Source organism: Paenibacillus sp. Marseille-Q9583 (assembly GCF_976954365.1).
The window spans coordinates 1-54,616 of record NZ_CDRJTB010000043.1 but is presented as its reverse complement, the minus strand read 5'-3'; the positions used below and the strand labels follow the sequence as shown (position 1 = coordinate 54,616).

Here is a 54,616-nt window from a genome sequence, read left to right as displayed (position 1 = left end):
CGAACGAGCTCTAGAATAAGAAGAGTCAGAGGGGCCAAGAAGCTCCGGACAACAACAATAACATATGCGTCAACGCACTTTTACAGTTAACAAGCATATGGGGGCCAAAGCTCCACAACACCATGTTAAAGCTTGCGAAGCCAGTTCCGTATGAACTGTATGAGGAAGCCGTGCTAACAAAACATTTAGGAGGAGACAAAACAATGCAATTCAAAAAATCTTGGGTTATGACTTTGGCTTTAACAAGCGTACTAGCACTTTCAGCTTGCGGTAATGGTGGGGCAAACAATACGGGAGGAAACGCTGCAGCTACAAATGAAGGTAGCGGCGCTAAAATAAGTGGTTCGATTCTAGCTTCAGGTTCAACAGCACTACAACCATTGGTTGAGCTGGTAGCCGAGAATTTCATGGATAAAAATGCTGGTGTGGACATTCAAGTTCAAGGCGGCGGCAGTGGTACTGGTCTTACTCAAGTAGCTGAGAAACAAGTAGATATCGGTAACTCTGACGTATTCGCAGAAGAAAAACTAAAAGATGCAGATGCAGAAAAAGCAGCAGCTCTTGTAGATCATCAAGTAGCAGTAGTAGCGATCGCAGCAGTAACCCATCCGGATGCTGGTGTAGACAGCTTGACTAAGCAACAGCTTATCGATATTTTTACAGGAAAAGTTACAAACTTTAAAGAAGTTGGCGGAGCGGATCAAAAAATCCAAATCATCAACCGTCCAGGCAGCTCCGGTACTCGTGCAACCTTTGAAAGCTTTGCACTTGGAACTAAAACTGAAGATATCCCAGGATCCATTCAAGAAGATTCCTCCGGTACTGTTAAGAAAATGATCGGAGAAACTCCAGGGGCTATCGGTTATCTGGCTCTTTCATACCTTGATGATTCAATCAAAACACTTAGCCTTGATGGTGTAGAAGCATCTGTAGACAATGTTATTTCTGGTAAATATCCAGTATGGGCTTACGAGCACATGTACACAAACGGCGAACCAAATGAAACAGTAAAGGCATTCCTTGACTTTTTCTTGACAGACGAAGTACAAACAGGTGAAGTCGTTGAGCTTGGATACATTCCAGCAGTAAAAATGCAAGTTACTCGTGACGTTGCAGGAAATGTTACAGCTAAGTAATTCACTTCTAAGTAATTTGTAAGGATTAGAATCTCAAGTGATTAGAGGCGGATACATCTGCCTCTCTTTTCACTTTAGAAAGAGGGAGCAATTGAGGGTGAAACTAAAGAACTCACGCATCGAGAAACATCATATTGAAGATTTTGTGGGACGTACATATATGTCCTTCTGTGTACTGCTATTGATAACAATCATTGTATCGATGGTATATTTTGTGGCGTCTAAAGGTATTTCAACTTTCACAAGCGGTGATGTTAGCGTTACTGATTTTCTATTCGGAACAAAGTGGTCACCTGAAGCAGATACGCCATCCTTTGGTGCTTTTCCGTTTATCACGGGATCCTTCTTAGTCACTCTACTTGCAGCATTGATTGCTAGTCCACTTAGCCTTTGCGCTGCGCTGTTCATGACTGAGATTGTCCCAGGATGGGGCAAAAAATTGCTTCAGCCCGTAATCGAGCTGTTGGCAGGTATCCCTTCAGTTGTTTATGGTTTCATCGGATTAAGTGTTATTGTACCGTTTCTACGCAACAACCTGCCTGGTCAAGGCATCGGGGTAGCTGCAGGCGCGCTTGTGCTCTCGGTCATGATTCTTCCGACGATTACAAGCGTGGCTGCAGACGCGCTGGCTTCATTGCCGCAAAATTTAAAGGAATCCTCCTATGCGCTTGGTGCCACCCGGTGGCAGACGATCTCTCGAGTGATTATTCCGACAACGTTTCCTGCTATTATGACTGGTATTGTACTGGGGATGGCACGTGCATTCGGTGAAGCCCTTGCTGTACAGATGGTTATCGGGAATGCGCCATTCGTACCAAAATCACTCTTTGAATCTGCTTCTACCCTGACGAGTGTAATCACACTTGGAATGGGGAACACAACCATGGGCTCTGCGCACAATAATGCTCTGTGGAGTATGGCACTGGTTCTTATGCTGATGACCTTTGTATTTGTCTTCTTTGTGAGACTGCTTGAAAGGAGAAATAAAATTTGAAGCCGAGAACCGTAAATAAAATTGCCACAAGCCTTATTGTGTTTTTCGCATTGCTCATCGTAGCTATTCTGGTTGGTCTATTAGGATATATCCTCTTTCGGGGTCTTAGTCACATTAGTTGGGATTTTCTATTCTCTGCACCGCAAAAAATTCGAGCAGGTGGAGGAATTGGCCCTCAGCTATTCAACTCCTTATTCCTTTTGGTACTCACGCTAATAATTACAGTACCTCTAGGACTGGGTGCCGGTATTTACATGGCTGAATATGCTCGTCCAGGAAAAATCACCGGCTTTATTCGCTTAATTGTTGAGGTATTATCTTCGTTCCCTTCAATCGTAGTCGGCTTGTTTGGTCTATTGCTGATTGTTAACTATTTTAATCTTGGCTTTTCCTTAATCTCTGGAGCACTGGCATTGACGGTCTTTAATCTACCGCTGATGGTTCGGATTACGGAGCAAGCTTTCCGTAGTGTTCCGAAGCAACAAAAAGAGGCTGGTTTTGCACTAGGATTGTCCAAGTGGAAAATCGTAACCTCCGTGTTGTTCCCAGTAGCATTACCAACGATTATTACGGGTACTATTTTGTCCGCTGGCCGTGTCTTTGGGGAAGCAGCCGCGTTGATGTTCACTGCAGGAATGAGTAGCCCAAGACTAGATTTCACCAACTGGAATCCACTTAGTCCGAACTCACCACTGAATCCTTTCCGTCCAGCTGAAACACTGGCTGTTCATATCTGGAAGGTAAATAGTGAAGGCCTTGCTCCTGATGCCGCGCAAATTGCTGCGGGAGCTTCAGCAGTACTTGTAATTATGGTGTTAATCTTCAACTTGGCAGCACGTTATTTCGGTAGATTTATTTATCGTAAGCTTACAGCTTCAAAAAGAATGAACTAATTCCTAAAAACTAAAGTAGAGATGTAGGAGGAGTAATCGATGGGAACGTCGGCAACAGCAGTGCGTGAATCTTTTCAAACCGAGGACCTGAGTATTTTTTATGGAACATATGAGGCAGTAAAGGGGATTAGTCTTCCTTTTGCTGAAAATACGGTTACTGCACTGATCGGCCCATCCGGCTGCGGTAAATCAACCTTTCTTCGTTCACTGAACCGTATGAATGACGAAATCTCCGGATCAACAACCAAAGGAAGCATCTGGATTGATGGCGTTGATATTAATGCTCCTGGCACAGACGTTATCAAACTGCGTCAGAAGATCGGTATGGTTTGGCAAAAGCCCAATCCGTTCTATAAATCCATTTATGATAACATCGCCTTTGGACCGAAGTACCATGGGGTAAAAGGAAAAAAAGCACTCGATGAGATTGTAGAGAGCAGCCTTCGTAAAGCAGCGTTGTGGGATGAAGTGAAGGACCGTTTAAAAGATTCAGCATTAGCTTTGTCCGGTGGACAACAGCAGCGCCTTTGTATTGCAAGAGCGTTGTCAGTTAACCCGCAAATTCTACTCTTGGACGAACCAGCATCCGCACTAGATCCGGTTTCCACTGGTAAAGTTGAGGAGCTCATCAAGGAGTTAAAAGAAGAGCTTCGTATTGTAATTGTGACGCACAACATGCAGCAAGCTGCACGGATTTCTGATTATACGGCTTACTTCTATCTGGGATCCCTTATAGAATACGATAAGACGGATAAGGTCTTTACTAATCCAGAGAATCAAATGACACAAGAATATATCATGGGTCGTTTCGGCTGAAGCCTTTCAACATCGTTCCTTAGGGAACGGTGTTTTTTGTTTCTATTATTTGCAAAAGGAAGATAGATACTGTATCATTAATGATAATGATTATCATTATTGCTATAGGGAGTGGATCTCATGACACAAACTCAACCGACTCAAAAGAATAGCGTAGCTGAAGTAATAAGAGAAAGACGCTCTATTAAGCTTTTTAAAAAAGATCCACTGCCGCAAGGTCTCTTAGAGGAATTGTTAAATGTAGCTGTATGGGCGCCGAATCATGGGGTGCGTGAGCCGTGGAGATTTATTGCTTTTCAAGGTGATGGTACAAAGTTCTTGGCTGAAGCGGCATTTGCTTTCGTGAAACGTGCTTTTTCTGATCCTGAAGTGGCTGCTAAGCGAAAAGAATATATCTCAAATATTCCATTAACGTTAATTGTGGTGATGCCTGAGGATCCTCGGCAGAGAGAGTGGGATGAGGATTTTGCAGCAGCGTCAGCACTTGTACAGAACTTCCAGCTAGCGGCTTGGGAGCAAGGCGTGGGAACGATTTGGAAGACCGATCCTTATATCAATAATCCTGAATTCCGTAACAAAATTGGTGTGAAGCCAGGAGAGAAGATCATAGCGATGATCCATGCCGGATACCCGGAGACTGTGCCAGACAGCCGTCCACGAACGGATGCTTCTGAACGATTGCAGATCATTGATAGCTATCCAGAGAACGATGTAGTGGAATAAGGAGTAGACTATACAGCATTTGAATAGTGAATATCAAAGGAATTTATTTATCCAAAGCATCCTTAGGGATGCTTTTTTTGTTTAATGAATGTTACTAGCAATATATAATGTACATAATGAATGATATTGATTACAATTTAGAAAAGTGGAAGAATTTAAATAAGGAGGGAAAAGCGTGGGGGAGAACAAGAACATCAAGATGAAACTGGCACGTATACAAAAAGATCTTTCCCAAGAACAGTTAGCGGAAGTTGTAGGGGTTACAAGACAGACGATTGGTCTGATTGAAGCCGGGAACTATAATCCAACGCTTAAGTTGTGCATAGCCATCTGCAAGGCATTGGATCGAACATTAGACGATATTTTTTGGGAGGAATAAGATTGAGAGGGTTAAGGGTGGGTTCCATTATATTTTTCGTTGGGATTACATGGATGCAGTGGTTCATTATTAAAAGATCTAATGAAAATGCTGACAAAAGTCTAGATGGATAAGAAAACTAATAATTCACTCTTGTAAAACTAATATGATTAGTTTATATTTAAGCTAATACCATTAGTTTTATGGAGGGGTAATGATGAGAGTAACGCGTGAAGGTCATTTATTACAGCTAACTTGGATGCCAAGAGTGTTTCCTGTGAATTGTTACATCATTGAGGAAGAGAATGAGTTGACTTTGATTGATGCGGCAATGCCGTTCAGTATAAAAGGAATTATAGCTACCGCAGCGAAGCTTGATAAAAAGATCACTCGTATTATATTGACGCATGCTCATGACGATCATATAGGTGCACTGGATGAGCTAAAGAGACAGCTTCCAGAGGTTCAGGTGTACATTTCAGAAAGGGATGCAGCATTGCTTAGTGGAGATCGTTCCCTTCGTGAGGGAGAACCTCAGACCCCTATAAAGGGAGGTGTGCCCAAGAAGGTAACAACGAGACCAGATGTATTGCTCTATGATGGAGATACCATTGGTTCATTAACAGCAATTCTAACTCCTGGACATACCCCTGGATCTATGTCTTTCATTGATTCACGAAGCGGCGCTGTTATCGTTGGAGATGCTTTTCAAACCTTCCGGGGAACTGCAGTCTCTGGAACCGTAATACCTTGGTTTCCGTTTCCGGCTATGGCAACCTGGAGTAAAGATCAAGCATTAAAAAGTGCAATTAAGCTTCTAGAGGCTTCCCCGACTATACTGGCTACTGGACATGGAGATTTACTTAGAAACCCAGTACAAACCATGGAGAAAGCTATTCATAAAGCACAAATGATTCAAGATAGGAGTAATTAAAATGTCACCTAGAGCAGGATTAGATCGTCGTACGCTAGTTATTGCAGCAGCAGAAATCGCCGATCATGATGGAATAGAGGCTGTAACCTTAGCCGCATTGGCTAACAAATTAGGTGTTCGTTCTCCGTCTTTATACAATCACATTAACGGGCTACAGGAATTGCGCACACAACTTGCGATTTATGGGCTAGGCGAGCTTTCTAGTGCAATGGCCAACGCAGCTAAAGGCCTTAGTGGAGACGCTGCTGTACAGGCGATGGGGCGAGCGTATGTGGACTTTGCTAGAAGCCGACCTGGATTATATGAGACAACGTTGCGAGCCCCTGAACAGGCAAATACGGAGCTGGAAATGGCAAGTGATCGTATTTTGAAGCTTATCATTCATGTGATGAAGGATTATCAATTGGGTGAGGAAGGAGAAATTCATGCAGTACGCGGGTTACGAAGCATACTGCATGGCTTTGCCTCTTTGGAACAAAAGGGCGGTTTTGGAATGGCGCTTGATACGAATGTAAGCCTATCTCGGCTCATCAGTACTTATATTGCTGGGATCGGAAATATGAAGTCTAAATAATGGAGTACATAGGAGATGAAGTTGTGATGTATAAGGGATATGAAGAGGAAAGTGTTATCACCTTTGAGGAAACTGCAGAAATCGTTACCAAGATTGGGATTTTGCCGCTTGCCACTCTGATTCCTGAGCACCCATCTTTAAATGGATTAACGAAAGCGGAGAATTGGCATACGGGTTCAGAGCTAGATCCATGGTCATGGCGTGTAAGGTTTCCTGGTGAAGGCCTGGCTGGATACGGTAAATTTGTTAAGAAGAAAGCTATCTTGGTCTCTAGGGAGTGGTTTCCAGCATTTGTGGCAGCTGTAGGTAGTACTAAATCTATAGAAGAACGTTATAATGACGGATTGGCCAGCAGAGAAGCAGTGACTTTACTGCAAATTATCCGTGAACATCAAGGGATTGATACGCGTATACTTCGTGTTGAAGCTGATATGAAGGCTAAAGAAAAGAAGACGGCTTTTGATAATGCGGTTACGGAGCTTCAGGCATCGCTGGACATCGTTATTTCAGGTGTAAAAGAACGCCAAAATGCAGAAGGTGAGAAAAATGGCTGGAGCAGTACCTCGTTTGAGACAGTAAGCCACTGGATGAAAGATAACAGTCTTTCCTCATTTGAAGGCAATAGAGAAGAGGCGATAGCTTGGCTACATTCCAAAATGAATGGCATATGGTCGCCTACAGCAATAGCCTGGACGAACAAAGCATTCTCATGGAAATAAAAACGGTTAATCACTACTCCCCATGAGAGTGATTAACCGTAAGCGTTTTCTAATAAAATCATATCCATCACATTATTGTTCCAACATAGGTGCCAAGTAAGCAATCAGGAAATACAAGAATCCGAAAAACAGCATAACATAGGCGGTATATTTGATTGCATTAGATGCAACAATTCTTGAATCCACCGGTGCTTGAATTTCGAGCTGCTCTTCTTCAACGCTGTCAATTTCATTGGATATTGGGTCTCTCAACATGATAATCCCCTCCTTGGAAATTAGATCCTTAACTGTATTGTGACATATTTGTGAACGGAAATCAACAATAGTGTGAACAAATATTGAACTTTTATTCAAATTTGGACTATTTATTTTCTGGATATCTAGTATGCAATAAAAAACAACCTGCTTTTGTCCTCGGAAGAGGAACTAAGCAGGTTGTTTGGCATTTTATTTATTCAATAATTTAAGCGAACAATTTAAGCCCAATCTCCATCACGGAAGATAGGTACGGTTGTTCCATCATCCTTAATACCATCAATGCTCATTTCAGGTGAACCCATCATAAAATCAACATGTGTATGGCTTTGGTTCATTCCTTTTTCCTTCAATTGTTCTTTGGTCATTGTCGTACCCTCTTGAAGGGTGAAGGCATATGCTGCACCTAACGCCAAATGGCAGGAGGCATTCTCATCATATAATGTGGTGTAATATAGAATTCCGCTCTCGGAGATCGGGGAGTGGAAAGGCACCAAAGCGACTTCTCCAAGATAAGCAGAGCCTTCATCTAACGCGATAAGGGAAGCTAGCGTTTCTGAACCTTTTTCAGCGGTAAAATCCGTTACTTTGCCGTTCTCAAAGGTGAGGGTGAAATTGTCAATAAGATTACCCCCATAGCTAAGCGGCTTAGTGCTGCTTACCTTACCATTCACACCAGACTTCAGTGGAGCAGTAAATACTTCTTCTGTAGGGATATTGGCTAGGAAAGGAACTCCTTTGCCATTGACAGCTCCTGCTTGACACCAAATATGCCCTTCTGGTAGCTCAATCGTCAAATCGGTTCCATGTCCTGTATAGTGCAGCTTGCGGAACTTATTATCATTCAAAGCAGTACAACGTGCTTTCAGGCCATCTAAATGTTGACTCCATGCTTGAATAGGGTCAGCTTGATCCGCACGTGTAGCTTTAAAGATAGCATCCCATAGCAAATCAATCTGCTGATCAAGTGATGCTTCAGGGAATACCTTTGCCGCCCACGATGCTGATGGGAATGCTACAATACTCCAGCTTACGTGATTCCCCATTAACAACTCACGATATGGAGCTAATGTCTGTCCAGAGATCCGCTGATTATCTGCAATTCTTCCTGACTCAACACCGCTCAATAGATCTGGATTCGTTGAAGTTATCGATAGAAATGCTGCACCTTTTTTAGCTAGATCTTCCAATTCATCTGCTTGCCATTGTGGCGGTTCCAAAAAGGAATCGGATGGAGCGAGGTCATAACGAGTACGTGTAACAACCTCATCACTATAATTAACCTTGACGAGCTTTGCGCCCGCTTCATAAGCTTTACGTACTACAAGACGCACTAGTTCTGCGGAAACGATGTCGGAATTTACAACAAGGGTCTGTCCAGGTTGGATATTAACCCCAATCTTCACTGCCAGCAATGCATAATTTTCCAGTTTTTTCTTGAAATCCAACATAGTTTCTACTCCTTTCAATATCTCTAGTCTTCATTTCATATTTACAGTTATTAGAACGCCCAGTTTCCATTAAGGAATACAGGTTCTTCTGTTCCATCAGCAGTAATCCCGTAAATATTCATCTCCGCAGAACCGATCATGAAATCCACATGGGTAACGCTATTATTCAATCCATGTGCAATCAGTTCATCCGGAGTCATATCTTTACCGCCTTCTAAACAGAAAGCATAAGCCATACCTATAGCTAGGTGATTGGATGCATTCTCATCAAACAAGGTATTGTAATAAAGAATATTGGACTCTGAGATAGGGGACTTATGTGGAACTAATGCAACTTCACCTAGGTATTTTGCTCCTTCATCCATACTAATGAGGTGCTCTAGTGCTTCTTGTCCTTGCTCTGCACTAACACTAACAATTCGTCCGTTCTCAAAAGTAATAGAGAATTCATCGATAATGTTGCCGCCATGGCTAAGAGGTTTGGTGCTTCGTACGGTGCCATTTACACCAGTCTTTAAAGGAGCGGTAAATACTTCCTCGGTAGGCATATTGGCTACAAAAGAATGACCTTTCGCATTAATGCTGTCACCTTGTGCCCAAATATGACCTTCTGGAAGCTCGATGCTTAGGTCTGTACCCGTTGCTATGTAATGCAGCTTCTTATATTTTTTTGCGTTGAGTACATTTGCTTTTTGATCTAAGGTGTCGAGATGTTCTTGCCATGCAGCTACTGGATCTTCACGATCAAGACGTACGGTGTGGAAAATAGCTTCCCATAGCTTACTTACACGTTCTTCAGCTGGAACATCCGGGAATACTTTATCCGCCCAAGCCTGACAAGGTACGGCAACAATACTCCAGCTAACTTTGTCAGACATTTGCATTTCACGATATTTGGTGAGTGCGGCTCCCCGTACTTTTTGATAATTTGATATGCGTACAGGATCAATACCTTTAAGTGCATCAGGATCTTCCGCGATCACGTTAAGAATAGCCGCACCCTTCTCGGCGAATTCGGTCATTTCACCTGCGTACCAAGTAGGAGGCTCAGTGAACACTTCTGGTGCAGCATGTTCAAACTGCTGGCGTGTAATGCTTGCATCACTCCAGTTCACCTTCACCAAGCTTGCTCCAATCGCATATGCCTTGGCGGTAATCATACGAACGAAATCAGCTGCAAGAATCGGTGCATTCACCACCAGAATTTGCCCTGGTTGAACGTTAACCCCAATTTGCACAGCTAAATCTGCATATTTACTAAGCTTTGCCTCGAAATCAGTCATCGATATTTCCTCCAATTACTAATAGTTTGGTACTTTACAAGTATTGTACTAAATTATTAACCGCCGGATGAAAAAAGTCAATTACATGGAATTTACAGTGTAAATTGAGGAATTACATTCATTTCAATGCTATACTGAGAGGGGAAATGATTTGATGAATGGAAGGAAGATTAACGGATGAATTTAGAGATCGTAAGTGCTGAAATGAGCCGTAAAGAGGATAAAAGCTATGTAGGGAGGACGATATTTACTCTCGAAAACCATAAGGCTCCATATGAGATTACTTTTTTCAGTACAAGAGGAACGGAATGGGATTACAGCCTAAGCTTTGCTGGTGAGCCTGGAAGTGAAGAGCAGTTCTTAGAAACTGACGCGCTACTTGAAAATGATGACGATGTATATAATCAATTGCTTGATGCCGCACTAGATAAACAAGAGATCGTTGAAGAGTAAAACATACAAGTGTTGATTGATTACCAGCGGCAATATTCATTGCCGCTGGTTACATCTCGCCTTATCCGATTGTAATCTTACCTTCAGGATATCTGTAAAGTTCCTTACTACCCTTAGGTTTGAGTGCATAAGCTAGAGTAAGCGGACCTGTCCGACCCAGAAACATTAGAAAAATAATGAGCACTTTACCCGCCGTAGTCAATTCTGGAGTAAGTCCCATGGAGAGACCAGAAGTCCCGAATGCAGATACGGTTTCAAAGAGTACAGCAAGAAAGTCAGCCTTTTCTGTCACGGATAACAACATCGTAGCAATGACCACTAACATTAGAGACATCAATGTCATCGTCACGGCTCTGTAGACATTTTCTTTGGCAATCCGATGACGAAACATTACAATATCCTCTTTACCCCTTAGTCTTGCAGAAACCGCAGCCACTAGAACAGCGAACGTAGTAATCTTAATTCCCCCACCAGTAGATCCAGGCGCTGCCCCTATGAACATTAGCAGAATCATTAGAAATTGCGTTGATTCCCGCATAAGTGGAATTTCAATTGTAGTGACGCCACCTGAACGTGGTGTTATCGCTTGTAAAAATGTAGCCATCATCTTTCCACCTGCACTCAAGGGCTTCAGCGTAGAATTAAATTCTAGTAAGAAAAATAGAGCAGCCCCAATGACAATCAATATCATAGAGGTCGAAAGAACAACCTTAGAATGTAGAGTAAGCTTTTTGCGTTTTGGAAAGTCAAAAACATCAGATAGGACGATAAAACCGACCCCACCAAGAAAGATGAGGATCATTGAGGTGAAATTCACTATAGGATCATTTACAAAACGAGTAAGTCCACTAAAGGGTCCATGAATGTCACCGAATAAATCAAAGCCTGCATTATTAAAAATAGATATGCTGTGAAAAATCCCATAATATAGCGCTTTCCCGAAAGGCATATCCATCATAAACCTACCGGCAAACACGATGGCACCTGTGAGCTGAATAACAAGGGAATAGATCAGGACTCTGCGGATTAACTGGACAATACCTTGCATGGAATTCTGGTTCATAGATTCTTGCATAAGAATTCGCTCTTTAAAGGATATTCGTTTATTAAGGACCAAAGTAATCAAGGTGGCCATCGTAATAAAACCCAATCCCCCAAACTGAAATAATACGAGTAGAACAACTTGTCCAAAAGTAGTCAACTGTGTGCCCGTATCAATGACTGCCAAACCTGTAACACAGGTTGCAGATGTTGCCATGAATAACGCATCAATAAAAGAAATGTGTCCTTCTACTGAGGCAACCGGCAAACTAAGTAAAAAAGTTCCGGCAGTGATAAGTATTACAAAACCTAGTGATAAGACTTTAGGTGGAGTTAATTTTAATCCACCGAAGTTCAGGTTAGCCAAATTAATTCTCCTGTCATACGTGAAATTAGAGCAGTGCTCACAAAATTATAGCATAACTTGCCACACCTTCCCTAAGTGGAGGGAGGGAATTGACATATTTTATCGAATTATTCTAGAATAACACCCTATTCTGCAACTTTAAAGAGGAGGCTTTCTTAATGGTGATAAGTCCGATTCTGAATCAGATTGGTGCGGTTTTTATTCCGGTAAAGGATATTGAGAAATCTAAAGAATGGTATTGTCAATTGCTTGGGTTACCTTTGGATGGTGAAGTATTATTCGGGCATTTATACGTGATCCCCATGCAGGGACCGGAAATCGTATTAGACAGCAAAATTTATACTTCTGAATCCGTTCTTAATATTCCCTCTTTTCATCTAAATACTGAAGATATTGATGCTGCTTATGATTATGTGAAAGCAAACGGCGGAGAGATTCTTACGGATATCGAGCATGACCATTGGTTTAATTTTAAAGATCCTGATGGGAATGTGATCATGGTCTGTCGTTGTTAAGATCAAGTAAGAAAGGAAGAAACAAATGATTAGAGAGGCTGTTCCTGAAGACGCTGTGTATATCGAAATTCTTTATCGAATGTTGTTACCTGAGCAAACAGCTATTCAAGTGTCACCGGAACGACTGAAGCGAATCGCTGAGAATACGGATAGCTTTCTTTATGTGTGCGAAGAAGAAGGAACTATTGTTGGGACGCTTCATCTTCATTTGTGTATGGATGCTTTATGTTACGATCGACCCTTTGCTGTCATTGAAAGAGTTATCATAGCACAAGAGGTGAGAGGGAAAGGACACGGAGCAAAATTAATGAGATACGCTGAGCATGTAGCCACCACTAGGGGAGCCCTTAAGATCATGTTATCGAGTGCGGTCAGAAGGGAAGATGCACATCAATTTTACGAACATCTTGGATACAATAGCAGCTCCAGTAAGCTGTTCAAAAAGTACTTATAGGTATTTATGATTGGAAGTGATGAGATGATGGTAACCCTTAAAGTGCTGATTCCAGAGGATGCAGAGGAATTACTTCGTCTACAGCATCAGTTGGATCAGGAAACGAAATTTATGTTATTAGAACCTGATGAACGACAATCCAGTCTTCATCAGGTCAAAGAGATGATCGAAAGCTTCGCTTCAGCAGATACTTCAATCCTTATTGGTGCAGAGGCAGATAACTCATTGATCGGTTTTATGTCGATTAGAGGTGGAAGTGTTAGACGCAATCGCCATAGTGCGTACATAGTCATTGGCATTCTAAGACAATATCAAGGTCAGGGGATTGGCGCGGCTCTATTCCGAGAGATGGATAGATGGGCTAGGGATACTGAAATTGTTAGACTTGAGCTAACAGTTATGACCCATAATGAGCTAGCTATGTCGCTATATATCAAAAATGGGTTTGAGATCGAAGGGACGAAAAGAAAATCACTTGTAATCGATGGCCAATGGGTAGATGAATATTACATGAGTAAGATTTTGATAAAAGAAAAAAGGATAGAGGATCAGATTTAATCTGATAACTCTATCCTTTTTTTATGATTAAAAGCTTATGAATTCTCAAGCTCTGACGATTCAGTGTCACCAGTGGTCTCAATGATGACCTCAACCTTGCGTACACGGTATCTATTCATTTCACGAATGATTAAGGTTACGTTGTCATGTACAATACTTTTGCCAACGGCCGGATCTGGGATATGACTGTATAACCAGCCTCCAATCGTTGTCACTTCCTCATGTTCAAAATCAAGACCGGTAAGCTCCATGACCTCGATTAAAGATACCTTACCATCGAACAGATAATTTGTATCGCTTAGTTTCTCAACTTCTCTGCGCTCATCACCGTCAAATTCATCTCGAATTTCACCAACGATTTCTTCCAAAATATCTTCAATCGTGATGAGTCCAGACGTTCCGCCATATTCATCAAGCAGCAGGGCGATATGCACCCGCTCCAATTGCATACGTGTTAAAAGGTTCTTAACAGGTGTTACCTCAGATACGGTTAGGACTGGCTGAATCAAGCCTTTGAAATCAAAATCAGGGTTGTTGTCATATTGCAAATAAAGCTGTTTCGTATTAATCATTCCGATGATATTATCCTTGCTGCCTTCAGCAACCGGGAAGCGAGTATATTGTTCCTTACGAATAATCTCGAAATTTTCTTTCAATGAATGATTGGTGAAAAGACATACCATATCCGTTCGTGGAACCATGATTTCTTTGGCCAACATTTCGTCAAAAGTAAAGATACGGTTGACATAGCCATATTCAGCTTTATTGATTTTTCCACTTTCATAGCTTTCGGATAAGATCAAACGAATCTCATCTTCACTATGAGCGTCTCCATGCTCACTGGCAGGCTTCATCCCGAAAAGACGAACAAGCAGATTTGCGGAACCATTCATAAACCAAATGAGTGGGTACAAAATTCTGTAGAACCAAATAATCAGCGGTGATGTAATTTGACCGATTTTTTCCGGAATGTTTATAGCTACTGTCTTCGGAGCAAGTTCCCCGACAACGACGTGCAGGAATGTTGCAATGATGAATGCGAATGCAAATGCAAGAGGGTGACTCACACTTGAACTAATATTAGCCCAGTCGAATACCGGAAGGAGCAACTGCTCAAACGCCGGCTCTGCTAGTGCACCAATACCCAGAGCTGTGATCGTAATCCCAAGCTGACACGCGGATAGGTATCCATCAAGATTAGCAGACACTCGTTGAACAGCTAACGCATTCTTCTTTCCCTCAATCACCATTTGACTGATCTGGCTACCTCTAAGTCTCACCAATGCAAATTCCGTTGCTACAAAAAAAGCGGTTAAAATAATCAAAATAGCCACCAACGTCAAACTAAGTCCTATACCCATATAATCTTTACCATCCCTTTCGTTCCTAAAATAGGTTATACTCATATTATGAGTTCTTATGAACTATTCTACGAACTTTTCAGAGAAATATCAAATGGTGGAGGGAAACAGATATGGAATCATTTGCATTGACACGTGTGGAGATGTCCAGTCTTCTGCTCTCATTGACCGGATTATCAGACCGGAAACCGCTGAATATCCTCCAAGAGGCATGGACTAAATTTCATCTTGATGAAGTACAAAAGGGGACTTCGTTACCCGCTTTTTTATCTACAGATGTTCCACCCATTTTACAAAAGATCATTAAGGGCGATAATGTTAAAGGCTTTTCACTCGGTGAAATTGCTTCATTAGGCCATCTTATAGAGTATTCCACATTGACTGTGACGACTATGCAGAACTGGGTGAAGCGCGATTTTAAGGAGTATCTTGGTTCTCCAAGAGAGGGAAAGAAGTATTCAGTTAATCAGGCAGCACTTCTGTTTATGATTGATGATCTCAAATCGGCCCTGAATTTCGAAAGTATTCGTCAGCTATTCCAACTGATGTTCTTAAAGCCAGATCGAGACGATGATGATCTCATAGAACCGGCAAAGCTGTATTTTGCGTATGCTGGACTTTTTGAAGAGATCAAGAGCAATGGGGCCATACAAACCCAATGTAAAGTAGATCAACTTTTACACAAGGAGTTCTCCTGGAAAGAAGATTCCCTGCTTAGAAGTTCTACAGATCGTGTGATCAATCGGTTGACGCATCTTACGAGATCTCAGAGAGAATCTGTCCGCAACATACTTCTGATAGCCACGATAGCTGTTCAGACCTGTTATTTTCAATCCCTTGCTAGACAATACTTTAATGCAGCTTTATTTCTTGATTTTTGAACGCTTCAATTTTAAAATGTATAAGTGAAACAATCAAAAGTAAGTTTCATAAGATATATGTTGGATATGAGGGGGCTTAGAAGTGAATCAAATGACACTGCTGCGGAATCCGAAGCAAAGGAAATTACTCTTCAGTGCAGGCTTAAGCTGGATGTTCGACGCAATGGACGTCGGGATGATTTCTTTTGTTGTAGCGGCTTTAGCCAAGGATTGGAATCTGGGACCGGAGCAGATAGGTATATTGACAAGTATTAACTCCGTGGGCATGGCTGTGGGTGCTGCTGCGGCAGGGATATTAGCCGATCGTTTTGGACGTAAACCGATACTTCTATGGACACTCCTAATTTTCTCGGCTGCGAGTGGGTTATCAGCTTTTGCAACAGGCTTCGGAATACTTTGTGTTCTTAGGTTTATAGCTGGATTTGGACTAGGCGGGGAACTGCCCGTCGCTTCAACACTAGTGTCTGAAAGTATGCCTGCCCGTGAGAGAGGCCGTGCGGTTGTGCTGCTGGAGAGCTTTTGGGCGGTTGGATGGATCGCTTCTGCTTTAATTGCATTCTTTGTTATTCCTGATTATGGCTGGCGTGTAGCATTCGGTATTGGTGCTGTTCCCGCTCTATACGCTCTTTACTTAAGACGTGCTATAGACGATTCACCGAAGTTTGCAGAGATCAAGAAGGCGCCTGTGTCCTTGAAAAAACGTATCACAACGGTATGGTCACCCGAGTATCGTCGTTCTACGATTATGCTGTGGATTTTATGGTTTACTGTAGTGTTCTCATATTATGGGATGTTTTTATGGCTACCTACAGTTATGGTACTTAAAGGCTTCAGCTTGGTTAAAAGCTTCGAATACGTGCTTATCATGACGTTAGCTCAGCTGCCGGGTTACTTTACTGCCGCTTACTTCATCGAGAAGTTCGGACGTAAGTTTGTCCTGGTCATCTATATGCTGTTCACTGCCGTTAGTGCGGCATGGTTCGGAAATGCAACTACAGAAGGCATGCTGATGGCTGCTGGAATCTGCTTATCATTCTTTAATCTCGGAGCATGGGGTGGTATGTACGCTTATACACCAGAGTTGTACCCAACAACTATTCGTTCAACAGGCGCTGGTTTAGCGACTTCCTTCGGCCGGATTGGTGGCATCATCGCTCCTTTGTTAGTAGGGGTGCTGGTAGGTAAATCTATAGCGATTGGCTCGATCTTCATGTTATTTTTTGTAACGATTATTATCGGTGCGTTAGCGGTGCTCTTCCTAGGAAAAGAGACAAAGGGAACGGAGCTTCTGTAAAGGATAATTCTTCATTACATACTTGATGTTAATCTACCAACAATGCTAAAATTTAATAAGAACAAAACGGTTCCTTCACAGTTGTGAACAGGGCCGTTTTTTTTAACATTAGAAACTACTATATATTTAGGGCCCCCGCAAAGAAGGCGTTATGCTTGCATTAATCCTTCTTTTATAAGAACGGAGCGATCGAACATGAGTAAGGATAGGAATCAGCCTCATTTCACGGAATTAGTCTGGGAAAGTACGGAACATAATGTTCCTATTCCCCCGCGAAATTCATCAGAACCAGCGCTGCCAAAATTATCTACTGCAAATGTAGGGAAGCCTAAAGCGTCGTCGGAACCTTCCTTACAGCTTCAGCTTTGGGATCTTGAGACCGACACGCCGGAGCCTGTGACAACTACCGAAGGTCAGTTTGTAGCTAGAGCGAAGGAGTTGGAACATAGAACCGAGGATTCGGCGCTATTTATTCCTTTTAAGAGTTACTGGCCAACGTATGGTCATATGACGGGCACGCAAAGTAGATGGTATTTTTATTGGCGCAATGAAGTTAGACAGGGTAGATATCCGAAAACGGATCTTTCATATATTTTTCTGCACGTATATGAGCTTATTAATGGTGTAGGTTGGCAAGATCCTTATGATGGCTATAAGCAGCTCAGTCAAATTTGGGAAGCTTATCGTGAAAATTATAAACGTCTGGATCAATATTTGGGTGGTTGGATCGCGGACTTCTCGTTTGTTCATCATTTGGATGTGCCTCTATCTTTAATCGTTGCTCGTTCACGCGGTCTTGCCGGAGATTTGGCAGAGCTAGAGTTAGAGAGATGTCTTACTGTAGCTCCTGAACTGTTAACCTTTACGGTATTAACAGCCATGTCGGACTATGATATTAGTAAATCTAAGTTTTATATGGGGGAAGGTAAAGAAGCCCTCGAACGATATATTCCACAGGTCGTGGCATTAATCAACGCTTATATCAGTCGGAAACATGGCTCGAATTTGGTTGAAATGTTCCCACCAGGCCCCTCAGTAATGCGGGAGCGTTATTTATTCCGTAGTGCCGTATATGATATTTCGCTGTATGGTTATTCTGTACTTATACCGGTTGTACGTATCAGTAAATCTCCACCCCTTCGCAGTTTGATTACTAGGCTATTCCGTTTGACTGAGAATAAATTACGGGAACTGCTGGGGTATCGAGGGCGGCTCAAAGGGGTTAATGTGGATGCGGACATGGATGACCTTATCACTCGTTTTCTGAAGCGGGAATTTGAGAAAGAGAGACAGGAAGATAAGGGGCCGGCAGTAGTTATTGATCGTGAGAAGCTTGAAAGGCTGCAGAGTGATTCCGAGATTGTACGAACCATGCTTACGGTTGAGGAAATGAATGTGCTGGAAGAACTTGAGGATAGCGGTTTTGTGATTACTAATGAGGAATCCGAGCTTGAAGAAGTAGTAGAAAAAGAAGAATTTGAAGAATTTGAAGAATTTGAAGATGAAATCATTGTACCGCTTCAGTCTCTTGAGCCTGAATTAGCTATAGAAGAAATTCAATCTGTTAACGTAGATACGGAGTGGGAGCAGTTCTCTAATGCTTTAAGTCCACTCCAACACGAAGCTCTGATTGCGTTAATGAACGAAGACGGAACACAAAACATACAGAAGATAGCGGCTGCAAATGGCACGATGTCAGAACTCTTGATTGATGAGATCAATGATATCGCAATGGATATTCTAGGTGATTTGATCATAGATGGTGAAGAAATTGCAGAAGAATATAAAATTTATCTGATTAATATTTAATGGGGTGAACTTTGGATGAACGGTTTAAAAATACCCAAACGCATGACGACAGCGCTAGTCAATTCACTGACAGCCGGTGTGGTTCCGCGTATCGGACTAGAACATATAGCCGTTGGCCGCCGGCCAGAGATTGAAGCGATATTGAGAGATATGGATAATATTGCGGAGGGTGGAGCTGCTTTTAAGCTGATTACAGGCAAATTCGGTAGCGGCAAAAGCTTTCTTTTGCAGATGATCCGTAATTATGCGATGGATCGGGATTTTGTAGTAGCCGATGCGGATCTATCCCCTGAACGAAGATTAGTGGGAACCAAAGGACAAGGTCTTGCTACATATAGAGAGCTGATGAGTCATTTGTCTACCCGGACGCGTCCAGATGGAGGCGCTCTGGAGATTATTTTGCAAAAATGGATCATTACGCTTCAGCAGTCTGTGATGCAAGAGAATGAATATGGCCCTGATCACCCCCAGCTTGGAGACGAGGTAGAGAAACGAATCTATGCAGTAGCCTCCGAAATGCGCGGTTTGGTGCATGGATTTGATTTTGCCAAAGTGCTGGCTTCTTATTGGAATGCCCATAAGCTCGCTGACGATGAATTGAAGCAGGATTCCCTTCGCTGGCTACGAGGTGAATTCGCTACTCGAACGGAAGCACGAAAAGCACTTGGTGTTGGCGTGATTATTGATGATGATAATTGGTATGATTATATGAAGCTGTGGGCGGAATTCACTTCTGCTATCGGTTATAAAGGACTGCTGCTGTTCATAGACGAAGGCGTCAACCTCTACAAAATCACGAACAGTATCTCGCGTCAGAGTAACTATGAAAAGCTGCTTACGATGTTCAACGATACGATGCAAGGCAAGGCAGAAAGCCTAGGGATTTTTATAGGGGGGACTCCGCAATTTGTGGAGGATGGACGGCGTGGATTATTTAGTTATGAAGCGCTGCGTTCAAGATTAGTTGCAGGAAGATACGGCGCAGCAGGTCTGAACAATTATACTGGGCCTATTATTGCACTGGACATGCTCTCACATGAAGAAATTTTGATCCTTTTGCAAAAGCTTAGAGATATCCATGCCCTTCATTATGGTTACGAAGCACAGTTAACACAGGAACAATTGGTTCATTTTATGGAAGAAGCTGTGGGCAGATTAGGGGCAGACGAGCTCTTGACTCCGCGTGAAGTGGTGCGTGATTTCATGGATCTACTTCACACCTTACACCAGCATCCGGAGATCTCTTTCGAGAAGCTAGTGGGCGAACGAACCTCTAACCCTGCCGATACTGAACATAATGAGTTAGATGGATTCCTCGCGGAGTTTGAATTATGAGTAATAATCCGTTTTATAGGCTGGCTCCCTTTATTAAAGAGTTTATCTATAAGAACCGTTGGGAGACTTTGCGTGAGGCACAGGTGGATGCCTGTCGTGTGCTGTTTGATACGCCGCATCACTTACTGATTGCTTCGGGTACAGCTTCCGGTAAGACAGAGGCGGCTTTTTTTCCAGCGCTTACTGAGCTGTATGAACGTCCTTCCGCTTCGGTTGGTATTCTGTATATCGCTCCTCTGAAAGCATTGATTAACGATCAATTTACACGGCTGAACGATTTGCTCCGTGAGGGCAATATTCCAGTGTGGCACTGGCATGGGGATGTTCCGCAAGCCGATAAGACGAAGCTGGTGCAGAATCCTTCCGGCGTGCTACAGATTACCCCTGAATCGCTTGAAGGACTATTGATGAACCGTCCGAATGCTATCCCGGCGCTGTTCCATGATCTCCGTTATATTGTCATTGACGAGGTGCATGCTTTTATGGGTGCTGATCGGGGGATTCAGGTTCTGAGTCAGCTGGCGAGAATCTCACGAATGGCAGGATGTCATCCGCGTAGAATAGGTCTATCGGCTACGCTTAGCGACTATGCTTCGGTGACGGAGTGGCTGGCGGCAGGTACAAGGGAGAGCGTAGAGGTGTCCGCTCCACAGGGCGGGCGTAAGCTCCGTTTAAGTGTGGAGCATTTCTCTTTCCCTGATGCACGGGATGAAGTGCAGGCGGAGCATTTAGAACGCGCGAAGCAGTCTTACTACGATTTCATTTACGATCATACGCATCTTAAGAAAGCGTTGATCTTTACGAATAGCCGCTCGGATGCGGAGACGGCAACCCTTGAGCTGCGGAGAACGGCCGCGAAGCGTGGTGAACGGGATGTTTTTCACGTTCACCATGGCAGCATCTCCGCAATGCTCCGCGAAGAGACGGAAGCCGCGCTGCGGCAAGGCTCCGGACCTGCAGTTGCGGCAGCGACTTTGACGCTGGAGCTGGGCATTGATCTAGGAGAGCTGGAGCGGGTGCTCCAGGTCGGCGCTCCTTATAGCTGCGCAAGCTTTGTGCAGCGACTCGGTCGCTCGGGTAGGCGTGGTGACGCCGCATCCGAGATGATCTTTGTCACTCCCGAGGAAGAGGATGAGGAAGCGCAGCTTCCGGCACGGATGCCTTGGACGCTGCTTCGAGCGATAGCGGTTATTGAGCTATATGTGCGCGAGAAGTGGGTTGAACCACTGGTGGTGCGCCAGCTGCCAGTCGGTCTGTTATACCATCAGACGATGAGCATATTGAAGAGTATGGGGGAGGCGGAGCCGGAGGATTTAAAGGAGGCTGTACTAAGCTTACCTTCCTTCAATAGCATTGATCCTGTGGACTACGATACCTTCATGACTTATATGCTGGGCATGGGACAAATCGAGGGGATGGATGAAGGCAGCTTGATTATTGGGATGGCGGGCGAGAAGATCGTGAACAACTTCCGCTTCTACGCAGTCTTCAAAGACGATGAAGAGCATGTTGTCTATAACGGGACTGAAGAGATTGGCTCGATCACAACTGTACCACCACCGGGTTACTGTTTTACTCTGGCGGGGAAGCTCTGGAAGGTAGAAGAGGTCGATAATCGACATAAAGCTGTTTATGTAAAAACCTCACGCGGTAAAGTGGATACGTTGTGGCTTGGAGCGGGCGGGGATGTGCATACACGAATTATGACCAAAATACGTGAAGTGTTAGGCGCAACATCCTTGTATCCGTATCTTGCTCCGAGTGCGGCTGCGCGGCTTGAACGAGCTCGTCGTTTAGCAAAGGAAAGTGGAATGCTTGAACGTTCCGTTATGCCAGCAGGTGGAGATTCGATGTTTATCTTACCGTGGGCGGGTAGTCGGCAATTCCGTACACTAGAGCGCCTTCTCAAGAACAATTTGAAGAGCTCACAGGGTCTTCGTTCTATTGTGCCGATGGAACCTTATTATATGGTGGTTGCAGGCAAAACAGATGCAGATACGCTGGAAGCGGAGATCATCGCTGAGAGTATGGCTGCCGCTGATCCTTTAACATTGTTATCTCCAGATGAAGCACCCTACCTCGGAAAGTATGACGAGTTCATCCCGCATGAGCTGCTGCGCAAAGCTTTTTCTTTGGACGGATTAGATGTTCCTGGGCTGCTAGAAGTGCTAAAACAATGGCGGCAACCACAGCAACTATAGTAAATATTTATAATCGAGACGCCCGCTTATGCGGGCGTCTCTTTATGTTCGGACGCACAGCAACATGTATCCCCTTGCGCCGATCTAGACTTTCCTCCTATTCCAAAAGTTGTATAAATATTAGGCAGTCTGAGAATAGTATCAAGAAGATTCCTATTAAAGGATGATAACGATGTGGTCTAAAATAGTCTCTTATATTCCGGATTGGACAATTTTCATGCAGGCGGCGATCACGCTGCTCTTTCCCATAGGGATTTATTATCTTTACAAGCAATTGTATTTTTATGTTGGAAGCGGACGTTCCAAGGAATCAGGGGCTAAATCTCAGGATCCGGAACTGAAGAAGGCAGACAACAAGGAAGCGAATCAGCAGCATCCTGTGTCTACAGCGATTACCCAAGACTATGATGCCAACCTAACAGTGATAAGAACGGCATTGGGGGAAAACAGTGATGTGCATTTCCGTGAATTCTCAATTAAAAGTATTCAGGCACGTGCCACGTTGGTCTATGTAGAGGGAATGCAGGATGAAGAGCTAATCAATCAACAGGTGCTGCAAAATCTGATGTTTGCCGGTGAAATGCAGGCTTCAGAAGGAATATACACCTATATGAAACAGAATATGCTCCCGCTGGTTCAGCTTAATGAAACCGGAGATTTGGACTATCTGCAGGAGTCTGTCCTGTTTGGCTACACTGCACTGATTGTAGAGGGAATGCGTGAAATGCTGCTGGTTGGCTTTCCAAATGGAGCAGTGCGCGCTATTACTGAGCCGACCTCGGAAGCATTACTACGGGGACCACGGATTGGCTTTACCGAAGTGCTCAGCGAGAATACCTCTATGCTACGGCGCCAAGGACTCAATAAGAATCTGGAAATGAAAAGGGTTGAAGTGGGCAGCGAAATCAAGAAGAATCTGGTTATCGCTTATATGAAAAACATTGTAAATCCTGATCTGCTACAGGAAGTAAAAGACCGAATCTCCAAAATTGATATGGATTTCATTCTGGAATCTGGTTATGTAGAGCAGCTAATCGAGGATGATTATTTAAGTCCGTTTCAGCAAACACAGAACACGGAAAGACCCGATCGTGTGATTGCCTCCTTATTAGAGGGAAGAGTTGCAATTTTGCTTGATGGCACACCGTTTGCACTTATTGTTCCGGTGACGTTCAGTATGCTTTTGCAGTCTCCCGAGGATTACTATGAGCGCTGGTTTCCAGGAACACTATTACGGGTGCTACGGTTTTGCGCATCATTTCTGGCTCTGTTAGCCCCGGCGCTGTATATTTCTTTTATCTCCTTTCATCCGGGGCTAATTCCTACACAACTGGCGATTTCCATTATCGAAACACGCCAAGGTGTACCCTTTCCTGCTTTAATTGAAGTGTTGATTCTGGAGATTTCTATTGAAATCTTACGTGAAGCAGGAATTCGTCTGCCGAAGCCCATAGGTCCGGCAATGGGAATTGTTGGAGGTCTGATCATTGGAGATGCCGCGGTACAGGCCGGTATTGTAAGTCCCTTTCTAGTAATTGTCGTAGCCGTGACAGCGATCTCTTCGTTTTCCATACCAATGTACAGTGCCGGCATTACCCTCCGGATCTTACGATTCGCAGGCATGTTATTTGCGGCGGTCCTGGGCATGTTCGGAACCATCCTATTTTTTCTGCTGATTTGCAGTCATCTGACTCGACTTTCAAGCTTCGGGGTTCCTTATATCACCCCTATCTCGCCTTTCCGGGGAAGTGACTGGAAGGATTTATTCGTCCGTGCGCCGTTATCCATCATGAAGCGAAGACCAGAGATGCTGAAGACCCAAAAGAAAAAGCGCAGATCCTAGAGAATGTATTCTTATCAGGAGCAGAGGGGAGACCACAGTGTTCAAACGTACGGATGACAAGATCACAACCTCGCAGGCTGCCATAGTATTGACGAATTCGATGCTAGGAGCTGGAATTCTGACCTTGCCCAGAGATATTGTCCAAGCTGTGAAGACTCCAGATGCCTGGATTTCTGTGGTGCTGGGTGGTATTGTCGTGTTTATAGTGATAATGGTTATGGTGAAGCTTAGCCAGCAATTTCCAGGTAAAACTGTTTTTCAGTATTCTAAAAAAATTGTTGGAAATCTTCCAGGCGGTGTACTGAGTTCTTTGTTGATTCTGTACTTTATTGTGATTGCGGGATTCGAAATCCGTGTACTGGCGGAAGTAACATTGTTTTTTCTTCTGGAAGGGACACCAATCTGGGCGATCGTGATGCCGTTCATCTGGGTTGGTACTTACTTGGTGTACGGTGGGATTAATTCCATTGCCCGCGTGTTTCAGATTGTGTTTCCAATCAGTATCTTTATTTTGATCATTTGTTTTATTTTAAGCACCAGGATTTTTGATATCCAGCATTTGCGTCCTTTTATGAGTGAAGGTCTGATGCCGGTCGTTCGGGGCATGAAGTCGAGCATCCTGATCTTTACTGGTTGTGAAGTTGTAATGACAATGACGGCTATTATGGAGCATCCGCAGGAAGCGGTCAAAGGGATGATGGTCGGATTCTGCATCCCGCTGGTGCTATATCTGGTTACTGTTGTGATGGTTATTGGCGGCCTGACTATTAATTCTGTAATCACCAGTACCTGGCCAACGATAGATTTGGTACGAAGCTTTGAAATTTCAGGTTTCTTTTTTGAACGATTTGAATTTCCGCTGCTGGTCATCTGGCTGATGCAGATGTTCTGTAATTTTTGCAGCTTTTTCTTTAATGCGTCACTTGGAATCTCGCAAGTGTTCAACCTGAAAATCCATCCGGTGATGTTCGCCCTAATGCCCGTAATCTTCATCTGCACGATGATCCCGCAACGCATCAATGATGTCTTCAGTCTTGGTGATTCGATTGGCTATATGGGTGTGCTGATCTTTATATTGTTGCCACTGTTATTGTCAATTGTATTACTCATTAGGAAGAAAGGACTCAAGCAGAATGTTTAGACAGAGGGTTATACACTTACTATTAATATTCATGATTCTGCTTACGCAGCCTGGCTGTTGGAGTAGTAAAGAAATTGAAGACCTGAGTGTTTTTACGGGATTGGCGCTTGACAAGGGGGAACCTAATTCGCTCGAGCGGGAATTCGATGAACGCGGAGGAAGCTATCAAAAGCATAATAAGGTTACGGCAACCGTACAAATTGTGCCTGAAAGAACAATCGGAAACTCCGGCAAAGACGGCGAAACACCCAAAACCCATTTTAACAATATTTCAGAAACAGGGGATTCTCTGCTTGAAATATTCCGTGAGTTCTCCATTCGCCAGAACCGTCCGATTATAGGCCATCACCTCAAAGTCATAGTCATATCAGAGGATCTAGTGCAACAGGAGAAGATCAGACAAATAATGGATTTTGTACTGCGAGATAACGATATTCGTCCCAGTTGTCTCATATTTCTTAGCGAAGGGCGTGCTTCTGATACGCTTATGACGACTGAGGAAGAGATTCCTTCTTTTCGACTGGCGGAGATGGTTCGTAACAACTTCAGAACTAGTAAAATTATGAAGGGTATAACATTATCGAATCTAGATGCGTTGATGTACTCCAAACAAAGCTTTGTGTTGCAGAACGTTATAGAGGCACAAGGTGAGGTCAAATTTTCTGGAGCGGGTATTATCAAGGGTGATACAGGACATTGGATCGGTAATCTCGACCAACATGATGTGGAGAGTATTGCCTGGATCAAGGGAGATATAAAAGGCGGGAGCATTAAAGCATATGATCAGTCGAATGACTCGATTACTTATGAGATTAAATCCGTTAAGAGCAAGATTACACTGAATGAAACCGATGATAAGAAGATATCGTTTCATGTTGCAATTGAGTCCACTGGACGACTAATAGAGGATTGGAATGTGAAAGAGCATTCCTCAAGTGTTGGTTACTTCAAAGAACTAGAGAAGATATTCGAAGAGAAATTAACCCAACATATCAATAGTCTTATCCATAAGATGCAGTCCACTTACAAGGTGGAGGTAGCAGGATTCAGTGATTGGTACAGCATTGAAAAGCCGCATGTCTGGAAACAGATTAAGGATCATTGGGACGAGGAATTTACTCGGATTCCAGTGACCTTTGATTTAAAGCTTAAAATTACCGATTTTGGTTCAACATCTGATTGAACGAATTTTCAGACAGAATATCGAAAATATTTTTATTCGAGGCACCCGAATTAGCGGGTGTTTCGTTATGTTCGGACATATATTGTATTTTTCTAGAAAAAACAAACCATATATCTTAAATTTGACACCTTGTTGAAAGCGCTTAACAGTACAATAATAAGCCTATAACGAAAATAGGGGGCGTCAAACAATGGTCAGCAAAAAAATGAAGGCAACTTCAACAATTGCGTTATCAGCAGCTTTGGTTTTAAGTATGGCAGCGTGTGGAAATTCAAACAACAACGAGAGTAAAGGCGCTACAGAGTCGAAAGGGAATACAGCTACGAATGCTCCAGATGCCGGAACTACAAAAACCGAAAGCGGTAAGAAGGTCACGATTACTTTTCAAAATATTTACCCGGATCCAGCAACACCTTCTTATAAGATGCTTCATGAATTAGTTGACCAATATGAAAAAGAAAACCCTAACATTCGCATCGAACTGGATACTTTAAATACGGATCAGCAAAAGGTTAAATTAAAAACACAAGCCGCTTCCAAAGAAATTCCTGATATCACGATCGTTAACCCGGCTGCACAAATGAAACCTTTCGTTGATGCAAAGCTGTTTGCTCCTCTGAATGACATGCTGGATCAAAATGGACTGAAAGACACTTATCAATCAGGTCTACTTGATTACTACAGCTTCGATGGTAATGTTTATGCGCTGCCAGATGGTAATAACATCGAGGTAGTCTACTATAATAAAGAACTCTTCGAACAAGCGGGCATCGCAGACACTCCTAAAACATTCGATGAATTACTCCAAGATGTAAAAACCTTGAAAGCAAAAGGCATTACACCAATCGCGATCGGTGAGAAAGATTCCTGGACGGGTTCATTCTTGTTCATGAATATCCTGCTTCGCACCAATGGAGGACCTGGTTTCCTTCAAGACGTACTTGATGGCAAAAAAACATTTGAAGATCCTGCTTTCGTAGAAGCTGTAGATCGTTTCCAAGACCTCGTGCAAGCAGGTGCATTCCCAGATGGAGCAACTTCCATCGATGCTAATGCTGGTGGTAATATCTTCAAATCCGGTAAAGCTGCTATGTGGGTTATCGGTTCATGGGAAACAGGTGCAATTGACGCTTCCTCAGTCGCTGGTAAAGCAGGAGCCTTCCAATTCCCAAGCGTTAATGGTAAAGGGGATCCAAATGAATTCATGCTCGCACCAGGTAGCGCTTTTGCGATTTCTGCGAACAGTGAGCATTTACAAGAAACGAAAGATTTCTTGAATTTCTTTACACTGAATCTTCCTAAAAAACAATTTGAACTTAAAAATGCTGTAGGGATTGGTCAAAAAGTGGATGGGGACCTGAAGGGCGCAGGATATTCTGATCTGGCGATCAACATTTCAGGATTGTTCAATCAGGTTAAAGGTGGCGACTTGGCCTTTGACAACACCATGAACCCAGCTACGGCACAAGTCCATCTAAGCAGTATCCAAAATCTTTTTGTTCAAAAAGTGGATTCCGCTCAAGTAGCTAAAGAACATCAAACCGCATTTGAAGCTAATAAATAAGAAGGTTTCGAAAACGCGATGCGAGGGTGCTTAAACGCTTCTTCGCATCGTGTTTACATTCTAGGGGGCGGAAATAATGAAGGTACTAAAGGTTCCAGCGCGCACAATCGCCGTCTTCGTGTTACCTTGCCTGCTTTTGTATGTGTGCTTGGTGTTTGCTCCTATCCTAGTTTCCTTTTATACAGGATTGCTACAATGGGACGGAATTACGACTACGAAAACATTTGCTGGACTTGCTAATTTCAAAGAGATGTTTTTTCATGATCCAGTGTTTTGGCCATCTGTAAAGAGAACGTTACTCTATGCTGTGGCTTCTATGGTGGAAATTCCATTTTGTTTGTTGATGGCTATCCTTCTAAATCGGTATGTGAGAAAAGGAAACACTTTAGTTTCTATTTACTTTACGCCGGTTATTTTATCGGTGGTTATCATTGGGCAGCTCTGGAAAACGATCTATGACCCTGTCTCCATGGGCGGGATGTTGAATGGCGTCCTGATCTCTCTTGGGCTGGATAGCTGGACTCACAATTGGATCACAGAACCTAAAATTGCGATGTTCGCGCTTTATGCAGTATCTCTTTGGCAATATTTCGGCTACCATTTACTGATTCAATATACTGGTGTTCAGAATATTCCGGATGAGCTGTATGAAGCGGCAAAGATTGATGGGGCTGACGGATTCAAAGCCGATCGATATATTACTTTTCCGCTGATTATTCCAATCTTTAAAATATCTATCGTACTCGCTTTTATAGGGTCTTTGCAGGCTTTTGATCTCGTTATGGTCATGACAGCCGGTGGACCCGCTCATGCTACAGATGTTATTTCCACACATATGTACAACAGTTCTTTCTTATCCTTTAAATATGGATATGGTAGTGCTATCGCTTCGTTCTTGGTCATACTGTGCCTTGTGTTTACTGCTAGCATTAATACTATCTTTAATAAGCTTGAGAAAAAATTCAGTTAGCAAAGGAGTGCGCGATCATGCGGAATGTCAAGCATAAACGCCCAAAGCGTCCTTACAAGGACGGTAAGCGTTTAAGCGAGAAATATAAGAATAATGTCTTCCGTGAAACTCAGACGTTCTTATATTTTAAGAAAGGATTCGTGTATCTTCTCTTTGCGATTCCTGTCGTTACCCAGCTATATCCTCTTCTATGGCTAATGCTCTATTCCTTGAAAACCAATGAAGAGATTTTGGGAGGAAGTTTTTTCTCATTTCCTAAAGTATTTCAGTGGCATAACTATAGCGAGGCTTATAAGTCCGGTAGCTATCTAAAGTATTTATCTAACAGTGTAGTGGTTACCGGTGTAACGATGATCTTCGTCATCCTGCTTAGTTCAATGGTAGCTTACGCGATCTCACGGTTCCGTTGGCGTTACGGCAACTTGGTCATGACGATCTTCTTAATGGGGATGATGATTCCCATGCAGGCCACTTTGCTCCCGCTGATGATCATTTTCAAAAATATGCATATTCTGAATACACACTTATCGCTCATATTGCCTTATGTTGCTTTTTCAACCCCTATAGCGGTGTTCATATTAAGTGGCTTTATGAAGAGCATTCCGCATGAAATCGAAGAATCAGCCTTTATTGATGGGGCGAGCGTATATCGGATCTTCCGCACGATCATTCTTCCTGTATCCGTACCACCGGTAATGACTGTGTGTATTCTAACGTTCATCAACATTTGGAACGAGTATATCTTAGCGGCCACCTTCATTTCCTCCGAGAAATTGAAGACCTTGCCCTTTGGCGTGTACACATTCGTTAGTCAGTATTCTGTAAACTATGGGAATATCGGTGCATTTCTAGTGATGGGTGCGTTACCCGTCATTTTAATCTATTTCTTCTTATCCAATCAGATTACAAAAGGAATGGTGGCGGGCGCAGTAAAAGGATAAATCTATATTGCAAATTACAATAATGGAATTATAATGAAGAAGCAGCAGGACAGATGAGTTTGAGGAGGGAAGCCTTTTTGAGAAACAGCTTTCATTCCATCCACCATCGATTGTTTTTGCTGTTTCTTTTTTGTATGTCTAGCATTCTATTAATTGTGAGTCTGCTCTATTACAACCGGACAACCGTACAGTTTCATGAGAAAATAAGTGATTTGTCGCAGAAGAATGTCGCTCAGACAGCGGATCTATTCAGCTTACTGTACAAAGGGTATGATAGTCTCTCTAAATCACTCAGCAATAACTTTGAATTGATACGTTTGATTAATGAGACAAGCACAGAGCCCGCGGTAGCTTACATCAATGAACAGACGATTACCAATATTTTAGGAGCTATATTTTATTCTCGGGATGATCTCGTAGGTATTCATGTCATTACAGATAAAGGTAAGATCTATAATTACGGAAACTATATGAATGTGGTTGATCCCGAATATATGAAGGAAGATTGGTACCATCAGCTGCAATCTTCCTCCGGTAAAATGGTCTGGCTCGGCGTCTATGAACATTCTCTTATCGATCAAGTGGAGGATAGTCCTGTGTTTGCCTTCGGCCGTCAGATTTACGATCTCAATGAACACAAACCGATTGGCATTGTTCTGTACGAGACGAATCCGAAGCCTGTTCTGGATGCGTTGGATAATGTGAAGCTGGGTGAGCATAGCCAGGTGTATTTAATGTCGCAGGATGGACGATTCGTATCCTCTGCCGAAGATCAGGAACCTGATTTAACTCAGCTCCCGTCTTTACAGAACTCCCAGAATGTTGTGGTCGAACAGACAGCCAATCGTCTGCTTGTCGCTTCTAAACTGTCCTTCTCAGGTTGGTGGGTGCTTAGTATCACTCCTAATCGCGACCTAAATGTAGAGTTGGTAGAGATGAAACGTTATCTGTTCATTGTATTTTCGATTCTTGTTCTCGTCTCTACTTTGATAGCTTCTATTGTTTCACGAACGATTTCTTTGCCGCTTAAAAAGGTGATTCGAGAGATGAAGCAAGTGGAGATCGGTAATTTTCGGGGAATGGTGAATGTTTCATCTTATCAAGAGATTAATATTCTTGTTGCTTCGTTTAATCGGATGGTTCGCCGAATCGAAGAACTAATCGAGCGGGTAAAACTTTCTTCCGTCAGTGAGAAGAATGCTGAGCTTCATGCCTTACAATCTCAAGTGAACCCACATTTTCTATACAATACTCTGGATATGATTTATTGGATGCTGGATGAGGAAGGGAATGAGCAACTGGGAGAACTTGTTCTCTCGCTATCTTCGATGTTCCGGTACAGCAGTCATTGGGAAGTTGACGTAGAAGTCACATTACGAGAAGAACTGGAACAAATCGGGCACTATCTAAATATTATTTCTATCCGGCTGGAAGGTCGTCTACGGATTGAGATAAATATAGATGAACGATGGCTTGAGGTTCGCCTTCCCAAGATGACTGTACAACCGGTCATTGAAAATGCTGTAAAACATGGCTTGGAATCGCTCGATCGTCAAGGAATTCTGAAGGTGAGTATACTTGAAGAAACTGGAGTGCTGAACATCGTCGTTCAAGATAATGGAAAAGGTATGGATGCAGAGAAGCTGAAGGCGCTGGTGGAATCCTTGGATCGACCTACAACGAAAGAAAATGGAAAAATGGGGATCGGTCTTCAAAATCTGCATCGGCGGCTCCAGCATATGTTCGGAGAATCCTATGGTCTTGTGATTCGAAGCTTACCTGGAGAAGGAACCGAGGTTGCTATCATGCTGCCGATTCCGCAGGAAGGAGAGCATAGTCGTGAACATTCTCATAGCTGATGATGAACGGGTGATCCGAGAAGGCATTAAGCGCACTATAAGAAGTATCTATCCAGATTATTGTGTACATGTTGCTGCGTCGACAGAAGAAGCTGTCAAGATTATGGAGGAACAGTCCATCCATATCGTCTTAACAGATATTCTTATGCCCGGTATGAATGGCCTAGAGTTCATGAGGATTTCTAAGCGGCGGTATCCTTATGTCAAATGGGTGGTCATCTCTGCACACAGTGAGTTCGCCTATGCGCAGGAGGCCGTTCGTCTTGGAGCGAGAGATTATCTACTTAAGCCGATCGGCAAAAGCAAGCTACTTGAGATTATTAGTAACTTATCGCTAGAAATAGAGCAGGATCATAAGCTTATTAAAGATGAAGACCGATTAAGGTCAAGTCTGAAATATTTAAGAGAAGGTGTATTTCAAAGGCTCGCTTCTGGTTTTAATCTCGGTAATTTAGACATCAGCCAATTAATAGAAGACCATCAATGCTTCTATTTGATTTTGCTACAAATGGATGCGGGTGATAAAAACATTCGGATAGAACATTTTATTGTAGAAAATGTGTTAACTGAGCTGATAGAACGAGATGGGCGTGGCTTTGTGGTCAGCTATGACCGCCAGAGTCTGCTGGGATTAATCACCTTAAGAGAAGACGCTCGATTAGAATCTTTTCTGGAAGATGGAAGGACCTATTTAAAGCAGTACTTAAAAACACCCTTCCAAATGGTACAATCCGGACTTAGCTACGATATAAATACTGTACCTCAGATCGTAACGAGCTTAAGAGAGGCAGTGAATTCGCAAGTGTTGGATTTAACGCCAGTGAAAGGTAGTGGCGAAAAAGCCATCGACATCGCATTGCAATATGTAAAAGAACACTATTTCGAAGACCTTACTTTGGAAAAGATTGCTTCCGTTGTATTTCTGAATCCGGTCTACTTCAGTCAATTATTTAAACAGAAGACGGGTCAAGGCTATAAAGAATACGTGACATCCTTACGATTGGAGCAAGCGAAGCTGCTGCTAGTGAACTCGAAGCTTAAGGTGGCAGAAATCGCCGAACGTATTGGATATCAGGACATGCGACATTTTACACAGATGTTCCGCAAGCGGTTCCTAGTAACTCCTACGGAGTATCGTCAGCAGCTTAATAACGGAACCTACTGAATTTCTGTTCATAGGAAAGGAAAAAGGATCTCTGCAGCCATTAGGGTGGCTATAGAGATCTTTTTTTTGTGTGTAGATCAGTATGGTTAACTAGAAGCAGCGTATATAAAAATAACGAAAAATAAAATGAATATGGCGTAAAGTAAAGTGCCGACAATCCCGCATACCAGACCCGCAATAGCTAAGCCTCTTCCTTGCTCATACCGAATCCGTATTTCTTTAAGGGATAGGGCAGACAGAACAACCGCTATAATCCCTAACAAAAATCCGATATAAGGAACAATTATGGAAAGTACTCCTAAAACGAAACCAGCAATTGACTTGCCATTCATCGGTGTTGGTGGGGACGGGGGAGGATAATACTTTTGATTCTCGTTCGGCCCATAACTCATTCAAATCACCTCCTATCAAGCGTGTTATTGGATGTAGTTAATCCAGTGTTCAAGCTGTACACAAGGAATGAGTCCAATAGATTCAGCTAGTCTGATGGAAGCTTGATTTGTTTCAAGCACATGATAGCGTGGAATAAACCCTCGTTCTAACGTTTCTTGTATGGCGGTTTGGACCACCTTTTTCGCATACCCGTTTCTTTGAGAGGATTCTAAAGTATGTACAGCGCCGATTTCCCAGATGGTTTCTTCATTACGGAACGCTAAGCAGGTACTGACCGGATTGTTGTCTAGGAAAATTGACACGGAGAAAGCCCCGTTTTGAAAATAGTCTTCTATTTCGTCTTTCGTGTAATGATTAGCGGCCCACAGCGGAATTAATCTGTTGTCAACCACATGACTGATAACAACTTCTTCGTCCTTTGGAAAGATTTGTCCCTCAGCTGTACTGTATGAGTAGAACCCCCGGACTTTCTCCATTGAAAAATGTGATGATAATGCCTCTTTATAGTTCACGTCTTGCAGTTTAAAAACAATTTTTGCTTGTGGAGGCAACAATTGAAACAGAGCCGGAAATACATCTGGGCTGCTGTAATCCATAAATACGATGTAATCCGCTTGAGGATATACTCTATGATCATATGCGTACGCTGAAGCAGGAAGAAGCAATAAAACACCCCATTGATTTCCTTGCTCCACAAGATGAGACTCCATGACTTCATGGAATGAGGTTAACATTTTTAATAAACTGACATTCTTCAACGGTTCTTTGCGCAATCTGGTCATAATTCGGTCATTCTGGTGCATGTTATTTACTCCCCACTCAATATATTTCAATAGTAATTGCACTTATGCAGATCATTATATCTAGGATAATTATTATATCGCAGAAATACGTCAGCTTGACAGTGACTGCTATAATGTATTAGGAAAATAAAGCTTGCTGTTTGATGCAGCATACGTAATCGGAGGCACAGAATTTCATGACACAATCTATCACACCCGCTGCAGTTCGTGTAGGAGGAGGCCTAACTAAACAATTCATACTTATTTTAGCCATTGCATCAGGATTAAGCGTCGCAAATATGTATTACAATCAGCCCCTTTTGGCCGATATAGGACGAACATTCCATGCATCCTCTAACGCAGTGGGATATGTATCGATGCTTACTCAGATCGGTTATGCGCTTGGGATGTTATTCTTTGTTCCGTTGGGCGACATTCGTGAACGAAGAACACTAATATCCGGACTTCTTATTGCTGTATCATTATCACTTGTTGGTTTCGCTACAGCTCAGAACCTTATTTGGATGTATATCGCCAGTTTTGCTATTGGCATAACTACGGTCGTGCCGCAGGTTATCATTCCTCTCTCGGCGGAGCTCGCTTTGCCAGAAGAAAGAGGAAAGGTTATTGGAACCGTAATGAGCGGGCTATTTTTTGGCATTTTGCTGGCAAGAACAATATCCGGAATTATAGGAGATATGTTCGGCTGGAGAGCCATGTACTGGATTGCCGCAGTTATAATGCTATTGTTATCCCTTATCTTATACCAACTAATTCCAAAGACGAAACCAGAAAATAATTCATCCTATTCAGATCTACTGAAATCAATGGGGAATTTGATTCGCAGATATTCGACGCTTCGTGAAGCATCATTGATTGGTGCTTGTATGTTTGGTGGCTTCAGCGTGTTCTGGACTTCACTGGCTTTCTTTCTAGAAGGTGAACCTTACCACTATAGTAGCTCTATCACAGGCTTGTTTGGGTTGATCGGTGTAGCAGGTGCTGCGGGTGCTCCATTTATCGGTAGGCTAGCTGATAGGATCGCACCGAAAAAGATAGTAGGTATACTACTATTGCTGACATTGATTGCTTATGGATTCTTCGGTTTAGCTGGATTTACAATTTGGAGCCTGATTGCCGGTGTTATTATCCTGGATCTTGGAGTACAAGGGTCACAGGTTAGTAACCAAACACGGATCTATGCACTTGAGCCGGCGGCGCGCAGCCGAATAAATACGGTGTTTATGGTTAGCACTTTTACAGGTGGAGCTATTGGATCAACACTTGGAAGCTTTGCATGGCAGCATTGGGGCTGGAGTGGCGTCTGTCTGATGGGTGGAATACTAATTGTGGCCGCTATATGCATATGGATAGTCTATAGAGGAATTGAGAAGAAGACATTCAACGCAGGAGGTGCGTGAGCATCGCTCAGAAGACGAAAGTCGTAGAAGTCGTCCCTTATGATCCAGAGTGGAAGGTAGAATTCGATAGAATAAAAGAACAGTTGTTATCTTATGTTGGCGACCTCATTATTACGATAGAGCATGTGGGGAGTACTTCCATTGAAGGACTCGCTGCTAAACCCATCATAGATCTTGATCTTGTAATGGATAGCTACGATGTACTTCCACAAATCATAGAACGTTTACAACAGCATGGTTATGAACATCAAGGGAACTTGGGAATCGAAGGCAGGGAAGCCTTCAAAAGACGTCAAGCGGACGAATTCATGAAATATCATCTGTATGTATGCCCTAAGGATGGAAAAGGGTATTTGGAGCATATCGCTTTTAGAGACTATCTCTGTTCAAATACGGAAGCGCGTCAAGCATATGCAGAAGTCAAACAGCGTTTGGCAGAACAACATCGCTACGATATGGATGCTTACTGTGAAGGAAAGACAGCGTTTGTCACCTCGATTTTATCAAAAGCCATGAAATAACCCATAAGTCAATCATGTGCCAGATCGAAGATGGCTTCGATATTCACTGGGGGACATACCGCTCCACTTACGGAACTGCTTGGAGAAATATAACGCATCATTGAAACCGACCGAAGAGGATACCTGGTCGATGGTGAGCGTTCCTCCAAGCAGTTCCTTTGCTTTATCCATGCGAACCTTTAACAAATATTGCTTGGGTGACATTCCGATCTTTTGCTTAAAAGCCTTAGAGAGGTGTGCCCTATGATAACCAAGAGAGGATGCCATGTGGTCGATACTGATCTGTTGATGAAATTGGAGAGAGATCCAGCGGATCGCTTGATTGATCTGGCGGTCGATAACATCCGGTAATTGTGCGGATTTAGGGGTGAGCGAACTTATGTTCGCAAGACCGAATTTGTGCACCAGAAGGCGCAGCCACCCAGAAGCCTCCAAACTTTCCAACCTTGGATAAGCAGACTGCTGAAAGGAAAAACGAATATGCTCATACAAGTTATGTATCTCTATAAGGTTATCTATGTGTATTAACGGCTTGTCCGGTGTAATCCCCACTTCTTTAAATAGCTGCTGAACGGCTTCTCCTTGCAAGGCCACCCATACATAAGTCCAAGGCTGTTCCATGTCTGCCTGATAGCTGAATAATACCCCTGGGAAAATAACAAAGGTATCTCCTGTACCACATACCTGAGAGTTACTTCCACTCTGAAATATGCCTTTTCCATCTATTACGGTATGTATAAGGTAGTAATCGTGAACGGATGGCCCCATTTTATGTCCAGGAACCGGTTTGCCTTCACCGCTGAACAATACAGTCAGGTCGGGTTCATCTGGAGCAAGATTAAGCCCTGAAGAGAAATGATAATGCTCTGAAGCCATTTGCTTCTGACCTCCTATACATGATTTGAATTACAATTAGATTATAGGACATATCACTTAAATGCAACAAACATCCATATATGAATTGTATTTCTCCATACTCAATGAGACCGCTCTCATTTATAGTGAATAGTGAAGAGAGAGACGGATACCCTCTGACATTCTAGTGTTTATAAGGGAAATTCATCGATGTTTTCTGAGTGGCTAGCGATGTCGAGACCGTAGAACTCACTACTTAAGGAGGAATATTTCATATGTCCAAAATTACATTTATCGGAGCGGGTAGTACTGTATTTGCAAAGAATGTTTTAGGAGATTGCATGAGAACTCCAGCCCTTCAAGGCTTTGAGCTTGCCCTATATGATATTGATCTTCAGCGCCTAAAAGATTCCGAGAATATGCTGAGTAATATAAAAGCAAGTAGTGGCAGTACTTGTATCGTGAAATCCTATACGGATCGTAAGGAAGCTTTACGTGGAGCTAAATATGTGATTAATGCGATTCAGGTCGGGGGGTATGATCCTTGTACCATTACAGACTTTGAAATTCCGAAGAAATATGGCTTACGTCAGACGATTGCGGATACGGTTGGTATCGGTGGCATTTTCCGCAACTTACGTACGATTCCTGTCATGCTTGATTTTGCTGCAGATGTGAGAGAGGTTTGTCCAGATGCACTCTTTATGAACTATACGAATCCAATGGCCGTATTGACGAATGTGATGAACACTTATGGTGATGTGAAGACCGTTGGATTATGTCATAGCGTACAGCATTGTATTCCAGGCTTATTCGAGCATCTGGGAATGGATCAGACAGGTGTACAGGCTAAGATTGCCGGTATTAACCATATGGCTTGGCTACTCGAGGTTACGAAGGACGGAGAGGACTTATATCCGGAAATCAAACGCCGCGCTGCTGAGAAGCAGAAAGAACATCACGGGGACATGGTTCGTTATGAAATGATGCTTAAATTTGGTTACTACATTACGGAGTCTTCAGAACATAACGCAGAGTATCATCCTTATTTTATCAAACGTAATTATCCTGAGCTCATCGAACGCTTTCAAATTCCACTCGACGAGTACCCACGCCGCTGTGTAGAACAAATTGAACGGTGGCAGAAGATGCGTGAAGAATTAGTAAATAACAAAGAGCTTGTACATGAACGTTCGCATGAATATGCGTCCTACATTATGGAAGCCATCGAGACGAATGTACCTTTCAAAATTGGTGGTAATGTTATGAATACAGGTCTTATCACCAATCTTCCGAATGAAGCATGTGTTGAAGTTTCGTGCCTTGTAGACCGTAGTGGCGTCACTCCAACCTTCGTGGGAGATCTGCCTCCACAGTGTGCCGCACTGAATCGTACGAACATTAATACACAATTGTTAACAATCGAAGCAGCGATTACTCATAAGAGAGAGCATATTTATCACGCAGCTATGCTCGATCCGCACACTGCCGCCGAACTGTCGATGGATGACATTACGAATATGTGTGATGAGCTGATCACGGCCCATGGAGACTGGTTGCCCGTGTATAAATAAATTGCATATTTCTAAAATTTTTAAAGTCTAAAGCCTGAGAAATCAGGCTTTTTTTGCATATATCTGTCTAGGACAACTGGGGTACAACGGAATACACATATATGGACACCTAAATGCGGAGGTGAAGCATGATGATCATTGAGAATTATACCTTAGCATCGTCCACATTCCATGCTACCCCTTATTATGTGATCAGAGGAATGCTCCCTGGTCCTGTGTTCATGGTGGTGTCCGGCATACACGGGAATGAAACGGCAAGCATTCGTGCCGCTCAAAACCTCGTGAATCGCTTGAGACAAGGAGAACTATATATTTATCGAGGCACTCTTATTATAGTCCCTCTCATGAATCAAAAAGCTTATCGCAAACGAATTCGAGGCGTGCCGGATTTGAACCGAACGTTTCCGCGTACTCGGAATGCTTCTGCCAAACATCCGTTATCCGTAGTCTTGCTTCAATTAGTACGGCGTTATCGACCCGCCTGGTACCTTGATCTCCATGAAGCTAATGGTTTGTCTCAAAGAAATCCTCAGCGACTCGGACAGACTATTATCATTAAGCCGGGGAGCCGAGGTACGGCTACAGCAAGACGGATCATACGAGACATTAACCGTACGATTGCAAATCCATCTTATCATTTTAATATCCGTTTACGAGAGCGCCCCGGCTCGTCACGTTCAGCCGTCTCCCGCATCATAGGAGCGAAGGCATTTACTGTGGAAACCTGCTGGAGTCTTAATCGTGACCTTCGTATTCGCTATCAGATAGACATTGTTAATCGCTTTTTAAGAAGTGCTGGAATGATGTGATCATGATTAAATATGCTGAATGCCAAGCAAGCTGACCCTGAGTTCATAGGAATCGGCTTGTTTTGTGTGGATTTGAAAGATCATTGACAACAATGAGTATAGTGTATATATTAAATATATACACTGAACACACATAAACTAGGAGTGAGGGCACGAGTTCATGAACATATTGATATCCAACACTTCCGGTGAACCCATCTATGCACAGATTGTAAGTCAGATCCGCCAGATGATCCTGCAAGGAGATTTAGTCTCAGGTACGCCTTTACCTTCTATTCGGCTGTTAGCCAAAGAGCTGCAGATTAGCGTAATTACAACAAAACGAGCTTACGAGGAACTGGAGAGAGAAGGGCTTATCAATTCCATTGTGGGAAAAGGCTCCTTTGTTTCTGGTGCGGATCAGGAGTTTATTCGTGAGCAGCGGTTGCGGATCATGGAGAACAAAATGAAGGAGATTATCGACGAGAGTAAAATGTTAGGGATTGATTTTGCTGAGTTCAGTGAGATGTTGAAATTGCTGTATGAGGAGGAGACAGAATGAACGATGTCATTCAATTGAATCAAATATCTAAAAAATATGGCCTTTTTAGCCTATGCGAACTTACGTTCGGTATCAAAGAAGGATATATAACGGGGCTGATAGGGCCCAATGGGGCAGGGAAAACAACTTTAATTAAAATGATGATGGGTATGGTACAACCCGACCAAGGAAGTATCGAGATTTTTGGCGAAAAAACATCCATAAAGAATGCAAAGTACAAAGATCGAATTGGGTATGTTTCCGATGAGAACTACTTTTACGATCAATTAAGCATCGATCAAATGAGCAGGATGATTGCTCCCTTTTATAGTCAGTGGGATAAAGAGACTTATAGGAAATACATAGAGATGTTCAAGCTTTCCCCCCGGAAAAAGATTAAAGAACTCTCTAAAGGGATGAAAATGAAGTATTCGCTCGCCATTGCTTTATCACACGGTGCAGATCTGCTCATCATGGACGAACCTACTGCAGGTCTTGATCCCATATTCCGAAGAGAACTGCTTGATCTGCTTAGTGAGCATATCCAGGATGAAAAGAAATCTATTCTTTTCTCCACGCATAACACGACTGATTTAGACCGGATAGCGGATTATATTGTTTTTGTGAATGAGGGGAGGTTAGTTTTTAATGAGATGAAAGAATCTCTCCCTAATAAATATATGCTGGTAAAAGGCAACAAGGAGTTGCTTGATCGGGATGTGCGAAAATGGTTCATCGGGCTTAGAGAGACGGAAGTTGGTTTCGAGGGTCTTCTGAACAATCGCTCTGAGGGCGAACGATTCTTTAGAGATCATGCCATATGCGAGACACCCACTCTGGAAGAAATCATGTATTTTACGGTAAAGGGAAACGCTTTGTATGTTTAATCTCTTGCTGTTGATTCGGAAAGACATTATTCTCCTGCGGAATTTCATCCCTTTATTTCTCTTGAGTATTTTGTTTGTTGCATATGTACAATTGGATAGCTCCAGTATGTTTGCTACCTTTCAATCTTTACTATTGCTCGTATACTCCTGTTCAATGGATGCGCAGAATAACAACACAAAGTTTGTTATAGGACTGCCAGTAAGTCGGCAAGAGATTGTCTTAGCTAAATACTTATCACTTATTCCTTATAGTTTCATCGGTTTGGTTTGTTCTTTTGCTTTGTTTCTAAATTCCATTTCATTTGGATATTCCATTAGCCCAGTGTATTGGATAGGGGTATCTTTAACTTTACTTATGATTCCTTTGACTGCTTCTATTTATCTGCCGATCCATTATTGGCTTGGTTACAAGAACTATCACTTTAATATCCTTTTTAATGTAGTTGTAACGATAACCACGATAAGTGCTGGATCTTCACTCACCAATTCATCATTTTTCTTAACAATAACTCATTTGAAGCTGCAGGATCATCTGGTGCAGATAGGTTTGATAGGGATCGTTTATCTATTCATCTTGTACTTCTCATATAAGATTTCACTACGATTGTTTAGCAGGGAAGAGTTATAAGCTAAGGAGGACTTATAGTGTATCATTCATTTTATCTTATTCAAAAAGACTTCATTCTTCTGCGTAAATTTCTGATGCTGCTCATCCCTTTCTTTATTTTTATAGCTTACTCGAACTATCATAGCTTCAGTTTATTTACGGTAATGCCACCCATGCTGTTGTTGATAAGCTCCTGTTCTATGGATACTCAGCAGATGTCGCAACGGTTTCTCGTTAATCTCCCTGTGCGGAGACAAGAGCTTGTCCGTGCCAAATACTTCTCAATCCTTCCGTATGCGCTTGTTGGGCTAGCAGCAACTGCTTTTACCTATCTTCTGATTATTATGACAGGTAAAGAGGTAACCCCTCATTTTTGGCAAGAGGTTGGTATTGCGATATCTATTTTCCCACTCCTCGCTATGCTTTATTTACCGATTCATTACTGGTTAGGGGCAAAAGGAACGCAAGTGGTTAATCTCGTTTTTATGATGATTATAATGGTTGGTCCGAATGTGATCGGTAGTTTGCTTCAATGGTTTCCTAACCTAGAGAACTGGAAGAGCTTTGGCGTGAAGTCTAGCTTTATTCCTTATATCATACTAGGACTCGCTTACGTGTTTTTACTCAGCTGTTCTTATCTCATTTCTTTGCGGATTTTTGAGAAGAAGGATCTGTGATGTTAATAATTTGAGATTTATATTGAATTCATATACCATTATCACTACAAAGATAAATACTGTAGGGGAAGGGTATACATCCAATGCCTAAAATGATTTATAGTTTTCGTACAAAAATGATTATGCTGCTGATGGCCAGTATGCTAGTATCCGGTGGGATAACCTTTTTAATCTATAAGGCGCTCCAGCGATATTATCACTCTGAGGTGAAGTTTGAGAATCCACTAACCAAAGTTCGCTATGTAATAAGAGATATTGGAGATGTGAATACATTTTTAATTATCTTTATACCACTAGCCATTCTATTCTTCTTCTTATTCACTAAGCCGTATGCAAAATACTTCAAAGAAATATCAAAGGGGATTCATCAACTAGCGTCAGGTGATTTCTCCGAACGAGTAGATATACCCTCCAAAGATGAATTTGGGATGATTGGTCATGATCTCAATCTAGCCATTGAGAATATGCAAGAAGCCATTGAGCGGGGAGACATTGCCGAGAGCAGTAAAGATCAACTCGTGTTGAACCTGGCGCATGATTTGCGTACACCCCTAACCTCGGTTATTGGCTATTTGGATTTTATTTTGAAAGACAATCAATTAACGCCTGAACAGACCAGGCATTACACGACGATTGCTTATACCAAATCTCAACGTTTAGAAAAATTGATCGATGAGCTGTTTGAAATTACAAGAATGAACTATGGCAAGCTTAAGCTTGAGAAATCCTCGATTGATCTCAGTGAGCTTCTCTTACAATTAAATGAAGAATTATATCCAGTCTTTGAGAAAAATGGACTAATCTCCAGAATGGATATGACACAACCTCTGATGATCTACGGTGACGGGGAATTGTTAGCACGTGTATTTGAGAACCTTCTTACGAACGCGGTCCGATACGGAAACGATGGTCAATTTATTGATATTCACGGTTACTTGGACGCTAACGAGGTAGTCGTTGAAGTAATCAACTATGGAAATTGTATTGAGCCGGAAGAGCTGCCACGAATTTTTGATATGTTTTACACGGGTGATCGTGCACGAACACATCCAACAGGAAGTACGGGACTTGGCTTGTTTATTACTAAAAATATAGTAGAGCAGCATAATGGAGCCGTGTCTGTGCAAAGCAGTGTGGTGCGGACAATCTTTGAAGTGAGACTCCCGAGAAACAGTAATTGAAGACCATTTCTATATGATGAAGTACCAACCTAAAGAGGATTCGTTGGTGGGTGATATCTAAAAATCGTCCACCTTTGAAATCCTCTTAAAAACATGATATAATTAGCTTGCTAATTAATTTGTAAGGTGGTTCGGGGGAACAAGCTGTGATTGAAGATGAGATAAGAGAACTACTGGATAGAATTTCAGCGGAAATGCGTAGAGATTATGCAGCATTGCTTAGAGAATTTAATCTTCATGTGGGCCAAGAACAGTTATTATGCCGGTTATGGAGATCAGATGGAATGACACAGATCCAGTTAAGCGAAAGTCTGAATTGTGAGCCTCCAACTATTACGAATATGGTGAAATCACTTGAGAGTCATGGGTTTGTTGTTCGAAAAAGAGATCCTGAAGATGGCAGAGTAAGCCGAGTGTATCTAACTCCAGCCGGACGTAATCTTTGTGAACCTGTGGAACGTATATGGAATAAGCAATTGGATAAATTATTAACAGGAATTTTACCCGAAGAACGTTTATTATTAAGAAGGCTTATGAAACAGATGGCGGATAATTTATCTTGAATCTGGCATTACTCACCACATCCATTAGCAAGCTAATCAAAACTTAGAAAAGAGGAACATAGATGATTAACAGTTTGACTCGTATTAATGAACTAGCCAGGAAAGAACGTGAAGAAGGTCTGACAAAAAGTGAATGGGTTGAACAGATCGCTTTGCGTGAAGATTATCTACGTGAAATTCGTGGACAAGTTCGTAACAGTCTATCGGGAGTAACGATTGTAGATCCTGAGGGAAATGATGTTACGCCTGAAAAAATTCGTTTATCGCGTAAAGAAACTTTGAACTAATATTTAGTTCATGAAGTGAATTTACACCTTTAGAATATCGTTGAATGGTCTTATGGGCTAATCAGCGAATATCTAAAGGTGTTTTTTTATGATATCAAATGGACGAAAGTGGAATCATATTTATAAAAGTTATCTTAACGGAAGCTTAATTTGATTTTGTTAGCTGATGCTGAAAGTTAAGGTTCACTTAAACTTGCGTTTCACAGGATCTAAGACTGGATTGTTAGAATGAAATGGACAGAAGAGAAGATATAAATATGTGGGGAGCGGGAATTACATGATGAAAAAGACATTTTTCTTTTTACTGAAAGCAATAGGAGTTATAGTCATAGCCATAGCGCTTTTTCTAGCCATTGTTTTTACTGTTAATGTGATCTGCAACAAAATCGAGAAAGGAAAAATTGAATCCTATGGCCAGCTAATACCTGTAGAAGGAAAAAACATGAATGTTATGATTCAAGGTCAAGGTGAAGAAACGGTAGTGTTACTACCAGGTTTCGGAACGGCAGCCCCAGGAATTGATTTTAAACCGCTAGTTGACGAGCTATCTCCATTTTACAAAGTGGTAGTGATTGAGCCGTTTGGGTATGGGTTAAGTGATATCACTGAAAAAGAACGAACGGTCGATAATATAGTGAGTGAACTTCATGAAGCTTTACAACAATTAAAAATAGACCGTTATATTCTGATGGGGCATTCTATTTCTGGAATTTATGGTCTGGACTATGTGAACAAATACAAAAACGAAGTCAGTGCATTCGTGGGGATCGACAGCAGTGTACCGGCACAAGGAGCAGGCGAGGCGCTTCCAACTGCAGCCTTAAAATCACTTAAACAATCAGGTTTCTACAGATTGCTGGTTAAACTCTCGCCTGATCAAATCATTGCACCCGATGTTGATGCTAAAACGAAAGAACAAAATAGAATGATTACGCTTAAAAACATGATGAACCCAAACATCATTAACGAAGCAGAGCATTTCCCTAGTAATTTTAAAGCTACCGAAACATTAAAGTTTCCTAAAGATCTTCCTGTACTTTTCTTCTTAGTGAAAGATACTACGGATGTTGAGGGCTGGGAAGCTTTACACGAAGAACAGATCAAAGATTCATTACATGGGAAGATGATGATGTTTGAAGGCGATCATTATTTACACCATACCCGATCGAAAGAAATCGTGGAGAACTTCAGAAACTTCATGAGTGAGATAAAATAAGAGTGAATAAGAGAACGTCGAACGATTCGTTTAGTGAATCTTTCGGCGTTTTTTTTATATGAATGATAAGCAATAAAAAATGATGATTGATCAACGCAATTGTGGGCATTCTAATCCTTAATCTTTATTATAGGAAGGACTACAATAGCATGTGCGGAATAGCAGGAATCTTAAAATATAATGGACAACCCCCGCAAGAAGAAACCTTAAAACAAATGACAGGCGCAATGAATCACCGAGGTCCTAATCATGAAGGCGTATGGCTCGATTCTCGAATTGGGCTCGGTTTTCGTAGGTTATCCGTTATAGATTTACGTGATGGAAATCAACCGATGACGAATGAAGATCGTTCCCTTTGGATTGTTTTTAATGGTGAAATCTATAATTATAAAACACTACGAGATCAGCTTAAGCTGAAGGGACATCATTTTCAAACACAATCAGATACAGAGGTTATCTTGCATTTATTTGAGGAATACGGTAAGGACTGTGTCCATCATTTACGAGGAATGTTTAGTTTTGCGATTTGGGATGTTAAGGAACAGACGCTTTTTGCTGCCAGAGATCATTTTGGCATCAAGCCTTTTTATTATTACAAAGATGAGAATAACCTTTTATTTGCTTCGGAAATTAAAAGCATTCTTGCAGTGCAAGGGGTACCCAGAAAGCTTCAATATCAAAGTTTATTTAGCTACTTAACTTTTCAGTATGTGCCGCAACCCGATACGATGTTTGAACATATTCATAAATTAGGACCTGCAGAGCGAGTATTTGTTAACGCTGGTGGTGAAATGAAGATCGAGAAATATTGGGAACCCCATTTTCATCCGGTAAAACGATCTTTAGCAGACTATGCGGAGGAAATTCAGTGGAAATTGAAAGAGTCTGTAAACCTTCATTTACAAAGTGATGTGAATAGAGGGTGTTTTTTGTCCAGTGGAATTGACTCCACAGCTATAGCTGCAATGATGAAAGCAGAAGAATCAACAAAGACCTTTTCGATTGGATTTGAAGGGGTAAACAATGAAACCATCATTGCAAATCAAACGGCAGCCAAACTGGGTACGGATCATTATTTTCACATCTTATCTGAAAAAGATTTCTTTGAGAGTATACCGAAAACGGTATGGCATCTAGATGAGCCTGTTGCGGATCCTTCCGCCATCGCTCTTTATCATCTAAATCAGCTTGCTAAAGATCATGTTACGGTTGTCCTATCAGGTGAGGGCGCTGACGAATTATTCGGAGGATACAGAATCTATAGAGAGCCAGATGCATTAAGACCCATCACTTGGATGCCCAACTTCATAAAGGATTCGTTACGAAAATCATTAACCATTTATCCATATCATTTTTATGGCAAAAATTATTTACTGCGGGGGCTGACACCTTTAGAGGAACGCTTTTTCGGTAATGCTAATATCTTTAACAAAAGTGGAAAGATGAACTTGCTCCACGAATCGGTACATGCTCAAAATAACTTTTTACATCCTACGGATATCGTTAAGCCTTTTTATGATAAGACAGTGCACTTGGATCCAACAACAAGAATGCAGTTTATTGATATGAATTTTTGGTTACCTGGCGATATTTTGTCAAAAGCAGATAAGCTGTCTATGGCACATTCATTGGAATTAAGAGTCCCATTTTTAGATAAAGAGGTTTTTGAAACGGCTAGTAAAATTCCAGTTTCCAATCGGATTGGCAAAAATACAACAAAACTAGCTTTGCGTAAAGCTATGGAAGGAATCGTTCCGGATGCTATTGTGAATCGCCCAAAACTAGGGTTTCCCGTACCGATCCGTGATTGGCTTAAGACCCCGATTTCAGATATAATGTTTGAGCAAATACGCTATAGTGGTATTGAAGAAATATTCAATATGAATATCATCGAAGAAATGTTTATTCAGCATCGGAGTAATAAAGGTGATTATTCGCGTAGAATCTGGCTAATTTACATTTTCTCAGTGTGGTACACGCTTTTTATGAAAGAAGACTTGAAGCCATTAAGCAGTGCTGCATTGTAATGGCATCGACGATATTGTAACGATGATTACGATGGGGGGTTGCTAATGGACATTTAAGAAATGCGAAAAACATTCCATTAAGTGAACTCCGCAATCGAATCAATGAAATCCTACCCAGCGTAAACCAATTGTGAAATAGTTCAAATTTAAGTAAAAATGCTGTTGACTTTATACCCCATAGGGTATAAGATAAGTTTTGTAAGAACGTTAGCGAATATTAATAAAGAAGGGAGTGTGTGTATGACATACGATAGCAAAGTGATGAATCGTGTCAAACGTATGGAAGGTCAAATAAGAGGCATCTTACGTATGATGGATGAAGGTAAAAATTGCAAAGAAGTCATTACACAACTTTCCGCTGTAAGATCTGGATTAGACCATACGATTGGTGTCATTGTAAGTGAAAATCTTGTAGAATGTGTGCAAAATGCGGAAGGCGATCAATCTATAATGAATGATTCTATCCAAGAAGCAGTTAATCTACTCGTAAAAAGCCGATAATTTTCGGCTTTATATTTTTAGAAAATTTATACCCCTACCAGTATGGGTAAAGGAGAGCGAAATGGAAAAGAAAAGAACGACGATTGTATTATTTAGTGGAGACTATGATAAGGCGATGGCTGCTTATATTATTGCAAATGGTGCTGCGGCTTATGATCATGAAGTAACTATCTTCCACACATTTTGGGGAATTAATGCAGTGCGTAAACAATCACCAGTTGAAGTAAAAAAAGGATTTTTAGAAAAAATGTTCGGTATGATGATGCCACGTGGCGCTGAACAACTAAGCCTTTCCAAAATGCAAATGCTTGGTATGGGTCCGAAAATGATCAAGCATGTCATGAAAAAGCATAATGCATTGACATTAACACAACTCATTGATATGGCCCAGGAGCAAGAAATTAAGCTAATAACCTGTACGATGACGATGGATTTATTGGGTTTACAAAAGGAAGAATTATTGGATGGTGTTCAGTATGCGGGTGTAGCAGCATATCTGGCTGATGCAGAAAATGGAAATGTCAATCTATTTATCGGCTAAGGGAGGTGAATAATGGAGGCAGCAATTGTTATTGGTATCCTCATGTTATTTATTATTTGGCGCAAGTTACCATCAAAAGGCGTAAAGAGGATTACAGCCCAGCAGCTGAAGACGATATTAACTGACAAAGATAAAGTATTTATCGATGTTCGAACTCCAGGTGAATACAGTGGTCGTCATATAGTCCAGTTCAAAAATGTTCCACTTGGTTCTGACTTGTCAAAGTTACCTAGAGGTAAGGATATAGTCGTCATTTGCCAAAGTGGAATGCGAAGTAATCAAGCATGTAAACAATTAAAGAAATTAGGATACGATAACGTTACTAATGTCCATGGTGGCATGAACGCGTGGAGAGGATGAGGGGAATGAAAGAGATTACCGTTCAAGAAGTTCAAAAAAGCATAAAAAACGGGGAAAAGCTAAATCTGATCGATGTTCGTGAGGTGGCTGAAGTACAAGAAGATCACATTCCTGGAATTATCAATATTCCATTAGGTTTACTTGAGTTTCGCTTACAAGAGTTAAACAAAAACACACCATATATTATCATATGTCGTTCAGGTGGACGTAGTGGGCAAGCTACAGAATTTCTAACTTATCACGGCTATGACGCTACAAATATGGTCGGTGGTATGTTGGCCTTTAAAGGTAATGTTGAATAGCTTTAAAATATCATTCAAAAATATAACATAGAGTTTTAGGAGGGTTTCAGAATGGCAGTTAAAGCGGATGTTATGTTAGATGCAAAAGGTCTAGCATGTCCAATGCCAATCGTGAAAACGAAAAAGGCAATGAACGATTTAGAAGAGGGTCAAATATTAGAGGTGCAAGCGACAGATAAAGGATCTAAAGCCGATCTTGCAGCTTGGTCAGAAACGGTTGGTCATCAATATATAGGTACAACAGAAGATGGAGATGTGTTATTTCATTACATTCGTAAATGTTCAAATGACGCAATGGTAGAAAAGACACATGAGCAGATCATAGATAATGAAGAGTTAGTTTCGCGTGCAGCAAATGGCGGATATATTCTGGATGTACGTGAAGAGGCGGAATATGCATTTGGTCATATTGAAGGCGCAAATTCAATACCAATGGGTGAACTTGAATCTCGTATGAATGAGCTTGATAAAAATCAAGAAATATATGTGATTTGTCGTACTGGCAAACGCAGTGATCTCGCAGCACAAAAGCTTGCAAACCATGGATTTGAAAAAGTGTATAACGTCTTGCCAGGTATGACAGGTTGGACTGGCGACTTAACAACATCAATATAAATTTTGGAGGGTTAAATATGTCAAACAAAGTAGCAATTATCGCAAGTAACGGTGGTATATTCGACGCCTATAAAGTATTTAATATCGCAACAGCAGCAGCAGCTTCAGATAAAGAAGTAGCTATTTTCTTCACATTTGAAGGGCTAAATTTGATTCATAAGCAAGGAATGCACGGGCTTTCCATGCCAGCTGGTAAAGAATTTATGGCCGAAGGATTTGCTAAAGCGAATGTTCCAGCGATTCCTCAATTAGTTGAAATGGCACAAGAGCTGGGTGTAAAATTCATTGCTTGCCAGATGACTATGGATGTTATGAGTCTAACAAAGGATGACTTTGTAGATGGTATTGAAGTGGGTGGAGCCGTTACATTCCTTGAATTTGCCAAAGATGCCGCTCCATCATTAACTTTTTAGAGTAAAAGCAATGACTTAGTGAGGGATTTATTCTCTCACTAAAAAAATAACAAAAATTATACCTACGGGGGTATTTGAAAATGACAGTAATGAAATGGACAGGAGCAGATGTTGCTCGTAAAGTAATTGAAAATCAATCATTATTCATTTTGGACGTACGTAATGCAGATGCATTTGAAGACTGGAAAATTGAAGGACATCAATTCGAATATCTTAATATTCCTTATTTCGAATTATTAGATGGTGTAGAGGGTATTTTACCTCAAATTCCAACCGACAGAGATATATTAGTTGTTTGTGCTAAAGAAGGCTCCTCGATTATGGTGGCTGAAATGTTGAATGAAGCGAGTGATGCTCTATCTGTTAGTTATTTAGAAGGCGGTATGAAATCTTGGAGCAGTTATTTAGAGCCAATAAAAGTAGCTGATCTTTCTGGTAGCGGTGAATTATATCAATTCGTACGTCTAGGAAAAGGTTGTCTTTCCTATATGGTAATTTCTGAGGGTGAAGCAGCACTTATTGATGCCGTCAGATTTACGGATGTATTCACAAGCTTTGCAGAAGCGAAAAATGTAAAAATTAAACACGTATTCGATACGCATCTACATGCTGATCATATTTCAGGCGGGCGTTCTATTGCAGAGGCTACGGGTGCAACATACTACTTGCCTTCGAAAGATGCAGAAGAAGTCGTGTTCGATTATACACCTCTTGAGGATGGATTAACGGTTCAAATCGGTGCTTCTAACATTGATGTAGGTGCACTTTATTCACCAGGTCATACGATCGGATCAACTTCTTTTGTAGTAGACGATAAGTATCTGTTGACGGGTGATATTCTATTCATCGATTCCATAGGTCGTCCTGACCTTGCTGGTCTTGCGGAGGATTGGGTAGGAGATCTTCGTGAAACATTATATCGTCGTTATAGAGAACTAGCAGAGGACTTAATTGTTCTACCCGCACATTTTATGATCATTGATGAATTGAATGAAGACGGGACGGTTGCCAAACGATTAGGTGATTTGCTGTCTGAAAATCATGGTTTGAATATTGAAGATGAGAGTGAATTCCGCAGTATAGTAACTGATAATTTACCACCACAACCGAATGCTTATCAACAAATTCGTCAAGTGAATATGGGGAAAATCACTCCGGATTATGATGAACAAACCGAAATGGAGATTGGTCCAAACCGCTGTGCAGTTCGTTAATTCATTAATATGATCTAAGCAGCTTCCAAAAAAACGAAATGGGGTTATTTAAATGAAAGTCGACAAAATAATAGATGCAAAAGGACTAGCATGTCCTATGCCAATCGTTAAAACAAAAAGGGCAATGGATTCCGTTGCTTCAGGTGAAGTAGTAGAGATTCATGTGACGGACAAAGGTGCACTTTCAGATTTTCCAGCTTGGGCAAATGCAGGTGGACATACCATTTTAGAACAATCAGAAGACGCTGGTGTATTCAAATTTTATATAAAAAAAGCGTAATGTAATTCTTTTAGGCGGGTTTTCGATCATCGAAGCCCGCCATCTTTATAGAAAGAAGGGGAAAGTGTGGATATCACATTTATTGTTGTTATATTTTTAATTGGTTTTATCGGCTCATTCGTATCAGGAATGCTTGGCGTTGGAGGATCGATTATTAAGTACCCAATGCTCTTATATATCCCACCACTATTTGGAATAGCAGCCTTTACAGCACATCAGGTTTCAGGGATTAGTGCGGTACAAGTATTGTTTGCATCAATTGCTGGCGTTTGGGCTTATCGTAAAGGTGGCTACCTCAATAAGTCACTGATCATCTATATGGGTGGATCTATATTACTTGGAAGCTTTATTGGTAGCTTTGGTTCTTCGTATTTATCAGAGCAGTCTGTAAATGTTGTATATGGAATGCTCGCTACAGTCGCGGCAATTATGATGTTCATACCTAAAAAACAAATAGATGATATTCCATTAGATAAAGTAACATTTAATAAAACTTTAGCCGTAGTTCTAGCGATGATTGTTGGTGTAGGGTCTGGTATTGTTGGAGCTGCAGGTGGATTCTTACTTGTGCCTATTATGCTGGTTGTGCTTAAAATTCCAACACGAATGACGATTGCAACGAGTTTAGCCATTACATTTATCTCCTCTATAGGAGGAAGTGTTGGTAAGTTAATGACAGGACAAGTCGATTACTTGCCAGCAATTATTATGGTTATTGCTAGTCTTCTGGCAGCACCACTGGGAGCTAAAGTCGGTAAAAAATTGAATACCAAAGCTTTACAAGCTATCTTAGCGATATTGATTTTAGCTACTGCTATTAAAATATGGATTGACTTATTATAAAGGTAAGTCTACTATCTAGTGCTTAATGCGAATTTATTTGTAATATAGGAAACTTGGAGGAGATGACGCCTGAATTGTACAGCGTCATCTTTTTATATTCATTTCATAACGATGATCACATTTTGATCAGGAACATCTGGAGATAAAAGGAGGATAATAGTTATAAAATTTCTGTCATTAGGTCCATTCTTAATAAATGTTGAAATCCTCTCGTTAATGTTATCGACTTTCGCTGGATATATGGCCTTGAAATACCGTTTGAGCAAGGCAGATGTGAAGGAAGATATAAGTGATAAGTATTTTACTGCACTCATTATTGGTTTCTTTGTATGGAAATTCAGTATTGTTCTATTTGATCCGATGTCAACGTTCCAAAAACCGTTGTCACTTCTCTATTTTAATGGAGGTAATAAAGGAATTGGTTTGGCTGTCGTGATTACGATTATATTTATTGCGATTCGTACACGATTGGACGGTACTTCCATCATGATGAATCTGGATGTGTTGGGTACGGGATGGATAGTTAGCAGTAGTGTATATCATCTATTTCTTATTTTCGCAGATAGTACTAATTTACTATTTCACAGCTTGTATTTTTCAATGAATATTGGGTTTGCTGTTTTTCTTTTCAAGAAGAAAGAGGCAGTAGGGAATTCGGTAGTAGTCAATCAATTTATCGTATGGATTAGCTTGGGGATGATAGGCATATTATTCACCAAGGATGGGAGAGAACTATTTGTTTTGGGGTTTACAAAGGAACAAATGCTGTTCTTTGTCGTGTTCATCATTTCCTATATAGTAGACAACGTAATGAATAAGGGAAAAGGGGGCTCTTGAATGGATAGTCCAACAATAGCTGTTGCTCTTATAGCAGGGGTGCTTTCTTTTCTTTCTCCGTGCATATTTCCACTGATTCCGTCCTATGTATCTCATTTGACTGGTTCTTTCGTACAAGACAACAGAATCAACGTAGAGAAAAAACTACTCTTGACAAGATCCATCAGCTTTATTCTAGGGTTCAGTGTAGTATTTGTCGTTATGGGAGCATCTGCTAGCTTCATTGGTCAATTTTTTGCGGGAAATAGAGAAGTGGTTGAGAAAATAAGTGGTCTGCTTATCATTGTTTTTGGATTGCAAATGGCCGGAATTCTATCACTTCGTTTTCTCATGGTAAATAAGAAATGGGGCAATACAGGAACAGCAAAGAAGGGGAGTTTAAGCTCTTTTGTATTGGGACTAGCCTTTGGTTCAGGATGGACTCCCTGTGTAGGACTAGCATTATCCTCCATATTGTTGCTTGCTGGATCGACAGAGACGATGTATAGCGGAATGTTTTTATTATTTGTTTATTCCATCGGATTAGGGATTCCTTTCCTGTTGTTATCCATCATGTTGACTTATTCGTTGGGAATCTTGAAAAAAATTAATCGTTGGTTACCCTTGCTATCCGTCATTAACGGCTGGATCCTCGTTGTTATGGGCTTGTTGTTATTCACGGGGCAATTGCAGAAATTAAGCGCCTATTTCGCCCAGTTTACAGTATTTACTTATTAAAAAAGGGGTGTATTATGAAGAAAAATATGTTTGCACTCATAGCGATTATACTATTATTTACATGGGGGATATTCGATTACAAGAAGAGTCAATCAGGTCAATCGAATAACATCCAGCAGGAGCAATCTATCGAGGTGGTAGGGATAAAAAAGGGTAACGAAGCCCCGGATTTTGAACTGCTGAATTTGGAAGAAAAGCCAGTGAAGCTTTCTGATTTCAAGGGTAAAAAAGTAATACTGAACTTCTGGGCTACGTGGTGCCCACCATGTAGAACTGAAATGCCCTATATGGAAAAGTATTATAATGATTACAAGGATGATACAGTGGTTTTGGGTGTGAATTTAACCAATACGGAAAAAAATAGAGCTAATGTAACAGGTTTTATTGAACAATATGGATTAAGTTTTCCCGTTGTGATGGACAGTGAGGGCGATGTGAGTAGCAAGTACCAAGTAGTTGCTTATCCTACATCTTTTATAATAGATTCTCAAGGCATTATTCAAGAGATCTATCAAGGCGCTGTCAATTATGATTTAATTAAAAAAGCATTGTCTAACGTAGATTAAATAATGAGAGCTTAATTTAAAGCGGCGTAGCCAAGT

Annotated in this window: 59 protein-coding genes; 51 read left to right on the top strand and 8 right to left on the bottom strand. The window is 41.7% G+C overall.

Annotated elements, in window-relative coordinates:
- Nucleotides 1-203: 203 nt before the first annotated feature.
- The 9 genes from ACWNM1_RS19135 (at nt 204) to ACWNM1_RS19095 (ending at nt 7,147) form a co-directional block, all read left to right on the top strand.
- The gene (locus ACWNM1_RS19135; protein ID WP_042132223.1) at nt 204-1,136 is read left to right on the top strand and encodes a phosphate ABC transporter substrate-binding protein; all 933 of its coding nucleotides are present in this window, start codon (nt 204-206) and stop codon (nt 1,134-1,136) included.
- A 91-nt stretch (nt 1,137-1,227) separates the two neighbouring features.
- Complete coding sequence (gene pstC, locus ACWNM1_RS19130; protein WP_042128137.1) at nt 1,228-2,130, top strand: phosphate ABC transporter permease subunit PstC; 903 nt, start codon at nt 1,228-1,230, stop codon at nt 2,128-2,130.
- On the top strand, nt 2,127-3,023 hold the full coding sequence (gene pstA, locus ACWNM1_RS19125; protein ID WP_042128135.1) for a phosphate ABC transporter permease PstA: 897 nt from the start codon (nt 2,127-2,129) through the stop codon (nt 3,021-3,023). The genes pstC and pstA overlap by 4 nt, the downstream gene beginning before the upstream one ends.
- Before the next feature lie 39 nt (nt 3,024-3,062).
- The gene (pstB, locus tag ACWNM1_RS19120; protein ID WP_042188599.1) at nt 3,063-3,839 is read left to right on the top strand and encodes a phosphate ABC transporter ATP-binding protein PstB; all 777 of its coding nucleotides are present in this window, start codon (nt 3,063-3,065) and stop codon (nt 3,837-3,839) included.
- Between the two features lie 120 nt (nt 3,840-3,959).
- Nucleotides 3,960-4,562 carry a nitroreductase family protein gene (locus ACWNM1_RS19115; protein WP_449602230.1) on the top strand — a complete coding sequence of 201 codons (603 nt, stop codon included), beginning with the start codon at nt 3,960-3,962 and terminating at the stop codon, nt 4,560-4,562.
- A 199-nt stretch (nt 4,563-4,761) separates the two neighbouring features.
- Entirely contained in the window at nt 4,762-4,941 is a 180-nt protein-coding gene (locus ACWNM1_RS19110; RefSeq protein WP_449602234.1) for a helix-turn-helix transcriptional regulator, read from the top strand.
- A 196-nt stretch (nt 4,942-5,137) separates the two neighbouring features.
- Entirely contained in the window at nt 5,138-5,854 is a 717-nt protein-coding gene (locus ACWNM1_RS19105) for an MBL fold metallo-hydrolase (RefSeq protein ID WP_449602233.1), read from the top strand.
- A 1-nt stretch (nt 5,855) separates the two neighbouring features.
- Nucleotides 5,856-6,428: a TetR/AcrR family transcriptional regulator gene (locus ACWNM1_RS19100; RefSeq protein ID WP_449602229.1), complete on the top strand. Its 573-nt coding sequence runs from the start codon at nt 5,856-5,858 to the stop codon at nt 6,426-6,428.
- A gap of 26 nt (nt 6,429-6,454) precedes the next feature.
- Nucleotides 6,455-7,147 (top strand): AlkZ-related protein, encoded by a 693-nt coding sequence (locus ACWNM1_RS19095; protein ID WP_449602232.1) that lies wholly within the window; start codon nt 6,455-6,457, stop codon nt 7,145-7,147.
- Nucleotides 7,148-7,219: 72 nt separating this feature from the next.
- Here ACWNM1_RS19095 and ACWNM1_RS19090 read toward each other — a convergent pair whose 3' ends face one another.
- The 3 genes from ACWNM1_RS19090 to ACWNM1_RS19080 form a co-directional block, all read right to left on the bottom strand.
- The gene (locus tag ACWNM1_RS19090; RefSeq protein WP_042128123.1) at nt 7,220-7,402 is read right to left on the bottom strand and encodes a hypothetical protein; all 183 of its coding nucleotides are present in this window, start codon (nt 7,400-7,402) and stop codon (nt 7,220-7,222) included.
- Between the two features lie 221 nt (nt 7,403-7,623).
- Nucleotides 7,624-8,853, bottom strand: a complete 1,230-nt coding sequence (locus ACWNM1_RS19085; protein WP_449602228.1) for an aminopeptidase — start codon at nt 8,851-8,853, stop codon at nt 7,624-7,626.
- Nucleotides 8,854-8,903: 50 nt separating this feature from the next.
- Nucleotides 8,904-10,136, bottom strand: a complete 1,233-nt coding sequence (locus ACWNM1_RS19080) for an aminopeptidase (RefSeq protein ID WP_449602227.1) — start codon at nt 10,134-10,136, stop codon at nt 8,904-8,906.
- Nucleotides 10,137-10,313: 177 nt separating this feature from the next.
- On the opposite strand from ACWNM1_RS19080, the gene ACWNM1_RS19075 reads away from it, so the two are divergent.
- Entirely contained in the window at nt 10,314-10,589 is a 276-nt protein-coding gene (locus ACWNM1_RS19075) for a hypothetical protein (protein WP_042188584.1), read from the top strand.
- Between the two features lie 61 nt (nt 10,590-10,650).
- Here ACWNM1_RS19075 and ACWNM1_RS19070 read toward each other — a convergent pair whose 3' ends face one another.
- Complete coding sequence (locus tag ACWNM1_RS19070) at nt 10,651-11,997, bottom strand: TrkH family potassium uptake protein (protein WP_449602226.1); 1,347 nt, start codon at nt 11,995-11,997, stop codon at nt 10,651-10,653.
- Between the two features lie 158 nt (nt 11,998-12,155).
- Here ACWNM1_RS19070 and ACWNM1_RS19065 point away from each other — a divergent pair, with 158 nt between their 5' ends.
- Genes ACWNM1_RS19065 through ACWNM1_RS19055 form a run of 3 tightly spaced genes read left to right on the top strand, consistent with a single transcriptional unit; the run spans nt 12,156 to nt 13,524 of the window.
- Entirely contained in the window at nt 12,156-12,512 is a 357-nt protein-coding gene (locus ACWNM1_RS19065) for a VOC family protein (RefSeq protein WP_375103045.1), read from the top strand.
- Between the two features lie 25 nt (nt 12,513-12,537).
- Entirely contained in the window at nt 12,538-12,966 is a 429-nt protein-coding gene (locus ACWNM1_RS19060; protein WP_449602225.1) for an N-acetyltransferase family protein, read from the top strand.
- Nucleotides 12,967-12,990: 24 nt separating this feature from the next.
- Nucleotides 12,991-13,524, top strand: a complete 534-nt coding sequence (locus tag ACWNM1_RS19055) for a GNAT family N-acetyltransferase (RefSeq protein WP_449602224.1) — start codon at nt 12,991-12,993, stop codon at nt 13,522-13,524.
- Between the two features lie 35 nt (nt 13,525-13,559).
- Here ACWNM1_RS19055 and ACWNM1_RS19050 read toward each other — a convergent pair whose 3' ends face one another.
- A complete protein-coding gene (locus ACWNM1_RS19050) occupies nt 13,560-14,885 on the bottom strand; it encodes a hemolysin family protein (RefSeq protein ID WP_449602223.1) in 1,326 nt (441 codons plus the stop codon).
- A 113-nt stretch (nt 14,886-14,998) separates the two neighbouring features.
- On the opposite strand from ACWNM1_RS19050, the gene ACWNM1_RS19045 reads away from it, so the two are divergent.
- From ACWNM1_RS19045 to ACWNM1_RS18985, 13 genes are all read left to right on the top strand, one after another.
- Nucleotides 14,999-15,766 carry a DUF1836 domain-containing protein gene (locus tag ACWNM1_RS19045; RefSeq protein WP_449602222.1) on the top strand — a complete coding sequence of 256 codons (768 nt, stop codon included), beginning with the start codon at nt 14,999-15,001 and terminating at the stop codon, nt 15,764-15,766.
- Nucleotides 15,767-15,857: 91 nt separating this feature from the next.
- The gene (locus ACWNM1_RS19040) at nt 15,858-17,060 is read left to right on the top strand and encodes an MFS transporter (RefSeq protein ID WP_042193977.1); all 1,203 of its coding nucleotides are present in this window, start codon (nt 15,858-15,860) and stop codon (nt 17,058-17,060) included.
- A 195-nt stretch (nt 17,061-17,255) separates the two neighbouring features.
- Entirely contained in the window at nt 17,256-18,869 is a 1,614-nt protein-coding gene (locus tag ACWNM1_RS19035) for a TerB N-terminal domain-containing protein (protein WP_449602221.1), read from the top strand.
- Nucleotides 18,870-18,884: 15 nt separating this feature from the next.
- Nucleotides 18,885-20,204, top strand: a complete 1,320-nt coding sequence (locus ACWNM1_RS19030) for an ATP-binding protein (protein WP_449602220.1) — start codon at nt 18,885-18,887, stop codon at nt 20,202-20,204.
- Entirely contained in the window at nt 20,201-22,405 is a 2,205-nt protein-coding gene (locus ACWNM1_RS19025; RefSeq protein ID WP_449602219.1) for a DEAD/DEAH box helicase, read from the top strand. Before ACWNM1_RS19030 ends, ACWNM1_RS19025 begins: the two co-directional genes overlap by 4 nt.
- A gap of 172 nt (nt 22,406-22,577) precedes the next feature.
- A complete protein-coding gene (locus ACWNM1_RS19020) occupies nt 22,578-24,248 on the top strand; it encodes a spore germination protein (protein WP_449602218.1) in 1,671 nt (556 codons plus the stop codon).
- A 37-nt stretch (nt 24,249-24,285) separates the two neighbouring features.
- A complete protein-coding gene (locus tag ACWNM1_RS19015; protein WP_449602217.1) occupies nt 24,286-25,389 on the top strand; it encodes a GerAB/ArcD/ProY family transporter in 1,104 nt (367 codons plus the stop codon).
- Entirely contained in the window at nt 25,382-26,572 is a 1,191-nt protein-coding gene (locus tag ACWNM1_RS19010; protein WP_449602216.1) for a Ger(x)C family spore germination protein, read from the top strand. The genes ACWNM1_RS19015 and ACWNM1_RS19010 overlap by 8 nt, the downstream gene beginning before the upstream one ends.
- A 190-nt stretch (nt 26,573-26,762) precedes the next feature.
- Complete coding sequence (locus tag ACWNM1_RS19005) at nt 26,763-28,136, top strand: extracellular solute-binding protein (RefSeq protein ID WP_449602215.1); 1,374 nt, start codon at nt 26,763-26,765, stop codon at nt 28,134-28,136.
- Between the two features lie 76 nt (nt 28,137-28,212).
- Nucleotides 28,213-29,106, top strand: coding sequence for a carbohydrate ABC transporter permease (locus ACWNM1_RS19000; protein WP_042188566.1), 894 nt, complete (start codon nt 28,213-28,215; stop codon nt 29,104-29,106).
- 17 nt (nt 29,107-29,123) lie between these two features.
- Nucleotides 29,124-30,047, top strand: a complete 924-nt coding sequence (locus ACWNM1_RS18995; RefSeq protein WP_449602214.1) for a carbohydrate ABC transporter permease — start codon at nt 29,124-29,126, stop codon at nt 30,045-30,047.
- Nucleotides 30,048-30,124: 77 nt separating this feature from the next.
- A complete protein-coding gene (locus tag ACWNM1_RS18990; RefSeq protein ID WP_449602213.1) occupies nt 30,125-31,906 on the top strand; it encodes a cache domain-containing sensor histidine kinase in 1,782 nt (593 codons plus the stop codon).
- Nucleotides 31,887-33,071 carry a response regulator transcription factor gene (locus ACWNM1_RS18985; protein ID WP_449602212.1) on the top strand — a complete coding sequence of 395 codons (1,185 nt, stop codon included), beginning with the start codon at nt 31,887-31,889 and terminating at the stop codon, nt 33,069-33,071. Before ACWNM1_RS18990 ends, ACWNM1_RS18985 begins: the two co-directional genes overlap by 20 nt.
- An 86-nt stretch (nt 33,072-33,157) precedes the next feature.
- Here the strand turns inward: ACWNM1_RS18985 and ACWNM1_RS18980 are convergent, their stop codons facing one another.
- Together ACWNM1_RS18980 and ACWNM1_RS18975 are read right to left on the bottom strand one after the other, a co-directional pair.
- Nucleotides 33,158-33,463, bottom strand: a complete 306-nt coding sequence (locus tag ACWNM1_RS18980) for a DUF4190 domain-containing protein (RefSeq protein ID WP_449602211.1) — start codon at nt 33,461-33,463, stop codon at nt 33,158-33,160.
- A 24-nt stretch (nt 33,464-33,487) separates the two neighbouring features.
- Nucleotides 33,488-34,267 (bottom strand): GNAT family N-acetyltransferase, encoded by a 780-nt coding sequence (locus tag ACWNM1_RS18975; RefSeq protein ID WP_449602210.1) that lies wholly within the window; start codon nt 34,265-34,267, stop codon nt 33,488-33,490.
- A 176-nt stretch (nt 34,268-34,443) separates the two neighbouring features.
- Between ACWNM1_RS18975 and ACWNM1_RS18970 the strand changes: the two genes are divergently transcribed.
- Both ACWNM1_RS18970 and ACWNM1_RS18965 read left to right on the top strand, forming a co-directional pair.
- A complete protein-coding gene (locus tag ACWNM1_RS18970; protein ID WP_449602209.1) occupies nt 34,444-35,667 on the top strand; it encodes an MFS transporter in 1,224 nt (407 codons plus the stop codon).
- Entirely contained in the window at nt 35,664-36,188 is a 525-nt protein-coding gene (locus ACWNM1_RS18965) for a GrpB family protein (protein ID WP_449602208.1), read from the top strand. The genes ACWNM1_RS18970 and ACWNM1_RS18965 overlap by 4 nt, the downstream gene beginning before the upstream one ends.
- 12 nt (nt 36,189-36,200) lie before the next feature.
- Here the strand turns inward: ACWNM1_RS18965 and ACWNM1_RS18960 are convergent, their stop codons facing one another.
- Nucleotides 36,201-37,064 (bottom strand): AraC family transcriptional regulator, encoded by an 864-nt coding sequence (locus tag ACWNM1_RS18960; RefSeq protein ID WP_449602207.1) that lies wholly within the window; start codon nt 37,062-37,064, stop codon nt 36,201-36,203.
- Between the two features lie 254 nt (nt 37,065-37,318).
- Between ACWNM1_RS18960 and melA the strand changes: the two genes are divergently transcribed.
- The 23 genes from melA to ACWNM1_RS18845 all read left to right on the top strand — a co-directional run bounded on the left by melA (nt 37,319) and on the right by ACWNM1_RS18845 (nt 54,580).
- Nucleotides 37,319-38,617 carry an alpha-galactosidase gene (gene melA / locus ACWNM1_RS18955; protein WP_449602206.1) on the top strand — a complete coding sequence of 433 codons (1,299 nt, stop codon included), beginning with the start codon at nt 37,319-37,321 and terminating at the stop codon, nt 38,615-38,617.
- Nucleotides 38,618-38,748: 131 nt separating this feature from the next.
- The gene (locus tag ACWNM1_RS18950; RefSeq protein WP_449602231.1) at nt 38,749-39,426 is read left to right on the top strand and encodes a deacylase; all 678 of its coding nucleotides are present in this window, start codon (nt 38,749-38,751) and stop codon (nt 39,424-39,426) included.
- A gap of 160 nt (nt 39,427-39,586) precedes the next feature.
- On the top strand, nt 39,587-39,967 hold the full coding sequence (locus ACWNM1_RS18945) for a GntR family transcriptional regulator (RefSeq protein ID WP_449602205.1): 381 nt from the start codon (nt 39,587-39,589) through the stop codon (nt 39,965-39,967).
- Nucleotides 39,964-40,833 (top strand): ABC transporter ATP-binding protein, encoded by an 870-nt coding sequence (locus tag ACWNM1_RS18940; protein ID WP_449602204.1) that lies wholly within the window; start codon nt 39,964-39,966, stop codon nt 40,831-40,833. Before ACWNM1_RS18945 ends, ACWNM1_RS18940 begins: the two co-directional genes overlap by 4 nt.
- A complete protein-coding gene (locus ACWNM1_RS18935; RefSeq protein WP_449602203.1) occupies nt 40,826-41,461 on the top strand; it encodes an ABC-2 transporter permease in 636 nt (211 codons plus the stop codon). Before ACWNM1_RS18940 ends, ACWNM1_RS18935 begins: the two co-directional genes overlap by 8 nt.
- A 17-nt stretch (nt 41,462-41,478) precedes the next feature.
- Entirely contained in the window at nt 41,479-42,117 is a 639-nt protein-coding gene (locus tag ACWNM1_RS18930) for an ABC-2 transporter permease (protein WP_449602202.1), read from the top strand.
- Nucleotides 42,118-42,200: 83 nt separating this feature from the next.
- The gene (locus ACWNM1_RS18925) at nt 42,201-43,298 is read left to right on the top strand and encodes an ATP-binding protein (protein WP_449602201.1); all 1,098 of its coding nucleotides are present in this window, start codon (nt 42,201-42,203) and stop codon (nt 43,296-43,298) included.
- 146 nt (nt 43,299-43,444) lie between these two features.
- Nucleotides 43,445-43,861, top strand: coding sequence for a MarR family winged helix-turn-helix transcriptional regulator (locus ACWNM1_RS18920; protein WP_339264902.1), 417 nt, complete (start codon nt 43,445-43,447; stop codon nt 43,859-43,861).
- A gap of 62 nt (nt 43,862-43,923) precedes the next feature.
- Entirely contained in the window at nt 43,924-44,148 is a 225-nt protein-coding gene (locus ACWNM1_RS18915; protein ID WP_076283643.1) for a DUF896 domain-containing protein, read from the top strand.
- Between the two features lie 277 nt (nt 44,149-44,425).
- Entirely contained in the window at nt 44,426-45,364 is a 939-nt protein-coding gene (locus ACWNM1_RS18910; protein WP_449602200.1) for an alpha/beta fold hydrolase, read from the top strand.
- 149 nt (nt 45,365-45,513) lie between these two features.
- A complete protein-coding gene (asnB, locus tag ACWNM1_RS18905; RefSeq protein WP_449602199.1) occupies nt 45,514-47,391 on the top strand; it encodes an asparagine synthase (glutamine-hydrolyzing) in 1,878 nt (625 codons plus the stop codon).
- Between the two features lie 240 nt (nt 47,392-47,631).
- The gene (locus ACWNM1_RS18900; RefSeq protein WP_449602198.1) at nt 47,632-47,892 is read left to right on the top strand and encodes a metal-sensitive transcriptional regulator; all 261 of its coding nucleotides are present in this window, start codon (nt 47,632-47,634) and stop codon (nt 47,890-47,892) included.
- 61 nt (nt 47,893-47,953) lie between these two features.
- Nucleotides 47,954-48,433: a DsrE/DsrF/DrsH-like family protein gene (locus tag ACWNM1_RS18895; protein WP_076120549.1), complete on the top strand. Its 480-nt coding sequence runs from the start codon at nt 47,954-47,956 to the stop codon at nt 48,431-48,433.
- 12 nt (nt 48,434-48,445) lie between these two features.
- On the top strand, nt 48,446-48,793 hold the full coding sequence (locus ACWNM1_RS18890; protein WP_076120550.1) for a rhodanese-like domain-containing protein: 348 nt from the start codon (nt 48,446-48,448) through the stop codon (nt 48,791-48,793).
- A 5-nt stretch (nt 48,794-48,798) separates the two neighbouring features.
- Nucleotides 48,799-49,095 (top strand): rhodanese-like domain-containing protein, encoded by a 297-nt coding sequence (locus tag ACWNM1_RS18885; RefSeq protein ID WP_449602197.1) that lies wholly within the window; start codon nt 48,799-48,801, stop codon nt 49,093-49,095.
- A 51-nt stretch (nt 49,096-49,146) separates the two neighbouring features.
- Nucleotides 49,147-49,710 carry a sulfurtransferase TusA family protein gene (locus ACWNM1_RS18880; RefSeq protein WP_449602196.1) on the top strand — a complete coding sequence of 188 codons (564 nt, stop codon included), beginning with the start codon at nt 49,147-49,149 and terminating at the stop codon, nt 49,708-49,710.
- A gap of 17 nt (nt 49,711-49,727) precedes the next feature.
- Nucleotides 49,728-50,123 carry a DsrE/DsrF/DrsH-like family protein gene (locus ACWNM1_RS18875; RefSeq protein ID WP_449602195.1) on the top strand — a complete coding sequence of 132 codons (396 nt, stop codon included), beginning with the start codon at nt 49,728-49,730 and terminating at the stop codon, nt 50,121-50,123.
- Between the two features lie 80 nt (nt 50,124-50,203).
- A complete protein-coding gene (locus ACWNM1_RS18870) occupies nt 50,204-51,337 on the top strand; it encodes an MBL fold metallo-hydrolase (RefSeq protein ID WP_449602194.1) in 1,134 nt (377 codons plus the stop codon).
- A 52-nt stretch (nt 51,338-51,389) separates the two neighbouring features.
- Nucleotides 51,390-51,617 carry a sulfurtransferase TusA family protein gene (locus ACWNM1_RS18865; RefSeq protein WP_449602193.1) on the top strand — a complete coding sequence of 76 codons (228 nt, stop codon included), beginning with the start codon at nt 51,390-51,392 and terminating at the stop codon, nt 51,615-51,617.
- A 66-nt stretch (nt 51,618-51,683) separates the two neighbouring features.
- Nucleotides 51,684-52,460 (top strand): sulfite exporter TauE/SafE family protein, encoded by a 777-nt coding sequence (locus tag ACWNM1_RS18860; protein WP_076120554.1) that lies wholly within the window; start codon nt 51,684-51,686, stop codon nt 52,458-52,460.
- A 246-nt stretch (nt 52,461-52,706) separates the two neighbouring features.
- Complete coding sequence (locus ACWNM1_RS18855) at nt 52,707-53,297, top strand: hypothetical protein (RefSeq protein WP_449602192.1); 591 nt, start codon at nt 52,707-52,709, stop codon at nt 53,295-53,297.
- Nucleotides 53,298-54,014 (top strand): cytochrome c biogenesis CcdA family protein, encoded by a 717-nt coding sequence (locus ACWNM1_RS18850; RefSeq protein ID WP_449602191.1) that lies wholly within the window; start codon nt 53,298-53,300, stop codon nt 54,012-54,014. It begins immediately after the preceding gene.
- Between the two features lie 14 nt (nt 54,015-54,028).
- A complete protein-coding gene (locus ACWNM1_RS18845; protein WP_449602190.1) occupies nt 54,029-54,580 on the top strand; it encodes a peroxiredoxin family protein in 552 nt (183 codons plus the stop codon).
- Nucleotides 54,581-54,616 lie beyond the last annotated feature (36 nt).

Bases quoted from the DNA above. Each gene is read 5' to 3' on its own strand.
- ACWNM1_RS18925 (WP_449602201.1), top strand. From the start codon at position 42,201: ATGCCTAAAATGATTTATAGTTTTCGTACAAAAATGATTATGCTGCTG.
- ACWNM1_RS18880 (WP_449602196.1), top strand. From the start codon at position 49,147: ATGGCAGTTAAAGCGGATGTTATGTTAGATGCAAAAGGTCTAGCATGT.
- ACWNM1_RS18950 (WP_449602231.1), top strand. From the start codon at position 38,749: ATGATCATTGAGAATTATACCTTAGCATCGTCCACATTCCATGCTACC.
- ACWNM1_RS18845 (WP_449602190.1), top strand. From the start codon at position 54,029: ATGAAGAAAAATATGTTTGCACTCATAGCGATTATACTATTATTTACA.
- ACWNM1_RS19040 (WP_042193977.1), top strand. From the start codon at position 15,858: ATGACACTGCTGCGGAATCCGAAGCAAAGGAAATTACTCTTCAGTGCA.
- ACWNM1_RS18910 (WP_449602200.1), top strand. From the start codon at position 44,426: ATGATGAAAAAGACATTTTTCTTTTTACTGAAAGCAATAGGAGTTATA.
- ACWNM1_RS18885 (WP_449602197.1), top strand. From the start codon at position 48,799: ATGAAAGAGATTACCGTTCAAGAAGTTCAAAAAAGCATAAAAAACGGG.
- ACWNM1_RS18960 (WP_449602207.1), bottom strand. From the start codon at position 37,064: ATGGCTTCAGAGCATTATCATTTCTCTTCAGGGCTTAATCTTGCTCCA.
- pstB (WP_042188599.1), top strand. From the start codon at position 3,063: ATGGGAACGTCGGCAACAGCAGTGCGTGAATCTTTTCAAACCGAGGAC.
- ACWNM1_RS19020 (WP_449602218.1), top strand. From the start codon at position 22,578: ATGTGGTCTAAAATAGTCTCTTATATTCCGGATTGGACAATTTTCATG.
- ACWNM1_RS18875 (WP_449602195.1), top strand. From the start codon at position 49,728: ATGTCAAACAAAGTAGCAATTATCGCAAGTAACGGTGGTATATTCGAC.
- ACWNM1_RS18870 (WP_449602194.1), top strand. From the start codon at position 50,204: ATGACAGTAATGAAATGGACAGGAGCAGATGTTGCTCGTAAAGTAATT.
- ACWNM1_RS19115 (WP_449602230.1), top strand. From the start codon at position 3,960: ATGACACAAACTCAACCGACTCAAAAGAATAGCGTAGCTGAAGTAATA.
- ACWNM1_RS18890 (WP_076120550.1), top strand. From the start codon at position 48,446: ATGGAGGCAGCAATTGTTATTGGTATCCTCATGTTATTTATTATTTGG.
- ACWNM1_RS19005 (WP_449602215.1), top strand. From the start codon at position 26,763: ATGGTCAGCAAAAAAATGAAGGCAACTTCAACAATTGCGTTATCAGCA.
- ACWNM1_RS19045 (WP_449602222.1), top strand. From the start codon at position 14,999: ATGGAATCATTTGCATTGACACGTGTGGAGATGTCCAGTCTTCTGCTC.
- ACWNM1_RS18865 (WP_449602193.1), top strand. From the start codon at position 51,390: ATGAAAGTCGACAAAATAATAGATGCAAAAGGACTAGCATGTCCTATG.
- ACWNM1_RS18900 (WP_449602198.1), top strand. From the start codon at position 47,632: ATGACATACGATAGCAAAGTGATGAATCGTGTCAAACGTATGGAAGGT.
- ACWNM1_RS18945 (WP_449602205.1), top strand. From the start codon at position 39,587: ATGAACATATTGATATCCAACACTTCCGGTGAACCCATCTATGCACAG.
- ACWNM1_RS19110 (WP_449602234.1), top strand. From the start codon at position 4,762: ATGAAACTGGCACGTATACAAAAAGATCTTTCCCAAGAACAGTTAGCG.
- ACWNM1_RS18935 (WP_449602203.1), top strand. From the start codon at position 40,826: ATGTTTAATCTCTTGCTGTTGATTCGGAAAGACATTATTCTCCTGCGG.
- ACWNM1_RS19060 (WP_449602225.1), top strand. From the start codon at position 12,538: ATGATTAGAGAGGCTGTTCCTGAAGACGCTGTGTATATCGAAATTCTT.
- ACWNM1_RS19065 (WP_375103045.1), top strand. From the start codon at position 12,156: ATGGTGATAAGTCCGATTCTGAATCAGATTGGTGCGGTTTTTATTCCG.
- ACWNM1_RS18970 (WP_449602209.1), top strand. From the start codon at position 34,444: ATGACACAATCTATCACACCCGCTGCAGTTCGTGTAGGAGGAGGCCTA.
- ACWNM1_RS19105 (WP_449602233.1), top strand. From the start codon at position 5,138: ATGAGAGTAACGCGTGAAGGTCATTTATTACAGCTAACTTGGATGCCA.
- ACWNM1_RS19035 (WP_449602221.1), top strand. From the start codon at position 17,256: ATGAGTAAGGATAGGAATCAGCCTCATTTCACGGAATTAGTCTGGGAA.
- ACWNM1_RS18980 (WP_449602211.1), bottom strand. From the start codon at position 33,463: ATGAGTTATGGGCCGAACGAGAATCAAAAGTATTATCCTCCCCCGTCC.
- ACWNM1_RS19135 (WP_042132223.1), top strand. From the start codon at position 204: ATGCAATTCAAAAAATCTTGGGTTATGACTTTGGCTTTAACAAGCGTA.
- ACWNM1_RS18895 (WP_076120549.1), top strand. From the start codon at position 47,954: ATGGAAAAGAAAAGAACGACGATTGTATTATTTAGTGGAGACTATGAT.
- ACWNM1_RS19055 (WP_449602224.1), top strand. From the start codon at position 12,991: ATGATGGTAACCCTTAAAGTGCTGATTCCAGAGGATGCAGAGGAATTA.
- ACWNM1_RS19050 (WP_449602223.1), bottom strand. From the start codon at position 14,885: ATGGGTATAGGACTTAGTTTGACGTTGGTGGCTATTTTGATTATTTTA.
- ACWNM1_RS19010 (WP_449602216.1), top strand. From the start codon at position 25,382: ATGTTTAGACAGAGGGTTATACACTTACTATTAATATTCATGATTCTG.
- ACWNM1_RS18975 (WP_449602210.1), bottom strand. From the start codon at position 34,267: ATGCACCAGAATGACCGAATTATGACCAGATTGCGCAAAGAACCGTTG.
- melA (WP_449602206.1), top strand. From the start codon at position 37,319: ATGTCCAAAATTACATTTATCGGAGCGGGTAGTACTGTATTTGCAAAG.
- ACWNM1_RS19030 (WP_449602220.1), top strand. From the start codon at position 18,885: ATGAACGGTTTAAAAATACCCAAACGCATGACGACAGCGCTAGTCAAT.
- ACWNM1_RS19090 (WP_042128123.1), bottom strand. From the start codon at position 7,402: ATGTTGAGAGACCCAATATCCAATGAAATTGACAGCGTTGAAGAAGAG.
- ACWNM1_RS19095 (WP_449602232.1), top strand. From the start codon at position 6,455: ATGTATAAGGGATATGAAGAGGAAAGTGTTATCACCTTTGAGGAAACT.
- ACWNM1_RS18940 (WP_449602204.1), top strand. From the start codon at position 39,964: ATGAACGATGTCATTCAATTGAATCAAATATCTAAAAAATATGGCCTT.
- asnB (WP_449602199.1), top strand. From the start codon at position 45,514: ATGTGCGGAATAGCAGGAATCTTAAAATATAATGGACAACCCCCGCAA.
- ACWNM1_RS19085 (WP_449602228.1), bottom strand. From the start codon at position 8,853: ATGTTGGATTTCAAGAAAAAACTGGAAAATTATGCATTGCTGGCAGTG.
- ACWNM1_RS19025 (WP_449602219.1), top strand. From the start codon at position 20,201: ATGAGTAATAATCCGTTTTATAGGCTGGCTCCCTTTATTAAAGAGTTT.
- ACWNM1_RS19000 (WP_042188566.1), top strand. From the start codon at position 28,213: ATGAAGGTACTAAAGGTTCCAGCGCGCACAATCGCCGTCTTCGTGTTA.
- ACWNM1_RS18850 (WP_449602191.1), top strand. From the start codon at position 53,298: ATGGATAGTCCAACAATAGCTGTTGCTCTTATAGCAGGGGTGCTTTCT.
- ACWNM1_RS19100 (WP_449602229.1), top strand. From the start codon at position 5,856: ATGTCACCTAGAGCAGGATTAGATCGTCGTACGCTAGTTATTGCAGCA.
- ACWNM1_RS19080 (WP_449602227.1), bottom strand. From the start codon at position 10,136: ATGACTGATTTCGAGGCAAAGCTTAGTAAATATGCAGATTTAGCTGTG.
- ACWNM1_RS19075 (WP_042188584.1), top strand. From the start codon at position 10,314: ATGAATTTAGAGATCGTAAGTGCTGAAATGAGCCGTAAAGAGGATAAA.
- ACWNM1_RS18995 (WP_449602214.1), top strand. From the start codon at position 29,124: ATGCGGAATGTCAAGCATAAACGCCCAAAGCGTCCTTACAAGGACGGT.
- ACWNM1_RS18915 (WP_076283643.1), top strand. From the start codon at position 43,924: ATGATTAACAGTTTGACTCGTATTAATGAACTAGCCAGGAAAGAACGT.